This window comes from Adlercreutzia sp. (assembly GCF_056795635.1).
On record NZ_JBQIIT010000008.1, the window covers coordinates 46,137 to 103,807 of the forward strand.

The following is a 57,671-nucleotide window of genomic DNA, read 5'->3' on the forward strand; positions in this document are numbered from 1 at the left end:
CCCCCCCCCCCCCCCCCCCCCCCCCCCCCCCCCCCCCCCCCCCCCCCCCCCCCCCCCCCCCCCCCCCCCCCCCCCCCCCCCCCCCCCCCCCCGCCTCCACGCAGACAGCCCAAAGATCACCTCCCGCCAAAGCCATAGAACAGCTCTCTGGCCGCCCGCGTCGCTTCGACAGCGTCATGCCGCAAGCGTGCTCGGCACTCATCTATACATTAGTGGCGATGAATTGACGGGCAGCAGTGGGCGCACCCGTCTGCCTGTCGGTAAATCTTTCGCGCAACCGCGAGTGCAGCTTGATCAGTAGGGTGATACCCAAGGCCGTGCCGATTGACCGGCGCAGGCAAATAGGCACATTTAGCCTTATGCACCTCATGATCGCCGTTGGCCTGAGCTTGAGTGTTCACAAGATAGTAATCCATGGTTCTGCCCTTTCAAAATCGCGCCCCGAGCACGCCGGCCGCAATGCCGTACAACGAAGAGCAGGCTTGCATTCATCTTCGAGTAACCATAGAATACATGCAGCCATGCGATCCGCCGTTATTCGTATTGGCATTGTGGAGGCCTTCGGAGCTTCCATTACAAGGTGGGGCCTCAGCGGCAACTGAGTCTCCACCGCTCTCTGAAACTGCGCCTTGCAAGTCGCAGTCGCTGCCCTCAAGCAGCTCAGGTCAGCATCTCTTCCCCCTTTCTCATTTCTGACCACGGCGCTCATGTTAGCACTAAAATAAAGTCAGTCAATATCTCTTTGAAAATTTATTTATCTGTCTCAATGTGTCTCAGCATGGTATACTATCGCCGAAGACAAGCAAGAGACGGGATTGGGGTGGATCGTTTTGAAAAAAATAGATGTGGTCAATCTCATTCAATACCATATCGCTAACGACGACATGAGTTTTCGAACGGAAGCCTACAACATCGCACGCGATTTCGATCAGTCGGGAGATGAGGATTTAGCAGCTTACGTCCTTTCTTTGCTCTCCCCTGTTGGCACCTTCTCATCTCAAACCTACGAGCCTCGCTCGGAATATCTCACAAAGGTAGCCGAAGCCAGCACCTCGCTGCCCCTCCCTACTTCTATATCAAATGAAATCAAGGGGATCATCAATGCGGTAAACCGCCATCGTGGCGTTAATAAATTTCTCTTTCAAGGCGCACCGGGGACGGGGAAGACCGAGAGCGTTAAACAAATTGCCCGACTATTAAACCGCACAGTATATGCCGTCGACTTTAGTCGCCTCGTAGACAGCAGGCTCGGACAAACGGGCAAAAATATCTCAGCACTTTTCACTGAGATTGACCGATTCCCTGATACAGGCGACTTCATTGTATTGCTTGATGAAATCGATGCGCTCGTGCTCGACCGCTCAAGCGAAAACGACTTACGGGAAATGGGGCGAGCCGCCTCCATCTTTCTGCGAGAATTCGACGCCCTGAGAGATGACATACTCATCATTGCGACGACAAACCTCTACGACGGCTTCGACAGAGCCATCATTCGACGCTTCGACTACGTTGTTGACTTCAATCAATACTCCGATGATGACCTTAAGGATATTGCCGAAATACTATACATTCAATCATTGGAGCAATTCGGCATAGGCAAAAGGGATCGGCGACTTTTCCGCAAGATCATTGAGTTCTCGGATCACCTGCCCAACCCTGGCGAACTTGCCAACGCGATCAAAACCTGCATCGCTTTCAGCAATCCAGATGATGATGCAGATTACCTTAAACGGCTCTACCGATTCTTCACAGGCAGGGAAATTGCAGATATCGCGCATCTAAGCAAGCAGGGCTTCACCATACGAGAGATCGAAACTCTGACTAATGTCTCCCGAAGCACCATCTCAAGAACCCTAAAGGAGGCTGAGAATGCGCAGCAATGAGTTGCTTGAACTCAAAGGCCGTTTTTCGCAAGCGTCCGGCCCCCAGCCAGGGCCGCCCACTATTCCTGCCGACAAAAGCGTGCCGTCAGATCATATACGCGACCTCGCAAATCAACTCCGTTCGATAAAAGAATTCTGGCGCCAAAAAAATCTCGGAATCGAGCCCTTGGTCGGTGCCTACTACCGCTGCGTGGTGGCAAAAAGCAATCGGGTGCAGAGACTATTTTCATATTCTGTAACGACTTCGAACGCCGCTATAGTCGGTGCTCGGTTTTACGAGAGTCAAAATTGCCACCCCAAGCATCTCATCACATACAGCGTGCCCGAGATGGATATCGACAAATCCATTCGTGAGCTTGACCAATGCGCCTCAGTTGTCAATAGTCTCCCAAACCACGAGATATCCGGCCAACTTCTCAGCTCGATCATGAAAACGGCATGCCGAGACGATCTGCAAGGGCTTCCGAAAACCGTCTTCGGGAAACTCGTCAAAGATGCCTACTATGTTGATAGACTTGGCATCACCTACTTCGACGAAGAGATCCATGGGCCCGCGATCGTATCGCTTTTCAGGGTCAATGGCCAAAAAAAAGAGCAGCTACTCACAAAATTTGGAATCGAAGTAAGTTCGTCATCAATCCTCGGAGATGCCATCCTGCTCAATGAGGGAGAATTCCAAGTCCTCAGAGAAGAGGCGCCCTACCTGATCGCAATGGCCTCCCTCGATGATCTATCCAGTTATTCCCCTGATGACTTCGCAATTGACAAAAAGCGGAGAATCCAGCCTACTTCTATTCCCTCTCCTCACGGAGAGCCCACTATCGGCGTCATCGACAAGGGTTTTTTCAGTGAGGTATATTTCGGAAAAGACTGGGTGACGTACACGAAAAAGATCGATGACCAATTTGAATTGACCGATGACGACAAAGCCCACGGCACCGCAGTAACCTCCATCATCGTAGATGGGCCACGACTCAATCCCGAATACGACGACGGCTGCGGTCACTTCCGGGTGCGCCACTTCTGCGTTGCAAAAGGCGATCATTTCAGCTCGTTTAGCGTCATGAAAAAGATCAGGAGTATCGTCGACGCCAACCCCGACATTAAAGTTTGGAATCTGTCATTAGGTTCGGAGCTGGCAGTGCGGGCAAATTCCATTTCACCTGAGGCAGCCATACTTGATCAAATTCAAGCTGAAAAGGGAATCATCTTCGTAGTCGCAGGCACAAACAATACGACCCGCAGAGACGATATGCCTATCGGAGCCCCGGCCGATTCGATCAACTCCCTTGTCGTCAATTCGGTAGACCGCAACGGAAACCCAGCAAGTTATTCGCGGCGCGGCCCTGTCCTTTCGTTCTTCGCCAAACCTGATATTAGCTATTACGGCGGAACCCCTCGCGACCAAATGACCGTTGCAGCCCCCTTTGCCGCCTCCTCGGCATATGGTACTTCTATCGCAGCCCCCTGGATTGCACGCAAGATGGCTTATCTGATCGAGGTGATGAAGCTGGAGCCTCAAGTCGCAAAAGCTCTCCTCATTCACTCAGCAACGACATGGAGCAAAATACAGCAATCGAACACCATGGGCTACGGAATCGCTCCTATTCGCATCGAGGACATCCTCTATACTGATCGAGATGAAATTCGATTCGTCATATCTCAAGACCTCAATAGCTTCCGCACCTACAATCTCAAACTCCCCATACCCACAAAAGACGGTAAGTTTCCCTTCAAAGCTCGGGCAACCCTCTGCTACTTCCCCACTTGCTCCCAAAATCAAGGAGTTGATTACACGGACTGCGAGGTTTCGCTCACATTGGGGCGAATGGCCGAGAAAAACGTAAAGAAGCGCGGAGCAAACGGTGAAGAAATTATTGAAGTAAAACGATACATCAAACCGATCAACAATGACAGCCAAGATATGGAGGGTTCCTACACCGACGAAGACACGGCGCGCCGTTTCTACCGCAAGTGGGATAACGTCAAGCATATCGGCGAAATCCTGAAAACCAAAAACCCCGGATGCAAGCAATACGAATCTCAGTTTTGGGGGATAGCCTTCTCCCTCAAAACTCGACTCGACGAAAAGCGAGGGCAAACGCTGCGCGTGGGACTGGTTGTCACCCTCAAGGAAGTCACTGGGGCTAATCGATTTGGCGAGTTCCGCTATGGCCTCGAGGCCAACTCCTGGATCGTCAACCCGATCGACATGCATTCTCGAGCACAAATTGTCGAACGAGCCACAGTAGAAGAGCTAAGATTCGATGAATAGTGTAATAAATTTTTATTAAAATATATACATATTAGGGGAGTAACCTGATACAGAAAGAGGAGGGGAATCATGGCTATTCGCAAAATTACTATCGAAAATCTCCTGGGAATCAACCGACTAGAATTCGACTTGCCCAGCAAGCCCGATGTCTATCTTCTGGTGGGACCAAATGGCACTGGCAAAACCACACTTCTCACATGCCTAGACCGCATCAAAAAATCCTATCGCCTTCCCCCAGGGCTTTCCCTCCTCGAAGGGCATTGGAAATATCGATCGATACGACAATGCGTCTATCACATACGAATCGAATGCAGGATCTGTAACCTACACTAAAGCACCAGCCAAATGGGCACCCAAACCGCGCGACGGCTCGAAGATCTTAAAAACATTTGGATTGAGCGACACAATATACGCACGCGCCGATCACAGTCGCTTGAGTATCTCTTCGCGCGACATAGAAAAAGGCCGATTCATCGAGGCCTCCCGGTTCATCAAGGAGTCTCTCTGTACTATATTTAACGACAGGAAATTCGAGAACTTGGTGAGATTTAGAGTGGCCCAACGAGGCCCGATCCCTTCTGATTCTCCCTACTTAATCAGACTAAGTAGGAGCGAATACTACTCTGAGAAGAGGTTCAGTACCGGAGAAATTGCTCTCCTGCGATTAATAGAGAGGCTTGAGAAGGCCTCCAACAATAGTTTGGTTCTTCTTGATGAAGCGGAACTTGCCCTGCATCCAGAAATACAGCGAAGACTTCTATCCTTTCTCGAGGGGCAGTCGCGCGACAAACAGCTCATTGTGCTTATAGCCACCCATTCGAATACACTGCTCGTAAACGCCAAGCCCCAGCGCATCATTCTATTACGCAAAACGAACGATAGCATTGAATCGGTCAATCCCTGCTATCCCGCCGAGGCGATGAGAAGCATCGATCTTTTCGACAGCGTATTGGGCGATTACCTGGTTCTAGTTGAGGATGACGTGGCCCAAAAATGCTTTCAAAGCATGTGCAGACGAGCTGTAAGAGAAGAGCACTTTGGCAGAGAAGCCCTCTCGCCGATCTTGCCTGTGGGAACTTTTTACGATACGGCAACTTTCGCTATTAACATCTCCTTCAAGGTACCGGAATATACCAGCGTTAAAGCCCTCTTAGACCACGACGCTTTTACTGATGAGCGCATCATTGCCCTAAAAGAACGGTACGGTGGGATTGTCCACGATCTAGGCTTCACGCCGGAGGAGGAGCTCCTTGAACTCATGGAAAAAACTCCTCAGAATTTGAGGAATACTGCCAAACAGAGTTTCAAGTAAGCTATCATCAAATAATTGGCTCGCAAAAATATGCAAATGTACTCAAGGAAGATTTTAAAAACCCACGCACGAAGGCAAAAGCACTCTTTTTCTGTGTCGTAGAGCAAATATCATCCCATGCGGTATTGAGAGAAGAGATCGAGGTCTGCAACAACATCATTGACCACTTGATGGGCTATTACGATATCCAACGCATCATGAAACTAGTGCGGGCTATTTTTAAGAAATAATTGGATTCGATCATCAATACGGTTTTCTTATTCCCGCAGAGAAAAGCAGGGGCGAGTGCATCGCCCAATCGCCCCTGCGAATTCACCTCGTCATTCCCGTCACGGGATCGAAGTAGTATTTCTTGCCGTTGAAGCTGCGCCAGCCGGTGAGGGCTTTGCCGTCCCAGTTGAAGTAGCTCTTGCGGCCGTCCTTCCAGGTGATCCAACCTGTCTTCATGCGAGAGGCGGAATCGAAGTAGTACCAGTAGCCCCCGAGACGCTGACTCCAGCGCTTGGATATGCCCGTGGCCTGGTCGAAGTAGTACTTCACTCCGTTGAAGCTGCGCCAGCCGAGCAGGGCGGCAGCATGACCCTTGCCATCGGGGTGGAAGTAGCTCTTGGTGCCGTCTTTCCAGGTGATCCAGCCAGTCTGCATAACGCCCGAGCCGTTGAAGTAGTACCAGGCACCGCCGATTTTCTGGCTCCACTTCACGGGCTTGCCGGCACCGTCGTAATAGTACGTCTTACCACCGGCCGTCACCCACGCGTTCTTCGGCGCGACGATATTGAATGACAACTTCTTGCTGCCCGCATAGTTCTTGCCCGCGCCCTGAATGGTCAGCGTCGCCTTGCCAACCCGACTGTTGTTCTCGTAGGAAACCCGATAGTCAACGCCCTCCCGCAGCGTGCGGCTGCCATGCCGTATGGTCACCTCAGGCCGAATCGACGAACCGGTATACTCGTAGGAGGACCGCAGGCCTGCCACAGACACCCCGGCAATGGAGGCCGGAGCGATCTTCCATTGATACGGACGCTCCACCACACTGCCCGTCTTGTCCCAGGCGTATCCATCACCAGGCGCAGCCCAAACGGTGTAGGTTCCCGCGTCCACAGCGCTGGTCGTCCCCCGAAGCGCATAGGAGCCGGTCGAGGGAACGGTCACCCCCTCCTGGCTCGCACCGTTGTACACCAAGTTCCGCGCAACCGTCGGCTCCCCAACGAGGACGGTGTACGTTTTCACGGTGAAATAGTCGTCGGCATAGGAGACGCGAACCACGGCATCGGCCATTTGCCCGTCGGTAATCCACTCGTACTGGTTCAGCTCGTAGGCCACTAAATTATTGATCACGTCCTTGTAACTATCCTGGGCCCAATGGGCGTTGGGTGCCTCCAGCGTGAAAGAGGTCTCCTTGCGCTCAAGGCGTTGCAGAATCTGGTCGGCCACAGAGTCGGACCACTCCATAATATCGCCCGTCTTAATGAAGTAGTTATTCTCCAGCGAGGTGGCCTCATACCCCTGGGTGGGGCCCTCGTAGGAGGGGTTCGCGAGCATCATAGTGACATCATCGAGGCCGAACAGCAAATGAGCCTGCTGCTCCTTGGTGAGAAAGTCCGGTGTTGTCGGATCGGCGAAATCGTCCTTCACGTCATCGTGGGTCGTATCGACGTGGTACCAGGCGCCATCCATCTTCACAGCGGTCCACACATGCCCGCCGTCCGTAATGCGTCCCGCCTCCAGACCAGCAATCTCCAGCAGCTTCACATAGGCGGCGTGATACCCCTCGCAGGTGACCGCCATGCCCGCCAAGGCCCGATCGATGCCCAGATGCTTGTAGCTGTAGTCGTAGCTGACGTTGTCGATGATCCAGTCATGCAGCGCAAGCGCCGTCTCGTAGTCATCACTGCTTCCATCGGGAAGGCATTCGTCAACGATTTCCCGAGCCCGGGTCTCAACATCGATGAAACCATCGCCGTCCACGGTGATGTCGAACGTGAACCGCTGGAACAGGTTCGTCACCGTATCGCGCACCTGGAATTGGTACTGATACCGACCGGCGCTCACGAACTGATAGCTCAATACATTGGAATCCTGGTAGGGGTCGGCGCGACCGAACGAGGGGTCGTAGACCCAGACATAGCGTCCCTCTGTCGGATCGTACTTGTAGATGAAGCCTTGCTGGTACTGGTAGCTTCCCGACCCCTTCGGGCCCCCATCGGCCGTAATGGCGAAGCTCGTCGGCGTTCCGGCCACGGGCTTCATGTAGGAGACGGTGGCGCTCCAGCCATCGCGATTGAGCCCGTGAGGCCGCGCCGGCACCGTGATGACGTCGGGGTCGGCAGCGGCGGATGCGGCAGGCACTTCGGAAGCTGGCTCGCCGGGAAGCTCGACGCTGGGCTCAATGGACGGCTCGGCCATCGGTGCGGCGCTCAGTGCAAGGGGTAGCTCGACCGCCGGATCGGCGGCCACCTCAATATCGGATTCCCCGTTCGACGAGACAGCCGATTCAGCGGACGATTCATCGCCGAAGGCCGCAACGGGCAGCAACGCCATCACCATCGCCGCCGCCAGGCAGCACCGTCCCCCTCGCGCGAACCTATCCATCATCAGGCTCCCTCCAACTAGAAAGAGTCTCGCTCCATGCGCATTCTTTTTTGCACAGTGACAATTACACGACGACAGTCTACTGAATTTCTCGCCCTCCCTGCAATAGCCTTTCGGCGCCCGTAAGCACGCCTTATCAGTCTGCTGCTTCCGCTCCATAAAACCAAGGGATGCAAATGACCTTGGTTTACGTTACTATATAAATGACCGTGGGCAATTCCCAATCCCGCTTGCCCGCACGCGGTCCAGGCCGCGAAACCCCTTCCATCCAGGAGAGCAACGCAGAACTTATGGAAACGCAACCGCATATGACAACCTCAGGCGCTATGGATTCCCCCATCGATTCCTGCGCACCGGGGGAGGCGGCCAACGACGATTGGATTCGTGGGGAGGTGGCCGACGCCGCCCGCATTCTCCAAGAACGCAACCTTGGGAAGGCCAATGCCATTGCCAAGCCTGTCTCCCCCGCTGACGGCATCTACGTTCGCTATGTGAAGCGCGGCCTCGATATCGTTCTGTCGGCTGCAGCCCTTTTGGTCACGCTGCCCATCAACGGCGTGCTGGCGATCCTAACTTTCCGTGATGTGGGCTCTCCGGTGCTCTTTCGTCAAAAGCGCTCGGGAAGGAACCTCGAGCCTTTCGACCTCGTGAAGTTTCGCAACATGACCAACGAGCGTGACGAGAATGGCGAGCTGCTTCCTCCTGAAATGCGCACCACTGACCTCGGTCGTTTCGTGCGCCAGCATTCTCTCGACGAGCTCCTCAATTTCTGGAGCGTCTTCAAGGGCGACATGTCCCTTATCGGACCTCGCCCCCTGCCCATCGAATACACGCCGCGCATGTCAGAGCGCCACAAACAGCGTTACTACGTGCGTCCTGGCCTCGAATGCCCCCTCATCGATCCCACCCTCGAGGAGCGCTACGACTACAGCCATGCTCGTTTCGAGAACGACATCGCCTACGTAGAATCCGTCAGCTTCCTCACCGACGTCAAGCAGGCCTTTCGACTCGTAGCTATGGTGCTAAGACGCGGTAAGACCACGAATTTCATTGGATCGGATTCTCACTTCATCGGCTACGACTCAGACGGCCACGCCATGAGTCAGGGCCGTCTAAAAGACCGCGCATGCTATGAGCGCGAAGTGCTTGGCCAAGCCTAGACCACGAAAAGGTATCCAAGTGAAGAGAATTCTCGTAACGGGAAAAACGAGCTGGATCGGCAACGAACTCGAGCTTCATCTAGAACAATTCGGCGACAATTACGAAGTGCATCGCGTATCGCTACGCGGTGACGAATGGAAGTCGGAGAATTGGCGTGGCTTTGACTCCCTTATCCACACTGCTGCCATCGTCCATCAAGGGGAAGGTGTCGGAGACCTAGACGGCCTCTACGACGATGTCAATGTTGCCCTTACCCGCGACGTCGCCGTAAAGGCCAAGGCGGCCGGCATCCCTCACTTCATCTTTCTGAGCACTTTCGCCGTCTACGGCGTCACCGGTGCCGCGAACGCAGCGCCCATCGACTTGGACACACCGCCAAATCCCCGCACCTGGTATGGCAAGAGCAAACTCGAGGCGGAGCGGCAACTAAGTGATCTCGCAGACGATCATTTTGCCATCGCCATCATTAGACCGCCCCTGGTCTATGGCCCCCATTGCACCAAGGGGAACTTCCCCCGCTTTGTGCAATTCGCCGCCCGCACGCCCATTTTCCCGCATGTGCGCAACCGCCGCTCCATGATCTACTCCCGCAATTTGGCCGAGTTGATGCGCCTGCTCGTGGAAAGCAGGGAAGGAGGCCTGTTCCTCCCCCAGGAGGAACAGCATGTCTGCACCGCAGACATGGTCGAGCAACTCGGCCGCGCCATGGGGCGCCGCATCCACCTCAGCCGGCTGCTCGCCGGGCCGGCGTCGTTTCTCGCGCACCATAACGAAACATTTGGCAAGGTATTCGGCAGCGACTGCTATAGCCTGAAGGCCAGCGAGTGCGGCTACGACTACCGCATCACGCCCCTTAAGGACTCCATCAGACTGTCGGTAGACGCATAGCGATACGCGCCCACCGACAGCAGCTCATGCCCAAGCTCACAATTCCGGACAATACGCGTCAAAGCGCCTCATGAACAGCTCAACCCAGAGAAAGCGCTCAAATGCCTTGCTCCCCCGATTGTTGCGGCATAACTCCCCCACAGCTCCCATATCGAAGAGCGGCGCCGATCGCGCCTCTTTGACAAGCGACAGGGCGAAGGACTCGGGAAGCTTTTCCATCCAAGCCTCCCGGGGCGCCGGGAATCCCATTTTGTTCTTTCTCCAGATGACGCTGTCAGGCAATCGGCCGTCAAAAGCCTTACGGAGCAAGTACTTCGTCCAACCTCCTTGGATTTTCAAGCTGGGCGGGATAGAGCAGGCAAACTCCACGAACTGGTAGTCCATAAAAGGAATCCGGCTTTCCAGTGACGCCGCCATATAGAGCCGATCATCCCAGCGAGTAATATGGGGCAGCTGGGTGCTGGTGAGCTCATTGTAGGTCACCCCACTCAAGCTCCCCGGGAACAACAGCTCTCGCAGTTGGCGGTCATCACAAGCTCGCATCATGAGATCGCTGCAATAACGTTCTGACTCTCGACGACGAACCCGCTGCCGCAAAAACGCCATATTGTAGTAGCCCATCATAGCGGCAAGCTCTTTGAAAGTGAGCCGCGAATTGTCCACCGCGCGGCGCCCTTCCCGGAACGCCTCGGAGACCCTGCCGCTTCCCACAAGGTCTTTAAGGTAATAGGCATAGTAACGCTCATAACCGAACATGGTCTCGTCGCCGCATTGGCCGTTGATCAGCACCTTGAAGCCCGCATCGCGAACCTGCTCCAAAAGACTGAGTGTTCCCAGATTTGTGGGGTTGCACATGCCCTCCAGATGCCAAACGAGATCCGACATTTTCTCGCCTATATCATGTGCCGCAAAGCTCGGCTCCACCATGTGTCCAATACAGTTCTTAGCCTGATTCACGGCCTGGGCAAACACGCGCTCATCGCAGTCGGGGTATCCCTCGTAAGAAGTTGTGAAGGTAGACAGACGCGCGTCGGGATCGACGGAATGAAGTTGATCCGCCAACTCTGCGGTCAGACAAGAAGAATCGAGTCCTCCTGAAAGCAAAACCCCCAGCGGCACATCGCTCCTCATTCGCCACGAACAGCTACGGGACACTTCTTGGCGAATCCGATCGACGCACTCTTCAGCAGACATGGGCTTCGGCTCAACCGAGAGATTCCAATATCTCTCCTTTCGCACCGAGACAATCGACTGCATGTCATGGCCCATTTGAACAATGAGGTTATGACCCGCACTCAGCATCTCCACATGAGCAAAGGGGGTCTGGTGGTCGTAATCGCTCACTCCGTAAATGACATTGGACGCCACATAGGGGACATTGAGTGCCCTATCAACAAGTGAGCAGGCCGCAACTTGTTTCAATTCCGACCCAAAGCAGAAAGCACTGTGCCCATCAGTCCACCAATGAAAGGGCTTTGCCCCCAGTCTGTCGCGAGAGCAAAACAGTCGTTTCTTACCCTCATCCCAGATGCAGAAGCCCCACATGCCGTTGAAATGATCGACGCAGTGCTCCCCCCATTCGAGATACGATCGCAGGAGAACCTCGGTGTCGCTGTGGGTAGAGAACTCGTGGCCGAGCGCAACCAACTGCGCCCTCACTTCAACATAATTGTACAGCTCACCATTGAAAACAAGTACGCATTGGGAGGCGGCATCCACCATGGGCTGATGGCCGGCAGCCGTCACATCGAGAATGCTCAGACGCCGATGGGCCAAACCCATCACCGGGCGGCATGACGCAGCAAGAGACTTTGCGGAACGATAGGGGGCGATCCTAAGGGAATGCACCGTATCATCTCCGTAGCACTCATGGCCAACCGAAGACTGCTCCACCAGATAGTAGCCCTCATCATCCGGACCCCGATACTTGGCAACGTTGTTCATGGAGACTAACTCGCCAACTCCGATGCGCATCCTTGTATCAACAAACCCCGCAATGCCGCACATTTGCTATTCAGCTCCTTCTCCGCCTGCTCGTGATGCCACCGACAAACGATGCCCAGAACGATTACCCATCCCTTCTTTTTTGGGAGGGGCAAGAAATACGGCCCCGAATCCGCCGTAGCGGGAAACGAAAAAGGCATATACGAGAAAAGGCAGGTACCCGTAGGACAAGAACACAGAGAATAAATTTCCGTTCACCATGAATTCCGTGGTCGAGATAAGTACCGGGACATAGAATGCCACAGCCTGCCTCGCAACCACCCGATCCATGAGACAGTATAGGCTCACCATAACAAGAGGATACACAACGAGGCCGAAAATACCGAAATTCATATAGGCATCGCCAATGGTTCCCGCAGGGTTCTTATTGTCTGCCGTGCCATGGATCACCGTTCCCATGTGCTGGGAAACATCATCGACACCGAGGGGGTTCTCAAAGCCGAACTGGTTGAGCCATCGAAGCAGATGGTGCAACTCGTACAGTTTCTCCTGATCGTGAAAATATTCGATAAAGCCCCAAGCGTTGTGGCTCGTAGTGAACAAAACACGACGTGTAATATAGTTGGAAATGAAAAGTCCGATTTTGGTATCGAAAAGGAGACCGCCGACCATGACAACTGCCCCAAGCATCAGGGGCGCCCATGCGAACCATCTAAGGTCGGCCCTTCGCCTAAGAACAAGAACAAGTCCTATGGTGAGAACCAGCGTGAAAAGATATGTCTTCATGCCGTTAATCGCCGTAATGGATAGATCAAAAAGAGCCAGCGCAGCTGCCATACCGTACCGACGCTTCAAAAGACAGACGGCCACACCGAAAGGAGCGAACACGCAACCGGTCCAGGAAACCAGCCGCTGCCAAATCGGCCCCAGGGGAGCCGTGAAGCTCTCCTGGCGCATATCGTAATAATCCGCCAAATTGAAGGCAAAACTTACCCCGCCGTTGTAGTAAACCGCATAGAGGAATACAACGAGGGTGAGCAGGAACGGAGCTGCTGCAAGGAAACGAGAGCCGCGAGGAGCCGCTATCGGCTCCCTGGGCCGCCAACGAATCTGGCCGAAAAAGTAATATCCCAGCAAGACCATGCTCCAGAAGAGACACGAGTACAAAATAAAGTAGTGCGGAAGATGCTGCACATAATAGAGAGATGTATTGGGAACAAAGCACAGCAAAAAAAGCGCACCAACGAAAAGGTACGACGGACGATGGCTTTCGGCCATCAAAACGCAGGGTACGGCCATCAATAGAAGCAGAGCGTAGGATATGAGCAGCCAACCTGCATCGGGATCGTAAATCGACATCCCGTACAGGGCATAGTAGGGACATAGCGCACTTGCGTAGACATAGTCCAGGGACGCCCTGAAGAAGAGGATGCCTCCAAGCATGAGCACTTTGCGGCCCAAGGAGAAAGGCGAGCAGCCCTCGCTTTCCCTCTTCGTCGATACGGCATTGTCACATATATTCATTTAGCGAATCACTCTCAGCTCGAGCGTCTGGGGGTTTGTCTGGGCCTCGGCCACAAGTTTTCTTGACTCTACTACGCAATCATAATGAGAGGAATACCGCGCCTTCTCTATCCGGAACGACCACGAGCCCGACACTTCGACCGCCACGCCCTCGTTCACGAGCAAAATGCGGCCATCGTCACCGTCTCTCACCTCTACATCGGGATGAAGGGGCAGCGTGCACGTCATGGGTTGATCAGCGCCCACAATCCTATCGACAATGGTGATGCGCCCACGCTTGGACCAGATCGCACAATCCCTCTCATGACGACAGGCCAGTCGTTTTTGGTAACCGTCGTGCCATCCCGAAATTCTGATTTCGCCGTCATTGCGCTCCATCGACAGATGCGTGACAACGGAATCGGCCCACCCAAAAGGATCGGGGCCAATCTCTCTCTGCTCAAGCCCCTCCACTGCAATAGTGGCATGGGAAAAAGTGGATCGCATCTCATTACGCAACAACGCATCGCCCGTATAGCTTCCCGTACCAGGGTCGACAATGAAGTCACGACCGTCAACAAAAAGCGTAAAGGACAGGAGGTCGTTGTGAGTATGCCCACCCATACCAAACTCTCCCGCATCGAAAGCGGTCATGGTCAGGTGCATACCGGCCCGTGAAACCACCATCATACGCGGTGTTTCCAGGATCCTCTCTTCCCCTTCAGCGCAAACGTCGCAGAAGCCTTCGCCGCTCCGCGACGCAAGTCTGAGAAAAACAGCATGGTCATTAGGGCCATCAGGCAAAAGGCGCAGCACTCTGCCCGAATCGTTGTCCCCTATTTGGACGGCTGTTCCGTTACTGCGCCTCAGAGTCGTTGAGTATCGAGCCATAGAGGCCAGCCGATCATGAAACCCCCTCGACAGCTTTATCCCGCAAAACTCGAGCATTGCAGCAGAATAGCCCAGCAATTCCCCAGCTAGCCTTTGATAGGAAGTTGAACCTTCGTAATCGCAGCCCGCATCGAGGATCTGACGGCGAGACTCTTCTTCCAAAGCCCGCTGCACATATCGTCTCAACGACTCCTGAGACTCATCCGCTAAGGCGCAGAACGCGGCCAGCCCCACCAATCCCCCCAGATAGTGCGTCGAAGTAAGACCGCTGATATTTTCCTCGAATTGCAAGATATGGTGGCAATGCTGCTTCGCCGAGCGCAGGAATCTGTCCACGAACTCCTCGTCACAGACTTCCGCGTCAACCACAAAGGAGAAGGCGGCAATCATATTAATAAGACGGATGCCCACTTCAAAAGACGGTTGCCATTGTGGCCCTACATCATAGGGAACGCTCTCGATAAACGAGCCCAAGATGTCCACTACGACACCTGCGTAACGTTCTTCGCGCGTTAGATGGTACATAAGCGCCGGGGCGAGAAGATACTCCATACGCGCCACTTCCCACACTCGCTTTATGTCAGCCTTCTTCCCAGGCTCAACGGCACCGCGCGCACGGGAAAAATGAGCGGCCGTATATCGAGCACCTGTTGCATAATCGACACCCCAGCGAGGACGACCGTCTTCGAGCACTCCCTCTCGATAATCGTATAGCACATAGACAGAGCCGTCGAGCAACTTATCAGCATGGGATCTGATCTCCTGAATGTCCGGAGAGCCATTGACTTCGAGGAGAACCGTCGCCATGTGAGCCGCCAGCGATTGGGCTCGCGAAATCAGCAGCGAGTCGCCAGGAAACGCATCTTGATAGCGGAGTTCCTCCCGCCTAGCCCAAAGCGGTCGGTTCCTGGCAAAACGTGCTCGCCCCCGCGCATATCGCCACTCCCTCTTCACATAGCTCCATCCCACCGACGGATGCATAACGAGATCGACAATCCTCATATCTATCCTCTCTTGGCGGAGCTTTTGCCGCAATACAAATACGCAATACAGAAGGAGGCGCCATACATGAGGACATTGGCCAACCCCACTCCCCACGCATAACCGAGCAGACCGCTCAACCACGTACCCACCAGAGCGCACAAGGCGTACAGAACCACCCGAACAGTCGAAAAAACCGTCTGCCACCAGGAAGGAGCCGCAACCATAATGAGAGTAGCATTGATGGTGAAGCCCAAGCCTAGGACGATAGCAAGATTTGCCCAGAAGATTATTCCCTCCGCATCATGATAAAGCGTGGGGTACAGAATACTCGTCACCACATTACCCGCTAAGGCGCACAGCCCTGCGAAAAAAGCCATCACTACGATACCAGCAAGGTTGATACCCAGCAGCGTTCTTGCCGACAAAGACACCCTTCCATTGCCCAGATAGGTGATGAGCACCGTTCTCAAGGGCGTGGAAACGAGAAAAACTATCTTCCCCAAAAAGGAAGCCGCAAAGAAAACAGAGAGGGATGCCTCGCCAAGGGCAAAGGGAATGAAGATGCGGTCAAAATAGCTTCCAAGACTACCAATAAACGTGCTAGCCGACAACGAGGCGTAAGTCTCCCTTGCCTTCTTCTTGCTTTTGACCTGCGCATCACGACCTATACGCACCTTTGTCTTCACGAGCACATAAACCAGCGAAAGTACTTCTCCCAGAATGAAAACCAGCAGCCAAACGCCACTCAGCCTGAACAGAAGCAAGCCCAAAAGATATCCCGCACTCACCACGCAGTTGGCAACAAAGAGACTCATGAAATCTATATTGAGGCGCACTCTCACCAAAAGGTATGCCTTGCTCGACGAGAGGACAAACAGCACCGAGAGCAACACGAGCTCGGCCGTGGTGTACCCAAAGAGGAACAAACCGCACAGAAGCACAGCCACGACGCCAGCCGCCCCGGATATTGCAAGCAGCTTCAGATAAAACGGAGGCTCATCGATAGTTTCGCAGACACCATCGCAAACGAGACGCGTGTTGCACAGCTCACGCCCGGTAGTCGCCACGATAATATCGACGATTCCCATGGTGGAAAGCAGGATGCCATACTGCGTTGGGCTCAATGCCGCCGCGAGAAATGGATAGAGGGCGAACTGGGTTACGAGAGATACAACGAGTGTCGACCCCATGGAAAAGAAGAGATCTTTGCCATACGACTTTATCTTGCCAAAAACGCTCATCGAGTTCAGTCCAGCAGTCTATACAAACTCCGCAACGGAAGGAGTTGCGGAACAGGCTGTTACGGCCGCAATCTTCTGCGCGAGTGCGTCATCTACAGAGTTGAAATCCGCATACTCGATCGCCTTCTTGAGGGCAGCGCCAAGCGCCTGATTCAATGAGGCATCGTCCATGAGGCGACGCAGGGCACACTCGAGCTCATCGACGCTCTCGCAATCAACGGACAGGCCTACGCCCCACTCCTCCACTAATTCCGAGAGATAGGTTCCTTTTGCGGCCAAAATGGGAAGCTCACAGAGGATGGATTCATACAGCTTGTTCGGGAGGGCAATTCTCACATTGGGGATAGAGGCATCGTAGACCGAGTAAATACAATCGGCCCGGCCGTAGAGATCGGCTACATCGCTCTCATAGCTGTACGTGCCCGTAAACTCCACATGACTCTTCCCGTCGCAATAGCGAACCAGCTCCTCATAGCATTCCTGCGTTTCTCCGCCACCCGCGAAGAACACCCGAGCACCCGCGCGCTCGGCAGCATCAACGAGCATCTTCATCTGCTCAAGATAGCGAATCCCGCCAATATAACCGACAGTAAATGAACCGCTGTTCTTTTTCCGATAGGCGCGAAACGGAGCTGGGTCAGGAACATTGGGAACAAAGATCACCTTATCGGGATCGATGAACCGGGCGTAGTAATCATCGTAGTATTTCTTGGAAGTGACAACGATCAGATCGACATCGGAAAGCAATCGGCGCTCTAAGCGAGAAACGGCACGCTGTACGAACCTTTTAAGCGGATTACGCGCCGTAGCCAAGTGAAGGTTGCGCAGATCGGCCACCTCATAAACGACCTTGGCCCCACAGCCCCTCTTGTAGGGAATAACCCCCATCAGCGCATCGAGCCCTGCCGTGTATACGCAATCGGGATTCGTCGTCTTCAGCTCACGAGCTATTTGCCTGCGCATGCGCAACGATCCGAGAGCTCGCTCCAGGGGTTTGTCCGCTGACGGGAGATCCAGAGAAAGTATCTTATGGGGAACATCCTTGTGCTCAGGCTCCCAAAGATCGTAGATTTTTCGCCTGAAGGACAGCACCGAGCAATCCCCGAATTTTTTCATTAAGCCGATGCGCTTATTCATTCGGGGATTGGGGACGTGCAAAAGTACGAACGTGGTTCTCATTACCGAGCGGACGCCTCTCCCGCCGAAGCCTCCAGCGCCTCAATAAGCGCACGGTGGCCCGTGAACGTATCTTCAATGGCAGGGTTGGGGGATTCGCCGCGCAGTACTTTCAGGATGAAGTCATACTCGTTAGCGAAACCCTTATCCTGCTTAAGCCGCGGACTGCTCTTCTTCGCATTGCTGAACCGCGTGAGGCCAATGAAATTATCCACTTCGTATACGTTGCCGGCGCCAAACACCCTCAGCTGCTCCTTGGGGAACTTCTTCGATCCTGCCGAGGTATAGAGAATGTTCGCAATGGCCCCAGATTTCATCTTAAGGGAAATGATGGCATTGTCCTTGCAGGGGCGATCCTCGCAATCGGCAAAGGTAAGGCCAAGACTATCGATGCCGCTGCCATCGAGGCTCTGCACCACATCTACCATATGGCAAGCTTCACCAATAATACGTCCCCCTCCCACATTGGCATCCTGCGTCCAATGATCCGCGGGTATCTCGCCGGCATTGACGATGTAGTCGTACATGCACGGCATCTGATCGGTGTGAAGCTCTTCCTTAATCCGGAGGACGCTCGGAGCATATCGGCGATTCATTCCGCAGAACAAGTGCCCCTTGCTTTCCCGGTAGGCCTCTTCCACCATATCGAGTTCTTCCAGAGTAAGCGCCAAGGGCTTTTCGCAATAGACGCTCTTTCCTGCCCGAAGGGCCTCCGCGGCAATTTTGGCATGGGAGTTATGCCCCGTCGAAACAATGATCAAATCGATGTCGTCATCGTCAAGAAGATCATGGTAGTCATTGGTGATATACGAGAAGAGCCCTTCCTCGGCCGTTTGCCCCGTGCTCACGCCCCCCGTTGTCGCAAGCGCCTTGAGCCTGTAGCCGCCGTTGGCCTTCAAGCCAGGGAGAATGGTGCTGCGGGCAAATCCGCCGCCACCGACGAGCCCCACCGACACTTTCCCCTCGACGGCAGATTTCGCCTGAGAGGAAGCCCGGACGATGCTGTCCGTCTTCCCCGCGCGCTCAGGATACTGAAGGAGGATGCCGATGTATTGCTCGTGATTCTTATTGGTGGTGATCATCTCGTAGGCCGTCGCCGCATCCTCAAAAGGCACCTCATGGGTAATGAGATCCGACAAATCAAGACGGCCCGTGTCGAGCAGGCGCACGAATTCCTCGATATTGCGACCCTCTGTGAAGCGAACGTGGCCGATGGGATAGTCGACTCCCTTTTCCTCGTACGAAGCATCATAGCGCCCCGGGCCGTAGGAGCGGGCGATTGTGAACGTAAGCTCCTTTTGGTAGTAAGGACGACGGTCGATATCCATCTTGGTCACGCCAATCATGCAGATCACGCCTCGATCGCGCGCAATGGCGGCAGCCAAATCCATGGGAGCATTGGAGTCGGTAGCGGCCGTGATGATAACCTTGTCAACCCCTCGACCAGCCGTTTGGGCCAAGGTGAGCTCAGCGGCATTCTCGTCAAGGGAGTTGACGAAAGCCTTCAGGCGAGTACCCTCGAGCGACTTATCCACCACATCGAACCCGATGACATCGCAACCATAGGCATCAAGGATGCGAGCGCAAATTTGACCGATGAGCCCCATCCCTATCACCGCCACCGTCTCGCCAGGACGCACGTCGGCCTGGTGAATGCCCTGGAGGGCGATACCTCCCAGAGCACACAGTGCCGCCTGCCGAGGATCGGGCAGGGAATCGGGCAGCTTCGCCACGAGATTCCGATTAACGCGGTTGATCTCCGAGTGGTAGGCCTGGCCGACCATGGCAACCAGGTCGCCGGGAAACACATCGGTTACCCCTTTGCCGCAAGAGAGCACGCGACCAACGGCGGAATAGCCCATGGGCATCGGCTCGCCCAGCTTATTGAAAGCGAGTTCCATGGTGGTCAGCACGCCATCGGTGGAAAGCTTTTCGAGCACTTTCTTAACTTGATCGGGCCGCTCCAAAGCCTTGGCAACCAAGTTCTTTCCACCGAAGGATGTAAGCGTCCGCTCGGTTCCCGCACTCACAACCGACCACAGCGTTTCGACAACCACGTACCCCGGCTTATCAACAGGGGCGGGCACTTCGACAAGCTCAACATTTCCCTTATCAACCATCAAGAATAGCTGTTTCACGTTTTTCCTTCCTCGAATCACCCATACGAGCGACCAAAATAAATGGCTATACCATGACGACCAGTCGTTATCTCTCGGACATGTCCATGCTGCATGTCGCCTAATCGGTACGGAGAGCCGCCCCCGTAACCGAAACGCCTGCAAGTTCCAGTTCATCGGCAACGGTGCGCAAGGCAGGACGCGAATCCCGCCACAAGACTGCACACACCACCGTCGCAGATGCCTCTCGGGCGCAATAGGCGGCACCCATTCCCCGATCAAGCGACTCGCACTCAAAGACCGTTACCGAAGAATCATCCGACGATGAAACCTCGTTGGTGTCCGCCTCTACCGAAAGAATGCGGGCATGCACCCCCGTGCGCTCGATGGCGTCAACCAGGTGGCGTGCGCACCATGAGGTGCCCTCGTCTCCAACAGGGAGAAGACAAATGGATTCTATAGTGCCAGAGGCTCTAAACTGGATATTTGCCCAGAGTTGCTCGGCCGCGGCTCGACCCTCCCCCTCACTGAGAACAGGCACATTAAGCCCATAGGTCACATCATCTTTCCCGCGAATCGGTTTACGCACGGCATCTATGAAGACAATGACAGCGCAAGCCGCCAGCAAACCCAGAATAGCGGCGGCGGCCCCCAGCAAAAGAGGACCCGCCCCCGCCGGTTCTGCTTCAACCGCATTGTTGACAGTAAACGAGCAGAACTCGAAAGTGCGATCCGAGCCCAGCGTATCCTGCAAGAGAGAACCGCTCAGAACACCTGCGACATCATCGGCATTGTTGAGAGCCCCGAGATCGGCTCGACCGGCCTCGTCTTCCTCCTGTAAGGCCTGAAAAACTTCGGCAGATTTCAGTGCCACTGATTGAGCCAGGTCATTTGCCAATCCAAGGCATTCCTGCTCATCGCTGCACTTAACCGCCACCTCGAACATCTGAGCGCCCCCCGAGGGCGCGACGCTGTTCTTCGCCGTCACTTTTATCTTCGAATCGCGCACGGTGTAAGGGGCTATTTCGTCCGTTGCAATGGTGTTGACGACCGAAAGCAAATTAGCCGTAGAGACAGTACCCGACGGATCACTCACCGTAATAGTGGCCGTTGCCTTGTAGGCGGGGGGCAAAACCGTGACAGTAAGCATCACAATAATGAAAAAGGCCACAACAGGGGTCACGACAACAGCCTTGACGTGACGTCTCAAAAGATTAATCAAATCACGGAGCGTCAATGATATTCCTTTCCTCACTTTTATTCCTTGATTTTACTGCACCAGCCTATTGACGGGCCAAGCAGCCGTCAACTTCTCTCAAACCTCATCAGAGTCGGCGAAGACCCAATCCGTCTCACGCCGGCGTCCCAAGCAACCAGAGGGCGCATCGGGCCAGGGGATCTTACAGACGATCGAGCCGCGCCCCTCATAGTACCGACAAGCGGCAAGCTCCTCCCTGCCAAACTCGGGAGAATAGCGGCACGAAACCGCGCGAGAACCCCAAGAATGCTGGAAAGATGGCGACACATGCACAGCGGACACAATGCGAGCAGCAGCTTCTGTTTCATCGACAATCTGCACGCCATCATCGGTCACTTGAAGGCAACGGGAAATGACATTTCCCCGCCAATCGCGCATCTTCGCCCGGAAAACCCCGTCGTGACAGGAGACAGCCAAAATTTGCGCCATATGGCCCGTGCGGAATGAGGCCCAGCATTGCGTTTGCTCCCCACCTTCAAGAGACGGCGCATTGTGAGCGAGTGTTTGCTTGTAGCAAAGCCTCGATTCGTCTTGATAGGCAAACGTCCCGCTATTGACCAGCCACGGTTCTCCATCGAGAAACACCTCAAACGAAAGCATATCGCAGTGGACATGGCCTGCGGCATAGCGGGGGCCCGGCTGTCCCCCATCACAGATAACCTTCACCTCTGTGCCGCCGATATCTCGCTCAATAATGAAATAGCCTGCATCGGGAAGCCTGTCCTTGAAGACCGGAGTCACACCGAGATGGGAGGCTGCGCAAGAAAGCAGCGCGTCGCGACTCTTTGCCACATTGTCCCCGGCATCATTAAAGAGGGGCGTTCTCTTGGTCTTCCGCTCGAGGGAATAGAGGCAGTCGCACATATCTTGCAATCGATAGCGGGATATGACGTCTCCCCCCAAGGCCGTTCCATTCAATGCCGATGCAGCCCTCAACAGTGACTCCAGCATCACTTTATGATACATAGGCGATAGCTCAAAATGCATGCCATCGGGAAGTATCTGCTCTCGAATCTGCCGATCCAGGGATCTTAGCGCGATCTGCAACGTAGCCCCATCATCGAAATAACGCGCAAGCAAAACGAGGGCCTTCAAATTCTCGAGATAGTGGTTGGCAAGGAGGTCTTTCTCAAGATGATGGGAGAGAAAGGCGTACTGCTCCGAGAGAGAGGCATTCATGCGTCCGATAAAGGAGGGGTCGTCCTCCAGCAGCTCGCGCGCCTCGCCATAAAATGCAAGCCAGTTGGTTACCCGCATAGATATGACGTACGGATCCCATCCCACCGCACCACGTTGAGGAGGATTCGCATCAATCCAACAGCTTATGATGTCTTTCGCTTTATCAAAGTACCTCGCATCCCCTGTTTCCAAAGTGGCATGCAAGAGCGGCAGCACATATTCGCAGTAATGGAGATTAAACCTCCAGAGGGCAGTGGCTACTCCCCCATCATGCCACGATTCACGCCAGTCAACTGCCATTTCCCGATGAAGCAGCTCGACACGGTTCTCGAGAAGAGCGTCCACATCGAAACGCCCCAGAAACTCAGGATCAAAATCCAACTCGGGTAAGGCGGGAATACGAGAGATATCCACCCGGTCAAGCGCAGGGCATACCGGCTTCATGCGAGAAAGGGGTGTTGCCCCGCCCAGCCGGCGCCATACACGATAAGCTACTTGGTTCGGCTTAAGATGGGAAACCGTTGCGGCGTACAGCCTCATTTTGCCAAGGACGCTCATCGAACGCTTTCCAAAATCGAGGCAATACGGGCGGAGGCGAAGCCATCGCCATAGGGATTCGATGCCTGGGACATGGCGCGGTAGACAGAATCATCCTCTAGCAGTTCCGTAAAGGCTCGGTAGATCGTCTCCTCCTGAGTCCCCACCAACTTCAAAGTCCCCGCCTCGACGCCCTCAGGGCGCTCCGTTGTATCCCGCATGACCAAGACGGGCTTGCCCAAACCAGGAGCCTCTTCTTGGATGCCGCCAGAATCGGTCAACACGAGGTGACTCGCAGCCAAAAAATTATGGAAATCGAGCACGGCAAGGGGCTCAATAATGCGCAGCCGATCAAAGCCGTCCAACTCAGCATGGGCGGCGCTGCGCACCAGGGGGTTCATATGTATGGGATAGATAGCTTTCACATCAGAGTGCTCTTCCAAGACACGACGAATAGCGCGGAAGAGCCGATGCATCGGCTCACCGAGGTTCTCTCTGCGATGGGCCGTAATGAGAACCAGGCGGCTCCCCTCAGCCCAAGAAAGATCGGGATGCACATAGCCCTCTTGGACCGTAGTGCGCAAGGCATCGATCCCCGTGTTTCCCGTCACGTAAATGTGCTCAGCAGGCTTTCCCTCGTCAATAAGATTCTGGCGGGCCTGGTCAGTAGGGGCAAAATAGTATTGTGAAATCACATCGACTGCTTGACGATTAAACTCCTCGGGCCACGGCGAATAAAGATCACGAGTGCGGAGACCAGCTTCGACATGGCCCACCGGGATCTGCAGATAGAAGCACGCAAGCGCGGCCGCGAAAGATGTCGACGTGTCGCCATGCACGAGGACGATATCCGGCCTGCTTTCCTCTAGAACACCCTTTATGTCCAGAAGAACGTCGCAGGTAATATCAAAAAGCGTCTGGCTCGGCTGCATTACCGACAAATCGTAGTCTGGAACAACGGAGAATGCCCGGAGAACCTGATCGAGCATTTGGCGATGCTGCCCAGTAACGCAGACAACGGTCTCGAACGCCCCCGGATTGTCCTTCAGCTCATGCACCAAGGGACACATCTTGATCGCCTCAGGTCGAGTCCCGAAGACAAGCATGACTTTTTTTCGTTGCATCGCCAACCCTGCCCTACAGTTTATAGATGCGCTCGCCCACGCCACATATATTGCGCGTGTCGAGAACTACCCTCTGCCCCAACAGGGCCAGATTATCTTTCAACTCGGAGTGCCCAACCATAACGATGATCATGTCCAAGCCATCCAGAAACTCCTCCATGGAGTGAACTTGGCCGGGCACGACATCGCTTTCCACCCACGGATCGTACACGCGGCACGCGCCTGCGCACAGATGCCGCCCCATTGACTCAAGCATTTGAAGCGTGGGCGACTCGCGAATATCATCGACATCCTCTTTGTAGGTTAAGCCATAAATACCGACCTTTGAAGGCGAATCAATTCCCTCCGCCTTCATAATCTCCGATGCGCGGGCGAGGACAAAATCCGGCATGGAGTCATTGATAGCACGAGCAGTCGAGATGAGATTCGTCAAGCGAGGGTAATCGCCTACCAGGAACCAGGGATCCACGCTGATGCAATGCCCCCCTACGCCGGGGCCGGGAGAGAGGATGTTAACGCGCGGATGCTTATTCGCAATGCGAATAATCTCGTGAACGTCCATGCCATCAGAGCGACAAATTTTCGCCAGCTCGTTCGCGAAGGCGATATTTATATCGCGGAAGGTGTTCTCGACCACCTTTGTCATTTCGGCGGTACAAATATCGGTTACTTCGATGTCTCCTTGGCAGAAGGAGGCGTACACTTCCCTCACACGCTCTCCCACCGCCGGATCGTCGGCGCCAATCGTGCGATTGTTGTAAAGAAGCTCATTGACCATATTGCCCGGGATAATTCGCTCAGGGGCATGCACCAAATGAACATCCGTCCCAGCAGTCCGACCACGTGATTCAATCACGGGGCGCACGAACTTATCCATGGTGCCTGGAGACACCGTAGATTCGATGACCAGAATTGCCCCCTCGGGACAAACATCCAGCGTCGTCTCGACCGCGGCAACGACATAAGACGGATCGATCTTTTTGCTGTCGGCATCATAGGGAGTGGGAACGGAAATGATATACACGTCAGCAGGCTGGTACTCCGTGGTAAACACGATGCCCTTTTCGCGAGCATCGTCGAAAAGATCGTCAAGGCCCTTCTCGCTAAACGTCGTACGACCCGAATTCAAGGTAGCAACGAGCTCTTTATTGTAGTCCGTGCCTGTCACTTCCACCCCATGGCTGGCAAGCATAAGAGCGGTGGGCAGCCCGATATAACCGAGCCCAATTACGTTTACCTTCATCGACTCACACCTTTCTCTGTTGCATCTGCAATCACTTCTAAAACACGACCGGCAAGCATCGACCGGGAATAGTTCTTCTCCAAAGCCTCAAGCGCCCGTGCGCCCATGGATTCAATATCGCTATGCCATGTATCATTCGAAAAGAACCGGCGCAGGGCTTCCTCGTCTTCCTCGCGGGTGCCCGTCAATACGAGGCCGGCACCGGCGTCCCTAATAATGCGCGCAGCTTCCCCCTCGGGCCCACTGAACAAAACCGGCACACCGCGAGCAAAAGACTGGAATATCTTCGATGGCACCGTCGCCTCGAAACGCTGGCTTTTCTTCAGGCTCACTACGGTCATGTGGCACAAACCATAGTAAGGCTCGAGCTCCTCTTGCGAGATCCCATCCATCAACTGGGCAAAAGCGTAGGAGCTGTCCGAGAGCGCAGCTTGCACAGCCTCACGAGCAGCACCATCCCCAATGAGCATATAACGAGCATGCTGGCGCGACGCTTCAGATGCGGCAACCACAAGCTCGAGCGTAGAGGGAACGTCCTGGGAAATGCCCATAGTGCCGAAATAACCAAAAACCAGGCCTTCTCCCATCGGGCAGCCCTTGCGAGGACGGGGGTCAGCCCCATTGGGGACAACGGCTACGATCGACGGATCAACACCCTCTCGAGCCAAAATGGAGCGAAATCCGTTCGTGAGCACGATAACGCGTCGGGATCTTTTCGCCAGGCTCACCTCGCAAAGCCGCATAAGACGTACCCCAAGCCCCTCGGGACGCGAACCCGTGGCCACCATCTGCTCAAAGGCCAGATCGCGATACTCCATCACGAGGGGTGCTTTGAACGTCTTCGCGCACGCCCATCCAAGCCAACCGGCAAAAATCGTACCGGAGCTGGCCACAACCACGTCAAAAGAATCGCCGATCCGGTTCCTCTTGGACAGAATATTGGCCACAGCGAACATCAAGAAACCCAAGCCATTTTGAATACGACGAATCGAACTTGTGAGCGGACGCGCCACCACTCGGCTGCGCAACACCCTCACACCATCAATGGACTCTTCTGCAAAAGACGTCATGGAATAGCCGTCGAAGAGTTCCCCCTTGGGGTAATGAGGCCACCCGGTCAACACGGTCACCCTGTGGCCCCGAGCAACCCACTCCCTCGCATGGTCTGCCGCTCGAAATGCGCCCGCGTTATGCTCGGGGGTATAGAACTGGGTCACCAACAGAATGTTCAGGCTCTTGTCTTCCATCGACGAATCATAGGGCGCCGCGCCTCCCGTCAGCCATTCCGATTCAGTATCGCCGCCCCGCAATCTCGCACGCACCTTCCGCAAAAGTTTTCGACCAAACCGTTGATTACAATCGTGAAGTTACTATACAAGAAAAATGCCTGTTCGCATAGAAATTCGCCAAAAGGCATAGAGTCCTAACATGGAGTCAACGGGAAAGTATCCTGGTGTTAGAAACCCTGTCGACCACTCCTTTGGAGCGCCTCGTCCCAAGCACGGTTCCCCAATAAAAGGCGAGCGCCACGAAGAGGGGCCACGCTATGGTAATGAGCGATTCCATGAGGCCAATGACGAAAAAGCACGCCACTACAGCGGCAAGCACCGCAACTGAGTAAACCCTGCGATACCGATAGAGGGCATGTACGGCAACTCCCATAAGAGCGACGCTGAGTACAAACCCCGCCACACCTCCAGTCAGCCACAAGTAAAGGAGAAAGCTGTGCGGATCGCTGTAGGGAATTCCCTCAACTACAATGTCGAATCGAATGGACGAACCGTAGCCAATTAGCACGTGCTTGCCAGTCATGAGATCCAGCACGCTATCCCAAATATACGTCCGCCCCGTAAACGTCAAAGTCTTCCCCAAAATCCCTTCGATTAGTGGGGCAAAAAGCCTTCGAACAGGGCCGACCATGATGAGCAGCGATAGCGCCCCGAACACCATCGTGCAGCTGATCCCGTTGACGAGGGAGCGCGCGCCACGGAACTGCACGGCCACCATTAAAACGGCCAATACAAATAGGGCGGCCACCGATGTGGCAGAGTACGATATGAGACATTGCAAGGCGGCCACAATATACAGCAGAACGCTCCTCGCCGAGCAACGACGCCCCGCGAGCGCATCCAGCACCAACGATGCCCCCACCGACGGCAACGCAACATAGATAGATGAGTTCTTATGCCCGTAGAAGTTCAAAAGCGCTCTCGTTTTGCGATCCATGAGATGCGGCCACAGGAGCACCGACACTAGATTGATAACAGAGAGTGTTCCGGCCACCACCACGATGGCCCACAGCAGCTCTCGCATCTTCGAGCGATGCGCCGCATAGGCCACAAGCAGCACTGCTACAGCGAGAGGAACCCAATCGTAGAACCACTGGGTGTAAATCCATAGGCGACCGAATCCCTCATTCACCGCTGTCGTAAAAAACATGAACGTCACGATGGCTATGGCAAGCAGCGTAAAGTGATCCTTCGGAACTTTCAAAACATAGAGAACTGCCACGATGATCGCCGCGACAACCTGCAAGACGAGGTACGCCTTCCCAAAGAGCGGAGATATCACATGACGCAATCCCACCGGCTCGAAGAAGGGAAACAGGAGCGCCGCGAATATGGCAACAAACTTCCAGTCAGCCCAAGGAAAACGGCGATGCAGCGGATCGAACACCTCGACTTCAAGCCAGACAACGACCGTATCCAGCCCACGATAGGCCGCCTCTCGGCCCGAGCGCAGCAGCAAGTCGATCGTCATATCCTCCGCATTTCCTTTCCACGGCCCATCCGGGCACGCCGGCACCCCGCCAACAAACCAATGCGTCCCATAATACCGCGAGAGCAGAACAGGGAAAACTGTGACTCCGCCACAAGCACACCTTCGACAAAGCAATAGAGAGCAGTACGCTGAAACCCAACATGACCTATAGCACCATTTCGCTCAGACCTGATGTCGCGAAATGGATGTTTTAGGACGACTCGCGAGGTGTTCATTGTAGAGATGAGCCAACGAGTGTTTTGTGCTAGCATATTTTTAATGGCAATTGATGCCAATCAGGAGAAAAGTCAGTGAGCAGCATCACGATCAGCAAACTCAAGGGAATCGAGCACCTCGAGTTCCAAATACCAGATAAACCTGGAGTCTATCTGCTAGTAGGCAAAAATGGATGTGGGAAAAGCACTTTGCTCACATGCTTGCATCGAATCGGCTTTTCGAACGCTTTCCCGAATGGCTTACCATGTGCCGAGGGTTCTAGCAAAGTCGATCAATACGCCGACAGTCAAATTACTTACCAGTCTCCCGAAGGAAAAATCGTCTATGGCCGACGCCGCCAAAGATGGATCCCCTCGCCATACAAACGAGCAAAAGAGGTGCTCGACGGGTTTGGCTTCAGGAGAACAATTTACGCACAAGCAGGCCAGAGCCGACTTCGAGTAACAGCCGATGATATTATGGGCGGAAACCTTTACGAGGCTGAAGCATTTATCAGGGAGACGCTAAATGATATCTTCGACGAGACGAAATACTCCTATTTGCAAAGATTGGCAAAAACGCGCGGTAGACACTCAAAGGAAGATCCCTACCTGCTGATGGAACCGAGCGGTTCGTGCTATTCGGAAAAACGCTTCAGTTCCGGCGAACTCGCCCTCTTACGGCTTATTGGTGAGCTGCAAAACCTTGAGCCTCGCAGCCTGATATTGCTTGATGAAGCCGAACTCGCACTGCACCCGGAAGCGCAACGGAAGCTTCTATCCGTCTTAAAGAGTCATGCAGAAGAGGGCGACTTGACCATTTTGGTGGCGACGCACTCCACGACCCTTATCGCCAACGAGCCCGCCGAGCAAATCTATTTGTTGAAAGAGCAGGAACCTGGAAATATTCAGGTTGTTCATCCTTGCTATCCAGCCGACGCCATGGAAAGCGTAGATGTTTTCGATAGCGTTTTGGGCGATTATCTCATTCTTGTAGAGGACGAGATGGCCCAAGGGGCCTGGCGAGCTATGTGTAAACGCACCTTAGCTGAGCAAGAAGATATAATTCCTTTTCAGTACAACGTACTTCCTGTAGGCGGTTACTCCGAAACAGCAAAACTGGCGCGGCGAATCAAGGATACACTACCCGACCACACCACCGTGAAAGCCGTGCTCGACGCTGATGCCTTTAATAGCAATTCATCGGTTCTTGAGGAGATAATGGAGAAGGATCCGGAATTAGTGCACAACCTTGGCTTCACGCCAGAGGTTGCATTTATCGAGGTGATCGAGAAAAACCGCAAGAAACTTGAGTCGGAGTGTCAGTCCACCTTCGGCAGAAGTCTTCGCTCAATTCTGTCCTCTCCAGAATACGCTGAACATGAGAAAACGAGGAATCCAAGAAAAGTCGCGAAAAAGAAGTTCGAAAACATCGTGTCCGGCCTGGTCAATCCAATGCTCCTGTCAGAGAGAAGCGTCGTACAGCATGAAGTGATACCGATGATTGTCGCGCTAATGCCGCTAGAGGCAATATCGGCAACAGTTCGACAAGTATGTCGCAAGTAACTTTTAGTTTTGAGGTATTCGCGAAACAATGAAAAGTGCGCCGGAGAAACCGAGCAGGTCGACTTCTCCGGCGCATAGAGGCCACACTATTTCGCAATCCGCGTTCCTTTCATGTGTTGCCTAGCAATCAGAGTTTCCGGTACGCTTGACACCATTTTGGAAGTCTCTGCGAGAACGTGCTCGTATTTTTCTTTTATGGCGCCTCACATCATTCAAAATCGGGTCGCTTTCAAAAATCTTCGCTGCTCTGTGGGCGTAAGTCAGAAAGTTGCCGCCACGACGTCCATTAGGATTATGAAGGAGAGAGGTGCTTCGCCCCCAATCGCTAATAGCAACGTAGAGCCGTCGCACTCTTTTTCGAGAAGGCCGTTCCCCTCCCCCGAACGCTCGCCGCACCTTCCGGTAGGAGCGCCGATAGTACCTGCCAACGGTCGATTGCCTCATGCGCACCACACCGCCATCGAAGCAAAAACCCAGATAGTCAATTTGGCTCCCATGCGACGCTGCTCTCATGGGACGCAGGCAGGAATCAATCCTCGTGACAATTCCGTCCTCAACGCAATACCCGAAGGTCTTTTCAGGATGAAGCATAACGCCCGGAACCCCTGATTGCTTGATCCCATTCATTAGTTTCCTGTACCCCTCTGCGGTAGGAGCAGCAACGATAAAGTCGTCGGAATAGCGCATGTACAGACCCGACACATTTTTCGCTATCTCCTCAATCTTTGCGTCAAACTCAAGCATGTAAATGTTTGCGAGCACTCCACTAACCGGGAGTCCCTGGGCAATTCCGAGGCCGCTCTCTTTCCAAGGATGAGTGACGCACTCCTTGACCGTGCTTTTAAATTCCTCGCGCGAAAGAACAACCGCTTTCTTATTAAGCTTCTGAATCCCCTTTCGCGTCACCGGGAGTTTGTGTCGAGCCAGCAGATCATCTATGGGCCATACTGCATACTTCGTAGCGCTCTTCAGGATGCGATAATAATCATCTGGTATTTTATTGTCATCAAATAATGATCGCATCATTCTCTTGAGATAGCCATGGTCCAACGTCTCAAAAAAGCTCTTGAAGTCTCCAACTGCAACCCAGCACTCCCTCTGCTCACGTATATACGAAAAAGCTTCGCAAGCATAATTGCAGTTTGACATCCCAGGATGATTAGTTCGATAGGCGATCGATACCCCATCGATGCCGGCATTATACGCCCTAATGTTGTAAAGGTCATTGAGCAGGGCAGTGTAGTATTGGTAGATGCATCTATCCAAATGGGCGGCGTAACGAATAGGACGCGGATCTTTATGAGGCACTCCCTCCCGCCATTTTATCCTACGCACCTCTTTGCCAATAAAGGGGTAAAACGAATGGCGAGCCACCCATTGAGGATCCGAAACCAAGTCATAGCAAGAAGCCAACGACACACGATGGTCGAAATGTGCATACCCTCTTACGGAGTAGGGCATTTTCAAGCGAGAGAGGGGAATCTTCATACCGTTATCCTGCCCGGCAGGCCGATCTATCAAGGGGCGGCGTCCATTTCGAATCGGCCTGCCTACATATACGACCCGGCATAAAGCCAAAGTCCGTACTCACGCGCAAAGGCGCGAGCAGCCGCCTTTCGGGTCAAGCCCGTTCCTGCAATCTTCATCTGCGGTACAATTGCCGAAGACGAAGGGAGCATCACCATGAGTTTCACTGTGTTACACATTTGTGCCATACAGCTAGCTGATGGAGATTTCGTAGACACAGTTCGAAGTGTGTTTACGATAATGCTCTTCCGCTACGGCCAATTCCGCAGCGCACAATCATGATACCACTCCCTGTTAATCAGTGTGGTCGTCAGCATATCGTTGGGGGCATCTTTCACAAGCTGATTGCACGTCACACAACTATTTCTTATTCCGACGACCAGCCCATGCGCGACGCAATTCCATTCCCCTTGCCGACAGAGCAAAAGCCAAAGAAGCCGAAGACGGAGGATCATCCTCGCCAGTAACAATCATTAAAGCCTGCAAGGCGCCTACTTGTACGCTACAGCCCTAGGATTCCATTTATACGGGCGAGTTCTAAAATCCTAACCAACTTTCCAACAGGGTTCTTTCGCTCGTTTTTGTAAAGAGTCTCGAAAACAGTGAGATACGCCTTCAGCAACCCGTAGACGGCGAAACCTACGGCAAGGATCATTGTCGCAGCATCGCCAGGTGACAGATAGCCAATAAGCACCTGCACCAGAGCAAAGGCCACTGCGAGACCGACCGCCCCTTCAACCGCAAATGTACTAGCAATTGCTTCACTCCTTTCAGCCAGAAACGCATCTCTCCTCCGAACGCACAGCTCATAAAGAGCCACCCTTTGCCGTACAGAAAGGGCGTGTTCATTCATATAGTTCTCAACGATATGAAGATCTTTTTTCCACCTCATCGCTTCGTACTCCGCATATTGGGGAGTCTCCCTCATAAGATCGATCTCATGACCTACTAAACGAATCAGAACAAACACCGATATCGCAAGAATAGGAATCAATACGCGAAATACGATACCCTCTCTTTCTGGGAACACAGTTCCCAAGGGCAGTCCGAACAATGCCCCACAGATAATACTGCAAAGCGACGCGAAAATAGAAACGCAAATTAGTTCCTTCATCAAGCCCGTTATTGGCTCATACTGATTCTCTACCCGACCCCACAAATAAGCGCTCAACCGACTTGTGGGCTCAGTGGCCACCAACTTTTGGTTCAGCTCTTTGATGCTCTCCATGTCAATCTGCAAACCTGTCACCTCCATCCACCTTTAATCCCCGCAAAGACGATCCCGGCATTCGCATCTCGTCGCCAGCTTTTCTAATCGTACAAAACTTCGCCCGCATCGCACGAACAACGCCCATCAAATGACTGGATTTTCACGACAGATAATAAGATGGTCGCGCGCCCCTATGCAATGCCACGTCACAAGAGCGTCAGAAGTGTGCCGTTGCGGCGGTTTTGATACCTACCCACATTATTGCCCTGCTCGAGGCTAGAGCAGGCTGCCCGTAAATATCGCATGGGCTTTGAGCATCTCTTTATAGTAAAGATCGTAAAGAGCGTCTCGATTCCCCGTTTCATCTGCTTTGCCGAGAGCATCTTTGTACAGATCCTTTGTTTCGTCAGTGAAAAGAACCGGGGGAAGACCCCTTCTCAAGAACATTAAGTTTGCAAACGCTCTCAACGAACGACCATTACCGTCCCGAAATGGGTGCACGACAGTAAGGCCATGATGGATATCCAAGACGCGCTCAAGGTACTCGCTCGGTAGCAAAGAATCGCTATTAGCCACAAATGCGTCAATCTCCTTGCCCTTGAAATACATCTCTTGAACCACGCGACGATAGTCCACTGTCTCGAACTTGCCCCCAAGAACGAAAGTGTTTGCCTGCCGAAATGCGCCACCAAATTCCGGATGCCTCGCTGCCGAGAATAGGAGCTTGTTGATCTCTGTTGCATCATAGATTACCAACGGGCCGGCCGACATCGCCTTCCTAAAGACCCAGTCGTAAGCCGATGCCAAGCCCGCCACCTCAACAATGTTTTGGTTTTCTTCACTGTAAAACTTACTACGGCTGCCGTTCAATCTCAAGTCAACGACTATTTCCGCAGCAAGCTCCCTCTCGACGACCACGCCTTCCATTCGACTATCGTGAAATACATACTCTGTTTCAAATATCTGCTTCGTTTGGGGCGAGGGCTCCACTCTCAGAAACAGCTCTGAGGCGTCGTACAATTGACGATACAGGGGAACGTCGCTCAGGCCCAATTCAGCTCGATGGGCCATAGGACCAAACTCGCTGCGCCTCTGCCTCAGCGCAGCCCCAGTGACATCGCCATCAATGACATGGAAATCGAAGGCAAGTCGATTCAGACACGCCGCGAAACTAACACCGAAATAATCGGCTATCTTCAAGGCGCTCTCGAAGCTTACAAAACCGTTGACCTTATATTCGTCCACCTGCTCACGAAAGAGCGATGATGGCATGAGCAGCGCCGCAGCGAATGCCTCGGCATAGCGCTCGATGTCATTGTCCAATGCAGTCGAGCACATATAACCTGTATCAGCATCTTTTATGTGATGACACAGTTCGTGAGAGGCAGTGTATCGCTGGCGCGTTACAGGACGATTCGCGTTAATGCCTACCACGGGCGCATCGTCATCGCCCTCGGCAGGAATATATACACCCTCGTAATTCGAAAAGTTCCGAAAAGAGAACACTATGCCCATATCCCGGAGAATCTCAAAAGGATTCACCGGGATAGAAGGCTCTTGTCCAGAATAATAGTCAGAAATAAAAGCCTCGGCCAGCTGTTCCGGAGAGGCTCCATCCCGCGCCATGCGCGCATAATCAACAGTCAACTTAGCCTCGAGCTTTCACCGCACGCTTGAACTCCATCAAATTGAGAATCTCTCTTTGGTCCTCTTCATCAAGCTGGTCAAAGCATCGCGCAAAAACTTGGCTGGGAGCTGCAGCCGCCCTGCCATGCAAAAGTTCGTCAACCGAAACAAGAAACAGCTTACTCAGGTCATCGAGCTCTTTGGCAGAAACCTTCCGACGTCCCGCCTCGATATCTGCAACTGCAGAACGACCGATGCCAAGGTAGTCCGCAACATATTGTTGAGAGAGATGGAGCTTCGTTCTCGCAGCTTTTATACGTACGCACAACTCAGACATACTTCCTCCTTCACTCTGTCTGACGATCATCTCATACTATGCTGAATTTAACAACACTTCTTGTCTGAATTTCCGACAATAGGAGATTGTCATCAATTCGCATAGAACAGATGTCCATCACGCAATGAGGGGCATTCTAAATGAGAGAGTTACCTTAAATGGTGCATTTTCGGTACACAATAGCATATAAGACACCTGCTACACCGACCTTGTGCAAGTTGCCTCCACTTCCCCATTGAACAGATCGGCGAAGTCCAGGAGGCTCTTTTCGGGCATGGGGCTGTAGGTGGCGAAGTCGTCGGTGGGCGCGATGATCTTCTTGGCAGCGCAGAAGAGCATCTTGTGGCGCCGGGAGCCGAAGCTTACGACCTTGCCGTGTTTTCCGGCGTGCGGAGCCTTCTGGCCGGGACGCACAGCATAGTAGCGCATCACGCCATCGTCTCGCTGGCTATCGTGCTCGAACCGGGATCGCACCTCTTCCGAGCCGTCGGGCCCATCCGCATACACCCAGATATCCGCGCCTTCGGCAAGACGACGGATCAAGCGGCGGTCGAGGCGCGTCTTCCAGCGGGGCACGCGGCCGTCGAGCTGCCTCAGAGCAGCGTCGCGGGACTTCCCCTCCACGCGATCCACCGTTATCCGGGCCTTTCCCACGTCGAGCCGCACCCGCCAAGGACCGACGATGCGCATATGGCGCAGGGCATAGGCCGACCGGGCAAGCTCCTTGACCGACCACGCCAAGGGAATGCTCGTTCCATTCAAGCGCAGATCGAGCCAGACATTCTCGCTCCCGCCCAAGCCACAAGCGAAGGAGAAGAAAAAGGAGCGACCCAATCTTACAGCGGCCGTCGGGCAGCCCTCCACCGATTCCTCCAACGCTAGGGCATCGGCGGTGCCGCCGCGATCATCCTTGCGGAGACGCCGGCACAGCAGCAGCTCCACCGACCCGTCCCACCCGGCGAAGAACGGGGACGTCAGCACACCGGACACGTGCAGCGCCCCATCGCGCACCGCGACCCGCGTCAGCGCCACGTTTGCGCAATCGGCAGCGAACACAGGGGCGCCCTCCCGCGTAACCGCCAGCACACTGGGCGCGGCATGCCACACCAAGGATTCGCGGCGCTTCAAGCTCAGCACGAACAGCCGATGGCCATCCCGCAGGTTGGGGTGACGCAAAATCAGATCGTCATCCACCCGATCGAGCAGCCGCGCCAGGCGACCCAGGGCCTCGTCGTAGGCCGTCCCTTCCCGGTGCGTCGGCAGGGCGATGCCCGCCTTCAGCTTCCACGACAGATCGTTCACGAGCAGACCCTGGATATAGGGAGGCACCCCCTCGCCATAGCGCCCGAAGAAATCCTCGAACAGGGCCATGTTGTTGTCGTAGAGGTTCTCCGGCTGGCGCAATGCCGTAGACGCTCCCTCGTCGCTGCGCATCCACCGATACTCGGCCTCGGCACAGAAGCCGAGTTGCATGGTGCGAGCGAGCACGTCGGTGCAGTACTTCTCGTCCTCGTGCACGATAACGCCGTTCGCGGGCGCGAAATCGAAAAGGACGTTCTCGGCAAAGCGGTTGCGCACGGCTACGTTCATGGTAGCCTGGGCGATGGCGGCGTTCTCGGGCAACGCCAGATCGTACACCCCCGTCTCGCGCAGCACGTCATAGCGATGGTGCAGGCGCTGACGCTTCCCGTCGCGAATGGAGACGATGGGGTAGGTGACGAGTTCCACCTCGTCACCGCACTGATCGAAGAAATCCGCAACATTTTCCAGAGTTTCGGAGCTCAGTGTGTCATCTGGGTCGAGAAAGAACAAGTAGCGCCCCTGGGCCGCCCCAATGCCCGCATTGCGCGCCGACGACACGCCGCCGTTGGGCTGGACAATGACCCGCACCCAAGGACGATTCTCAGCGAAGGCGCGACACAGCGATGCCGATTCGTCGGTGGAGCCGTCGTCCACAAACAGCACCTCGAGACGATCTTTATCGATGGTCTGGCCATCGAGGCACATAAAACAGCCCTCCAGATAAGGGGCTTTGTTGTACACGGGAACGATCACCGATGCCGTGGGGCGCATCTCCGCCATTGCCTCCGAAGCCACCGCTCCCCCTAACTGCGCGTCGCTGCGCGCCGAATATCCTCGCCGAACACCTCTTCAATGATGCGGTCGGTCGCATGGCCGTCGCAGGCACTCATGAACCGCTCGCGGAAGGCTTGCACTTCCCTTGGGTCGAAATCCGCGAAGGCTTCCTCGAGCGCAGAGACCACCCCTTCGGTCGTCGTGCACACGGGGCCCGGGGTCAGCGCGTCGTAATCGTAGTAGAAGCCGCGCCAATCGGTGTACTCGTCTTGGTCGTAGGCGAAGAACACCATAGGGCGCCCGAAGAGGGAATATTCAAAGACGAGCGAGGAATAGTCGGAGATGACCGCATCGGCACTGCACAGCAACTCGTTAATGGGCAGCTCGCATGTCACATCGAAGGCGAAATCGCGGCAATCTGCGGGAATGGGCGGCAACTCGCGCACGAACGGGTGGTGTTTGATAACCAGCACCGAATCGGCTCCGAAGGCATCTCTCATGGCCGCAATATCCAGCTCGGCAGGCCCCTCCGCCTGGGCCACACGGCCTCGGAACGTGGGGGCGTACACGATAACGCGCTTGCCCGCCGCAGCCGGCACCGCCTCCAGCAGCTTGCGACGGCTTTCAGCGAGGTAATCATCGTCGAAGAACACATCGGTGCGGCTCACACCCACAGGGCGCACGATGCCGGGCCTGTCCTGCAGCACCATGGCCTCTTCGTAGGCCCATACCACTTCAGGGCTGCTCACCGTCACCAGGGACAGATTCTCGTAAAAGGGGTGGCGCAGAATCTCATCCCGCGACCCGCCGAAGATGAGATCGGCTGTGGACATGCCCCACTTCTTGAAGGCACCGCAACCGTGCCACAGCTGGACGGCAGTCGTCTCCGATCGCAGGGGCACGCAGCTCACCACGTTCGACGCATCGCTCAGAAACACATACTGGGCCGTGGCCAAATCCTCTACGAAGGCGATGCAGTTCTTGTAGTATTGGCGCAGACGCACCCGCGTCTCCCCCAACGACACGAATTCCAACTTCAATGAGGGAACCCGGGAAAGGCGCTCGTAGAGCACCTCGAAGCTCTCGGGCAGCGTCGCCTCTTTGTTCTCGAGGAAGATGACCTTGCCCTCCTCCACGGGCCCACGGGCCGCGCGGCGATAGGCCCGGGGCAGCACTTGGAACAGCAGCATGTCCTTGGCAAGCATTCGAGCCCGATGGAGCAGAGCGCCCTTCGCGCGCCGGGGCAGCGACTTCGCTTCCTTCTCTTCCGCACTCACAAGATGCCCCCTACAAATTCCATTGGATGACGGTCTTGCCCATGGGCTTGCGGATATCTGACTCGAAAGCCGCGGCGATGTCGGCGATCTGCGTGGCCTCGCTCACGCTGCACACGAGCGCCGCCAGGTATTCCAGCACCTCGGGGTGATCGCGGTACAGCTGCACCGTAGCCTCGAAGTCATCCCGACCGCTGCGGCTGCTGCCGAACAGGCGCAGGCCCTTCTCCAGCACCATGCGCGTGTTGATGGGCACATTGTTCTCGGACACACCGAGAAGCGATACGGTGCCCTCGGGGTTGATACGGTCGATGATCTGCTCGATGGCTGCCACCGACCCCTCGCCGCCGGCGCACTCGAAGGCGTGATCCACCAGGGCAACGCCGCTCACGTCATCCACGAGATGGGTCTCATCGGCAAAGGTGAAATCGTGCAGCTTGGAGGCGTTGCGACCGAACACCACGATCTTCGCATCGGGGTAGCGCAGATGCAGCAGCAGCGACACGATGAAGCCCATATTGCCGTCACCCCACACGCCCAGGCGCTCACGGCGCCCGTGGGCCATGGCATCGAAGCGGGAGATGGCATGGGTGGCCACGCTCACGAGTTCCGTAAAGGCCGCCACCTCTCGGTTCACGTCCTGGGGCAGACCCACCACGCGCTCGGGGGGAAGCACCACGGTCTCCTGCATGAAACCGTCGAAGCCGCTGCCGCAAAACCGGCTCGATCGCAGGTAGTTCTCGGCAATGAACTCGTCGGTTTCCACGGGGGCGTTCGGCAGCATAACCACGGCATCGCCCGGTTGGAACGTGCCGGTATCATCGCTGACCACGCGGCCGATTCCCTCGTGGATGAGGGCCATGGGCAGCTTCTTGGCAAGCACTTCCTTGCTGCGCGTGCCCTGGTAGTAGCGCTGGTCGGCATTGCAGATGGACAAGTGCGTGGGCCGCACGACTACCTTCCCCGCCGTGTCTTGAGACACCACGACGGGCTCGAAGGTGCGCGGGGCGACCAGGCGGTAGACCGTATTCAGCATGGCCCTACGCCTCCAGCATGGCTTCGGCCACGCGCAGGTCCTGCGGGTACGTGATCTTGATGTTCGACACATCGCCGCGCACCAGGGCCACGGGCCGGCCGCGCAGCACGAAGGCCTTGCAGGCATCGGTGAGGATATCGCGTTCCTCGGCCGTAAGCGATGCCAGCATCTCCTTCAGGGCGCCCATGTTGAAGCTCTGGGGCGTCTGGCCCTGGTAGAGCACGCTGCGATTCGGAATGGCGGAGATCGTCTCCCCGTTCATGCTCTCGACGATGGTGTCGGTAGCCGGCACCACCGTATCGCAGGCACCGCAGCGCTCGGCGGCCTCGATGTTCTCCTCGATCATGCGCAACGACACGAAGGGGCGCACCGCGTCGTGGGTGACGATGATGTCGCCGACCCCTCCCCCGCACTCGTCTTCGAAGTAGCGGATGGCGTTCTCGATGGTATCGTTGCGGGCCGCACCCCCCGCCGTGACGGCCACGGCGCCGGCATACTGCGGGCAGTGGCGCTCGATAATGTCCCGCGTCTGCTGAACCCACGTTGCCGGACAGAGCACGAGCACCTTATCGAAGCACCCCGAGGCGCAGAACTTCTCCAGCGTATGCACCAAAATGGGCTTCTCCCCCAGGAAGAAGAACTGCTTCGGCTTATCCGGATTTCCCATGCGCACCCCGGATCCCCCAGCAAGAATAGCGGCGAAATACATGCATGCTCCTTTGAGAGGCTCGCGATCATTGGTTTTATCGTATCATTTTAGCACCGCGCCGTCGCACGTCGCTGACGCCCCGGCCAGATGCACAATGTGCACAGGGGCTGCCCGACACCGCGCTTGCGGAGGGCAACGCTGCGGCCTCGTGTTACCATAGCGTTACTGGTTCTTCTGAAAGGATTGCAGGTGAACGGAATTGTTGCAACCATAGGACCGCCCATCCTCAGCCTGCTCTACGGGCTCTTCTCGCTATTGCCCGTACGGCAGCGCATCGTCTGTATCAGCCGGCAAAGCGATAGCACGCCGGTCGACTTTCAACTCATCCGCGGCTACTGCGAGCAGCGCACGCCCCCGTGGGAGGTTGTCGTACTCGCTAAGCAGCTGCGCAACCTTCTCGCCTATCTGCCCGAAATGGTGCGTCAGACCTACTATATCGCCACGAGCCAAGTAGTGGTGCTCGATTCCTACTGCATCGTCGTGGGGCTTCTGCACGACCGCATCCGCGTGCCCGTTGTGCAGATCTGGCACTCTCTCGGCAATATGAAGCGCTTCGGTTACACCGCCTTCGGCACCGACGAGGGGCACTCCGAGGCAACGGCGCTCCTCATGCACATGCACGAGGGCTACGATGCCATCGCCATCTCGTCCCTCGGCTTCGCCGAGCCCTTCGCCGCAGCCTTCAACGTCGACCCCTCGGTTCTCTTCGAGGCACCCCTCCCCCATGTCGATCTCCTGCTCAGCGCCAACCACCGCGCCCAGCAACGCGAGGCGATCCTCGCCGCCTACCCGCAACTGCGTGGTCGCGAGACCATCGTCTACTGTCCCACCTTCCGCAAGCAACCGGCCGCCAATGAAGACGCTGCCACCCGGACCCTCCTGGATGCCGTCGATTTCTCACGCTACAACTTCGTCTACAAGCCCCATCCCGTCAGTCGGCAGATCATCGACGATCCTCGCGTCGTCACCATACCCGGAGGCGCCTTCGATGCCCTGTTCGTGGCCGACTACATCATCAGCGACTACTCCACGGTTATCTACGAGGCGGGGCTGCTCGATCTCCCCATCTACCTGTACGCCTACGATTGGGACAGCTACCGCGAGAAGCGCGGCCTCACCATCGATTTTGAACACGACGTGCCCGCTCTCTTCACCGACGACCCCCACGCCATCATGGACGCCATCGAAGCCGGCTCCTTCGACCATGCGACCTATGCCGCTTTCACCGCCGCCAACGTGGCGATCCCCGTTGAGGGCTTGTGCACCGAGCGCATCTGCGAGGCGATCATCGGGATGGAGAAACGGCGCAACAACTGAGCTCAGCGGCTGCGAGACGGCACACATCCGGGCTCGGCGGAACTGCAAGCGCAGGCCCCGGGGGCAAGGACACGGCGGCGCCTCTCGGCACGTTTGCCAAAATCGAGGCCCCTATTCGTGCCCCTCGTAGTAAGCGATGGCATCCTGAATACTGCCGTCGAACTTCATGGTGCCGGCATCGAGCACGATGCCGCGGGTGCAGAACTCCTGCGCGGCCCCCGACGAATGGGTGACGAAGAGCACCGTCACGTTCTCATCTTCCATGATCTCGCGCACCCGGGCGAAGCACTTCTGCTGGAAGCGCTTGTCGCCCACGGAGAGAGCCTCGTCCACGACAAGGATCTCCGGGTCGCTCGACACGGCGAAGGCGAAGCCCAGGCGCGACTTCATACCCGACGAGTAGGTGCGCACCGGCTGATCGATGTACACGCCCAGCTCAGCGAATTCCACCACCTTCGGCTCCAAAGCCGCAATTTGGTCGCTATCGAGCCCAAGGGCATGGCCGCGCAGGTGGATGTTCTCGCGCCCCGTGAGCGCCATATCGAATCCAGCGGTCAATTCCAAAAGCGCGCTCACACTGCCGTTCACCGTCACCGTTCCCGACGTGGGGAACGTCACGCCCGTGATCATCTTCAGCGCCGTCGACTTCCCTGCCCCGTTATGGCCGAGGAACGCCACGGCCTCGCCCTTGCGAATCTTGAAGGACAGGTCGTTGCTGGCATTCACCTTGGTAATGCCCTTGCGCTTCTCAGGAGCCCAGAACACGCTAAGGAACCGCTGGCGATCGTTCTCGAAGAGCTTGTAGGTCTTGGTGACGTGATCGAACTCGATGACCACTGGCGCCTGCTCGATGTTGCTAGAGGACATCAGCCACCTCCTCGTGGGTGCGGCGGTAAATCACCAGCGTGACGATGAGCGTGAGCGCAAAGACAATGGCGAACCCGACGACTGCCTCGGGCTTGTCCCAAATCCACATCTTATCGTACACCGCGCATCGGTACATCGTCACAATGAAAGTGATCGGGTTGAACATGAGGATGAACTCGACGATGGGCAGGTGCAGGTTGTACACGTTGAAGATAACGCCCGACAGCCAAAACAGCGGCGTGGAGAGCGTCTTCATGAGGTTCATGAAGTCCTTGCTGATGGCCGACAGCAAGCTCGTCACCAGCGAGAACATGTTGAAGAACAAGAACATGAGCATGAGCGCCACGGGCAACTGCAGCAGATAAAGGTCGAGCGGCTGCCCGCAGAGGAGGTACACCACCAACAATGCCAACACGAGGCCCAACTGGATGACGAAGGTGGAAATGCTGAAAATGGTGGGAATGCCCGAAAGGGGGAACTTGATCTTCGTCACCAAATAGGAATAGCGCTTGAAGATATTGATGCCCGTGCCAAGGATCTCCTGAATATAGAACCAGGGAACCAGACCGCCCATAAGCCAAAGGATATAGGGCACATCCGAACCGGTCTGATCCCCGCTGCGCAGGCCCACTTCCAAGGCGAACCAGAACACCAGGATGTACACAGCCGGCTTCGCGAAGAACCAAAGCGGCCCGAGCACCGCGCCTGCCGACACCTTCTTCAGGTCGAACAGGCCCAGGCTCATGATTTGCTTGCGCCAATCCCACTGTTCTTTGAGTATCTTTGAGAGAGTGCTCACGATCCTCATTTCTCGCGACTTGCAACGCAAGGCTTTATTTTACCATTGCTTCGCCCCCGCGACCGCGACCCTCCACGATTCTCCAACGGTACCGAGAAACAGCATCGGCGCCCCATACTCTTGTTCAGCGAAAAGCGCGGAAAATGCCCACGTCGGGCTAGGTGACTCCGATTAAAGCGTCCGCTCCCCTACCGCCCGTGCTTGCCGTACCAGCGGGGCTTGTCCTCCTGACGGGTGTGGCGGCCGTGGTAGTGGTGGCGCAGGACCTGGTCGAAGATGCCGATCTTCCAGAGGATGAAGAACGATCCCGCGAGCATGATCATCATCATGGCCCACACCGCCACACCGTGGGTAGTGGACATGACCCAGGCGCCGATGCCGAGCAGGGCCGTCCAGGCGTACACGATGACCACGGACTTGCGCACGCCGTAGCCCTTGCGCAGGAGCATGTGGTGCAGGTGCTTGCGGTCGGCCTGCTGGATGGGCTTGTGGTGGTACACGCGCCGCACGATGGCCGCCGCGGTATCAGCGATGGGGATGGCGGCGATCACCACGGGCACCGCCAGCACGATGAGGGTCGGCGAGCGCATGACGCCCATGAGCGAGATGACGCCGATCATGGCCCCCAGCATGAGCGAGCCGGAATCACCCATGAAGATGCTCGCGGGAGCGAAGTTGTAGCGCAGGAAGGCCAACGTGGCCCCCAAGAGCACGATGGACAGCATGGCAGTCTCCTCGAGCCCCCGCCCGAAGGCAATGAGGAACAGGAAGAAGGACGCGATGGCTGCAATGCCCGCCGCCAGGCCGTCCAGGCCGTCGATGAGGTTGATAACGTTCATGAAGCACACGAGGTAGAGCACCGTGAGCGGGTAGGCGAACCAGCCGAACTGAATGAAGCCCGCCCCCAGGGGGTTGGCAATGCTCGACAGCAGAAGCCCCGAGGCCGCGATGACCGACGCGCCGATCACCTGGCCCAGCAGCTTTATCTTGGGAGGCAGCGAGTACACGTCGTCCAGAGCACCCACCAGCACCACCACTAAAAGGCCGGCCATGACGCCGGCGTGGTTGATGGTGCCGTGGGTAGGATGCACGTAGAAGCCGGCCCAGCCGAAGAGGAACTCGCCGGCCACCTCCACCAAAAGCGCCGCGGCAATACCGCAGGCCATGGCGATGCCGCCCATCCGCGGCACCGGGCGCTTGTTCACCCGGCGCGCATTCGGATAGTCAACGGCATCCAGACGTAGTGCGAGCCTTCTTGCCAACGGGACGCAGATGTACGTCACGGCGAAGGCAATCAGGCCCAGCACCAGAAAATGTCGCAGTGTTACTCCCACGCAGGCCGAGAGGTTAGAACTCGAGGCCCTGCAGCCACGTTGTCAGCTCCTCGAGAGCCTCGTCGGAGACACCCATGCGCTGCTCGCGCTCCTGGAGGTACTTCTCACGCTCCACGAACATGGCCAGCTGCGCGTCGCTGTACTCGGACAGCTCCACATCGCGCACCTCGACCACGCGCTTGGCGAAGTCGGGCAGCTTGTCGTTCATGGCGGTGATCTTCACCACATCGCCCGTATGGGGCGCCTCCACATAGTAGCCGTCGCCCAGGTACATGGCTACATGGTGCACATCGCCGTCGTCGGCGAAGAACAGCAGGTCGCCGGGGAGCAGCTCGGAGAAGGGCACCTCCACGCCCACCTCGCACTGGTAGTAGGTGGTGCGGGGCAGCTCGATGTTGAACACCTCGCGGTAGCAGTACTGCACGAGGCCCGAGCAGTCGAAGCCGGCCGGCGTGGTGCCGCCCCACAGGTAGGGCACCCCGAGGAAGGAGTTCGCCAGGGACGTGAGGTCGTTCAGGGTGCGGGCCTCGCGCACCGGCAGCGGGGCGCCGGCAGCAATGAGCTTATCGAAGCCGTCGAAGCGCTCGGCGTCGATGGCGTTCTGATGCTGCTGCATGGCCGTGTCCGCCGCGGGCACCGAGGGCTTCTCCAGGTACACGGGCACGTGGTAGAGCTCCTCGGCCCGGGCCATCTGCTGCTCCCAGGTGGCCAACGCCTGCTGGTACTCACTCGTGGCGTCCACGTAGGCCTCGTACTCGGCCACCAGGGCGTCGTAGGCCTCCTTGTCGGCCACGGGATCCAGGTACAGATCCAGACCGGTCACCTCGTCCTTGGCCGGCAGCACGAAGGTCTCGGTGAGCTCGTAGGTCAGCGGCACGTCGAAGCGGGTGAGGTCGTAGGTCTCGATGAGATCCTGCAGCTTCTCGGAATAGAAGATATCGGTGGCGTAGCGGCCCACGAGGAAGTCGCAGGCATCCACGAAGGTGTCGGTGTTCGACTTGCGGGCGCCGGCATAGAAGTCCCCCATGGAGTTGGACAGCAGGTCGGCGTAGTCGGACAGCGACTCGTCCACGGTGTCGTACTGGCGGAAGTCGGCCATGATGGTGTAGGTGGCGCCGGAGCCGTCGTCCTCGCGGGTGGCCAGCGACACCGAGCTGCCCTTGTAGGTGCCCTTGATGCCGAAGAGGTTGTTGTTGGGGGCCTGGGCCAGCTGGGAGTTGCCCGAGGCGGACTCCAGGATGGCCTGGGCGATCATCACCGAGGCGTACAGGTCGTTGTCGGCGGCGATGGTGCGGGCCGACTCGCCCACCAGCGAGATGAACTTCTCGGTGGTCAGGTCCTCGCTGTAGTGGCGGGCCACATAGGAGGAGTTGTCCATGTGGGTGAACGAGATGGAAGGCACCGTGACGGCCACCTGCTTGAGGGGCGTCTGGGCCTGGCCCTTGTTCACGGCGGCGGTGTGGCTGGAATCGGTGGTGCCGCCGGCCCCATCGGGCTTGGGCTTCTGCACGCCGGAATCCACCGGATTGCTCGGATCGACCGCGGGGGGCTCCGGCGTCTCAGGCTGGGAGGGCTTCTCGCCCTCGTCTCCGCCCGGCTTCTCGCCCTCATCGGGCTTCTGGTCGGGATCGGCGCCCTTGGAGATGGTGAACTGCACGGCCGCACCGTTGTCTACCACGGTGCCGGCGGCCGGCGAGGTGGCGATGACACGCCCGGCCTCCACCGTGTCGCTGAACTCGTAGACGGGCTTCTCGCTGGACAGGGTCAGGCAGGACGGGTCGAGGGCCGCCATGGCCTCTTCCAGCGTCATGTTCTTGAAATCGGGAACGGCCACCTTCTCGGTGCCCTTGGAGACGACGAGCTGCACCGTGTCCCCGGCGTTCACCGGGGTGCCCGCCGCGGGGTTGGTGGAGAGCACCGTGCCCTTGGGGGCCGTGCTGAACTCGTACTGGATATCATCGGAGAGGTTCAGGTGGGCCTCGGCGAGGATGCTCTTGGCCGCCTCTAGTGACTTGTCCACCAGGTTAGGCATCTCGAACTTCGTGGTGCCCTCTCCCTCGCCTTCGCCCTCGACGGGCTTGTTCTGGTCGGCCGGGGGCAGCGTGCCCTCGGGAGTGCCCTCCGGGGTCTCCGGGGCGGCCTCATCCGTGTCCTCGCCCTCGGTGGTGCCATTGCCGGTACCGTCGGACTCGGCGTCCTTTTCCGGAGCCGGCGGCTCCTCGGATGCGGCCTCGTTGCCGAGCGCCTCCTGGACGTCCTTGGCGTAGTCGGCCTCGCTGCTGTACTCGCCGTTGGCCTTGGCGTACTCCACGTCGGCGAGGGTCTTGCCCTCCTGGGTTGTGTCAGCCTCGCGAACGTGGCCGTCGTCGCCCTCGCCCTCGTCGGCGTGAGCGGTCTTATAATTAGCGGCCACGCCGCCCACCGGGGCAACGACGAGGGCGGCTGCCGTCAATAGCGAGACTGCGTTTTTCGATGAGGTCATCAATGCCTCCTCTTGTGTCATCATCTCTCACGGGCTTCGCAGACCCCAACTGTCCGGGTATACGAATCCAAGGCAAGCAGGTGCCTTGAAGTAGGCATTATAGCGCGACTTCTTGCGCTGTCCAACCTGCGAAAACATCTCGTTGGGGCGATGTTTCGGTGATGGCATCGATGAGCAATGGGGCAAAACGGTAACAAAACCGTTACTGATCTGGCATTTTACCTGGAACCTCCGGGACAGGCCGCCCCTGTTTCCCCTCTTCATCCCGCCGATAATATTTTCCGTGGATGACTTTTTTCACTGATGAGCGGGCTCAGGATTGGGAAGACAGGGCCACAAGCGAAGATTGGCCGGGCTCGCGGCCCTCGCTCGAGGGCCCTTTAGGCCACGAGGCGCTTGGCGAAAGAGGGGGCGAAGTAGTCGAAGGTGGCCCGCATAATGCGGCCGCCGCCTGTGGAGGCGTGGATGTACTCGCCGTCGCCGGCGTAGATGCCCACGTGGTACACGCCGCTGCCGCTACCCCAGAACAGCAAGTCGCCGGGGAGCACCTCGTCGAGCGAGACCGCCTCCCCCAGGGCGCTCTGCTCCGCGGCGGTGCGGGGCAGCGCCATGCCGAGGGCGTGCTCGAAGACCCACCGGGTGAACCCGGAGCAGTCGAAGCCGGCCGGCGTGGTGCCTCCGTAGACGTAGGGCACGCCGAGGTGGCTCGCGGCCTCGTCCACGACCGACTGGCGCCGGGCCGAGCGCTCCTCCTCGGCGGCGCGCTCGGCCGCGGCGTCGGCCACGGTGCCCACGTAGTCCTTGATCTCGTTGGCGAAGGACTCGATGTGGGCGAAGGGGTTGTCCTGCGCGACCTCGTTGGCCTGGGCCTCCGGGGCGCTCATCGCGATCATCGTCGCGGAAAGGGCGCAGGCGAGCAGAAGGGTGCGCGCCCGCTGGGTGAGAAATCTGTAACTAAGCATGGCGGCGAGTCTAAGGGGTGCGCGCCGCCCCGCCAAGGCCCTCCACAAGGCGCCCGCGATATGGCGACAAGGCGCCCACGTTCAGTTCACAGCCCCTTCCCGAGAACTCAACGGGAAGTTCACGTCCCCTCCGCACGCCCTCCATCACCTACCAGCGAGATCAGGAAATAGAAGGCGAAGAAACCGCAGGTGATGGCACGTGCTCTCTCACGGTAGGGCCCGGAGGGATAGGAGCAGATTCTACACTTCCCGCGGCACCTCGCCGGTTTCCAGCAGATGCAGAAGGGCCGCCTCGTCGAGCACGGGAACGCCGAGGGCGACGGCCTTGTCGTACTTCGAGCCGGCGCTCTCCCCCGCCACGACGAAGCTCGTCTTCTTCGATACCGAGCCCGACACCTTCGCCCCCATGGCCTTCAGACGCGCCCCGGCCTCGTCCCGGGTCATGCCCGAGGCGGCCAGGGTGCCCGTGAGCACGAAGGTGAGCCCGGCGAGCACCTGGGGCACCGCCTCGCCGGCCGCCATGGTCTCGGCGGCCATGGTCACGCCGGCGGCCCGCAGCCGCTCGATGACCGACACGTTGTCCGGCGTGCGGAAGAAAAGCCAAATGCCGTGGGCCATCTTCGGGCCCACGCCGTTTATCTCGGCCAGCTCGTCCTCGCCGGCATCGGCCAGGGCCTCCAGGGAGGGGAAGGCATCGGCCAGAAGCTCGGCCGTGGTCTTGCCCACATGGCGGATGCCCAAGCCGAAGAGCATGCGGGCGAAGGGGCGGCCCTTGGAGGCCTCGATGGCGGCCACGAGCTTCTTCGCCACCGTATGCCCCAGGCGGATGGGCTCCCCCTCCTTGTTCACGCGACCCATGTCAAGGGCGGCCAGCTCGTCTTCAGAGAGCGAGTAGTAGTCGGCCACATCGGCCACGCGCCCGCTCTCCACGAGCCGCGAGACGATCTCCTCTCCCATGCCGTCGATGTCGAGCGCTCCGCGGCTCGCCCAATGGAGCAGCCGCTCCAAGGCCTGAGCCGGGCAGTCGATGGAGATGCAGCGGAAGGCCACTTCTCCCTCGTCGCGCACCACGGGGCTGCCGCAGCTGGGGCACGCGCTCGGCATCTCCCAGATGCGGGCCTCGGGGCTGCGCAGGGCCAGCACCGGGCCCAGCACCTCGGGAATCACGTCGCCGGCCTTCCGCACGATGACCGTATCGCCCACGCGCACGTCCTTGCGGTGCACCTCGTCCACGTTGTGCAGCGTGGCCCGGGCCACGGTGGACCCGGCCACCGATACCGGCTCCAGCTCCGCCACGGGCGTGAGCGCCCCGGTGCGGCCCACCTGCACGGTGATGTCCCGCAGAAGGGTGGTCTTCTCCTCGGGCGGGAACTTGAAGGCGATGGCCCAGCGCGGGGCCCGGGAGGTGAACCCCATGGCCCGCTGGCGGGCGAAGGAGTTCACTTTCACCACCACGCCGTCGATCTCGTAGGGCAAGTCGTCGCGGCGCCGGACGGCCTCCTCGCAGAAGGCGCGCACCTCCTCGGCGGTCTCGCACAGCCGCACATCGGGGTTCACGTGGAAGCCGGCTTCCCGCAGCCACTGGAGCAGCTCCCACTGGCCGTCCACCGCCAGGGCGCCCTCGTCGGCGATGGCGTACATGAAGGTGGACAGGTCGCGGCCCTGGGTGACGCGGGCATCCTTCTGGCGCAGGGAACCGGCCGCGGCGTTGCGGGGGTTCGCGAAGGGGGGCCGCCCCTCGGTCACAGCGGCGGCGTTGAGCACCTCGAAGCTCTTCTTGGGCATGTACACCTCGCCCCGCAGCTCGAGGGAGCCCACTCCCGGCGCCACGGCGCCCAAGGCCCCCTCGCGCAGGCGGAGGGGCACGTCGCGCACCGTGCGCATGTTCACGGTCACGTCCTCGCCCGTGGTGCCGTCGCCCCGGGTGGCGGCCCGCACGAGCAGGCCGTCCTCGTAGGTGAGCGCGATGGAGCTGCCGTCGATCTTCAGCTCGCAGCACAACGGCGGCAGCGCGCCGCCGCAGGCCTCCTCCACGCGCCCGAGCCACTCGTCCAGCTCGCCCAAGTCCATGGCGTTGTCCAGGGAGTACATGCGCCGCTCGTGCACGACGGGAGCGAACTGCTCGCCCACGTAGCCCCCCACGCGCTGGGTGGGCGAGGCCGGCGTCACCAGCTCCGGATGGGCCGCCTCGATCTCGCGCAACTCGCCCATGAGCGAGTCGAAGGCCGCGTCCGAGATGGTGGGGTTGTCCAGAGCGTAGTACTGGTAGCTGTGGTGCTCGATCTCGCGGCGCAGGGCCGCCGCCCGGACAGCCGGATCGCTCGCCGCAGCCGCCAGGGCCGTCGCGTCGAACAGGGAGCCTTCCCGTTGAACCATGGATATGCGCCTTTCTCCTCGCCGCAGGGCCGTGGCATGGCCCCGCCCGTCACACCGGCCGCCTCCTGCGGGGAAGACGGCCGCTTCGTCAACGAGGGCCCGGACGAATCCGGGCCCTCGGTCGTGTCGCAGCGGCTATGATACCACCGCTCGGGCGACGGGCGAAGCCGCAGGGCCGAGCCCGTCGCCGCCGTGCGCCTAGTGGTTGTGGGCGAAGCGCGTCGGCGCCTGGGGCAGGGTCACGCCGTAGACGGCCATCTGCACGCCGCGGGCCATGAGGAACAGCCCGAGGAACAGGGCGAAGGAGCCCGGGGCGATGATGAAGGCGAAGCCGCACAGCACGCTCACGATGCCGGAGAACAGCACCCAGCCCCAGCCGGGCAGCACCTCCCGCAGCCGCACCGAGGCCACGATCCCGAACACGCCGTAGGCGATGACGAAGATGCCCATGACCCAGGGGATCACCACGGCCGACACCACGGGGTGGGCGATGAAGAGCACGCCCAAGATGAGGTCGCAGGCGGCGTAGGCGAGCGCCCAGGCCGACAGGCCCTCGCTCTTGCGGTACCGGAAGAAGGCCCAGCCGTCCACGATGCCGGCGGCCACGAACATGCAGCCGGCCAAGATGGCGATGGTCACGAGGGTGAGGCCCGGCACCATGAGCAGGATGAAGCCGATGATGATGAGCGCGATGCCGGCGGCGAACAGCGCCCAGTTGCGTCCTGGTTTGGTATCCATGGTTTCCACACTCCTTAAGCGAGGTTGTATACTAGGTAGACTCCCATTGTAGAGGGCCGTGTCAGGCGGAGCACCGCTCCCGGCGCGGCCGTTGCCCAGGAGATTGCGCCGCGTTGGCGCGGCGTTGGAATGACCGCTGCCGGGAAAGGACCCCCATGACCTGCACCGTCGCACCCCCTCGCACCGATGCCGCCCTGGCGGCCCTGCTCCCCTGGCCCGCCCCCGACGCTCACAAGTACAGCCGCGGGCACCTCGCCGTCGTGGCGGGCTCGGCGGCCTACCCCGGGGCGGCCTGCCTGGCGGCCACGGCCTCCCAGCGGGCCGGCGCCGGCTACACCGAGGTGTTCTGCGCGGGGAAGTCGCTGCTCGCCGTGCGGGCCGCGAGCCCCTCCCTCGTCGTGCGCGATTGGCGCCATTGGCGGCCGGGCCGCATGGCGTCCCCGAGCCCCGACCGCCCCGGCGCCTGCATCATCGGCTGCGGGTTCGCCGGCGAGGAAAAGACCGAGGGGCCGCTCGTCATGGAGACCCTGCGCGCCTTCGCCGGCCCGCTCCTCGTCGACGGGGGCGCCCTGACCCTCCTGGCGAGCGCGACGGGGCTGCGCCTGGCCGCGGAGCGGGCCGCGGCGGGGCTGCCCCTCGTGCTGACGCCCCACGGCGGCGAGGCGGCTCGGCTCGCCCGGGCGGCGCAGCTGGAAGAGGGGCTTGGCGAAGCAGATTTGGCCCGCGAGCTCGCCCGGGCCTTCGGGGCCGTCGTGGCCCTCAAGGGCCCATGCACCTACATAGCCGACAGCGCGGGGGTTGAGGTGATGGATCGCGGCACGGCGGCCCTGGCCAAGGCCGGCACGGGCGATGTGCTCGCCGGCATCATCGGGGCGCTTCTGGCCCAGGGGCTCAGGGCGCGGGACAGCGCGGCTGTCGGCTGCGCCCTCCACGCCGAAGCAGGCCGGGCAGCCGAGGTGGCGCTCACGGCCATCTGCACGGTGGCCGAGGACGTCGTCGCCTCTCTGCCGGCCGCCGTGCGGGCCATCGCGGGCCGGTAAGCGATCCGCTTAAGCCCAAGAGGCCTCGGAGCGGGACAGCGCCGCCACGGTCTTGGCAAGGACGGCCACGTCGATGGGCTTGGCCACATGGGCGTCCATGCCGGCCGCCAGAGCCTCCCGCTTATCCTCGGCGAAGGCGTTGGCCGTCATGGCGATAATGGGGATGGTGCGGGCGTCCGGCCGATCGAGGGCCCGGATGGCCCGGGCGGCCTCATGGCCGTTCATGACCGGCATCTGCACGTCCATGAAGATCATGGCGTAGGTGCCCGCAGGCGCGGCGGAGAACATCTCCACGGCCTCCCGGCCGTTCTCGGCCACATCGCAGGTTCCGTGATGGATGCCCAGCACCGCGGCGATGATCTCGGCGTTCAGGTCGTTGTCCTCCGCCACAAGGAAATGGCGGCCGCCGAGGGCCTCGTCGATGTCCACCGGGGCCTCGGGGGCCGGAACGTCCCCGCCGGCCGCATCCCCGATCGCCGGCGGGAAGTCCAGATCGATGGTGAAGGTGGAGCCGCGGCCGAGGGCGCTCTCCACGGCGATGGTGCCGCCCATGAGATCCACGAGGTTCTTGGTGATGGCCATGCCGAGACCGGTGCCCTGGATCTTGTTGGTCAGGCTCGACTCCTCCCGGGAGAACGAGTCGAAGATGGTGGCCAGGTACTCCGGTGCCATGCCGATGCCGTCGTCGGCCACCACGATGCGCAGGTGCTGCAAGGTGCCGTGGCGCTTGAGGGACCCATCGATGGCAAAGCGGATGGAACCGCCCTCGGGGGTGTACTTCATGGCATTGGACAGCACGTTCATGAGAATCTGCCGCAGGCGCCCCTCATCGCCCACGAGGGCCTCGTGGGTTACACCGGTCACTTCCACGGTGAAGACCTGGTCCCGGGCGCTGGTCTGGGGCCGCATCATGGCCTCCACCGCCGCCACGGTCTCGCTCAGGCGGAACTCCACGGCCGCCAAGGTGGTCTTGCCCGACTCGATCTTCGACATATCGAGCACGTCGTTGATGAGCCCGAGCAGGTGCTGGCCGGACGTGGCGATCTTGCGGTTGTACTCGCGCACGGTCTCAGGGTGGTCGGCATCGCGTTCGATGAGGGCCGAGAAGCCCAGGATGGCGTTCATGGGGGTGCGGATGTCATGGCTCATGGCCGAGAGGAAATTGCTCTTGGCCCGGTTGGCCTCCTCGGCGGCGGCCACCGTGTCCATGAGTTTCTGGCGGATATCGTGCTCGTGGGTCACATCGGTGAGCGAATAGATGATCTTCTCGCTGCCGCCGAGCACGACCGGGCGGCTCGTGATGCGCAGCCACATATTCCGGCCGAAGGCCCCGTTGAAGCACTGGAACTCCCAGGTGCGACGCTCGCCCGGGACGCCGGAGTGCACGATGGCGGCCACCTTCGCGTAGGCCTCGTTGGCCGACAGGCCGTCCACGGCGAAGAACGCGGCGGCCGGCACCCCCAGAATGTCCTGGATGTTCTCGAATACCGCCTCCACGACCCGGTCCTTGCTGTCCACAATGAAGATGGCCGTATCGATGTTGGCGCCAATAGCCTGGTAGATGCTCTGCACGTAGCGCTCGCCCCGCCGCTCGCGGCGGTTGCGGTACACGAGCAGGGCGGCGATGGCGGCCACAGCCAAAAGCACCGAGCCCACGAGCACGGCCACGAGCCGCGCCGTCACGGTCACGATGGCGGTGCCCTCGGCCTCATCCGTGGGCATGATGGCATCGGCCTGCACCACGAGCTCGTGGATGGTGGCGTAGTAGTGCAGGCCGGCGGCGGTGATGACCACGGCCAGGGCGATGACCACGGCCGCGACGGCCACGAAGATGGCCCGGGAATCGAGTCTCTGCCTCATGGTCGCCGGCCGCCCGAGGGGCTATTCCACCGTGACGGACTTGGCCAGGTTGCGGGGCTGGTCCACGTCGCAGCCGCGCAGTACCGCCACCTCGCGGGAGAGCAGCTGCAGGGGCACGCTCGCCGTGATGGGGCTGAAGGCGTCACGCACCTTCGGGATGTAGATGACATGATCGGCGTGCTTGGCGATGTCCTCATCGCCCTCGGTGGCCACGGCGATGATGCAGGCGCCCCGGGCCCGGGACTCCTGGAGGTTCGAGACCACCTTGTCGTAGACCGGGCTGTCCGTGGCGATGGCCACCACGGGGAAGTTCTCGTCGATAAGGGCGATGGGGCCGTGCTTCATCTCGCCGGCGGCGTAGGCCTCGGCATGCAGGTAGCTGATCTCCTTGAGCTTCAAGGCGCCCTCGTAGGAAGTGGCGGCCCCCATGCCCCGGCCGATGAACAGGGCGCTTGTCGCATCCACCATGGCCCGGGCGGCCTCTTCCACGGCCGGCCCGCACTCGGCGAGGATGCGCTCCACGGCCTCGGCCGTGTCGGCCAGCTCGCTGAACAGGAGCTTGATCTGGCCGCCGGTGAGCCGGCCCGTGGACTGGCCCAGCAGCATGGCCAGCAGGGTGAGGGAAACCACCTGGCCCAGGAAGCTCTTGGTGGAGGCCACGGCGATCTCCTTGTTGGCCTTGGTGTAGATGACGCCGTCGGACTCGCGGGCCACGGGGCTTCCCACCACGTTGGTGATGCCGAAGACCTTGGCGCCGCGCACCCGGGCGTCGCGGATGGCGGCCAGGGTGTCGGCGGTCTCGCCGGACTGGGACACGGCCACCACGAGGGTCGTGGGGGTGATGATGGGGTTGCGGTAGCGGAACTCGCTGGCCACCTCTACCTCGCAGGGGATGCGGGCCCAGCCCTCGATGAGGTTCTTGGCGATGAGGCCAGCGTGGTAGGAGGTGCCGCAGGCGATGACGTAGACGCGGTCGATGAGGTTGAGCTCGGCCGGGGTCATGTCCAGCTCGTCGATAGTGAGCGCGCCGCCGGAAAGGCGGCCGGCCAGGGTGTCGCGGATGACCCGGGGCTGCTCGTGGATCTCCTTCAGCATGAAGTCGGGGTAGCCCCCCTTCTCGGCCACGTCGATGTCCCAGTCCACGTGGGTCACCTCGGGCTCCAGGGGGTTCCCGTCCATGTCGAAGTAGGCGATGCCCTCGGCCGTCAGGGATGCCATCTGGTCGTCGGCGAGCACCACCACATCACGGGTGGCGTCGATCATGGCGATGATGTCGCTGGCCACGTAGCTGCCCATCTCGCCACGGCCCACCACGATGGGCGAGTCCTTGCGACAGACGATGAGGGTGCCCGGCTCGCCCTCGGCCATGACAGCCAGGCCGTAGGCGCCCACGAGCTGGGAAGCGGCCTCGGCCACGGCGGCGCGCAGGTCGCCCGTGCCGGCCTCGCGCAGCCGGTGGTAGGCCTCTTCCACGAGATGGGCCACCACCTCGGTGTCGGTCTCGGACTTGAAGACGTGGCCGCGGCCGATCAGCGCCTCGCGCAGCTCGGCGAAGTTCTCGATGATGCCGTTATGCACCACGGCGATGTCGCCGGCGCAGGAGGTGTGCGGGTGGGCGTTGGCCTCGCTCGGCTTGCCGTGGGTGGCCCAGCGGGTGTGCCCGATGCCGCAGGTGCCGTCCAGATCGAAGTGCTCGAGGGTATGGGCCAGCTCGGACACCTTCCCCTTGCGGCACACCACCTCGATGGCCTCACCCTGCTGCACGGCCACGCCGGCCGAGTCGTAGCCGCGGTACTCCATGCGGGAGAGCCCCTCGATGAGGATGGGCTCGGCCGGGGCGGCCCCCGTGTATCCAACGATTCCGCACATAGGTTGCTCCTTCGGAAACGGGGCGCGACCAAGCGCCCCTCGTTCTTGTTCTGTGATTCGTCCCATTGTACCGTCGCGGGCAGAATGCCGCGCCCCGTTTCACGAAACGTGCGCACGGGGCGCATCTGGTAGAATGGCGGGCGACACGGAGGCGGCGCGACCGGCGAGCCGGCCCCTTCCTCCCCGGCATTCCCATTGAAAGGCGGCATTGTGGCCCGATCCAAGAAATCCCAGGCTATCGTCGACGGCGCCCTGTCCATGACCGTGGCGAGCGATTCGGTGGGCCTCGGCGTCGATATCGTGGAGATCGAGCGCATGGCCCGCATCATCGAGCGCTCCCCCGCCTTCACCGAGAAGGTCTACTCCGCCGCCGAGCGGGCCTACTGCGACGGTCACGCCCACCCGGAAGTGCACTACGCCACCCGCTTCGCCGCCAAGGAGGCGGTGCTCAAGGCCCTGGGAACGGGGTTCTCCGAAGGCATCAGCTGGCTCGACGTGGAGGTGCGCCGCACGAGTAAGGGGCGCCCCTACGTGGTGCTCACGGGCCGGGCCCGGGAGGTGGCCCGGGAGATGGGGGTGCGCGAGATTCCCATCTCGCTGTCCTACACCCACACCGACGCCGTGGCCTGCGCCATGGCCATCACCGACGAGTCCGTGGCCGCCCAGGAGCGGCGGCGCGATCCCATGGAGGAGCTGACCCGTCAGTTCAAGGAGGCCCGCTCGTTCCTCGACGAGCTCCCCGCAAGCGAGGGCGGCCGGGAGTAGCCCCGGCCGCCTCTTGCAACTACTAGCCGCGCACCTCGGCACCGCAGGCCTTCTCCACCTTGGCCACCAGCTTGCCGTGGGCCCGCTCCACTTCCTCGCCCGTGAGGGTGCGATCGGCGGCGCGGTAGGTGAGGGTGTAGGCCATGGACTTCTTGCCCGCCCCCACGCGCTCCTCGTCGCGGTACACGTCGAACAGGGCCACCGATTCCAGCAGCTTGCCGCCGGCCGAGGCCATGACCTGCATGAGCTTCTCGTGGGTCACGTCCTCCCCCACCACGAAGGCCTGGTCCATCACCACGGCCGGGAAGGTGGGCACGGCCACGTAGTCGCGGGCGGGGCGGGCCGCCTTCACGAGGGCCGCCACGTCCAGCTCGAAGGCCACCACCGGCGCCGCCGCGTCGAAGGCGTCGCAGACGAGCGGGTGCACCTCGCCGACCCAGCCGATGACGGCGCCGTTGGCCATCATCTCGGCGGCCCGGCCGGGCTGCAACTGGGGCGCCTCGTCGGCGGTCAGGGCCCGGAAGCGCACCTTGGGGAGCGCCAGCTCGCGGGCCAGGTTCTCCAGGACGCCCTTGCCGTCGAAGAAGTCGAAGGGCACCGCCGGCGCGTTCCAGGCCGCATCCCCCATGGAGCCGGCCATGACGGCAGCGAGCTTCTTGCGCTCCTTGGCCTTCTTGCGCCCCTCGGCGGCCGAGAACACCGTGCCGATCTCGTAGAGCTGGATGTTTTTCACGCCGCGGGCCTGGTTGTAGGCCACCGACCGCAGCAGGTTCGGCACGATGGACTGGCGCATGACCGACTGGTCGGCGTTGAGGGGATTCAGCAGTTCCACAGCCAGGCCGAGGCCGTCGGCGGGCAGGCGCAGCCGCTCGATGTCGCCGGGCTCGGCGAAGGAGTAGGTCATGGTCTCGTTGAGCCCCGAGGCCCGCAGCACGGCATTCACCAGCCGCAGGGTCTCCTGCTCGGGGGTGCGGGCGCCCACGCGCTCGCGGCCGCCGGGCAGCGTCGGCTCGATGCGGTCCATGCCCCACAGGCGCAGCACTTCCTCATACAGGTCGATCTCGCGCTCCAGGTCGGGACGGAAGGTGGGGGCCAGCACCGAGAGCACTGCGGCCTCGTCGGTGGCCTCCACGGCGCAGCCGAGGCGCACGAGGATGTCCCGAATGAAATCGGCGGGAATGGCGGCGCCCATCATGGCGTTGAAGCGGTCGATGCGGAAGGTGAGGGGGCGCGCCTCGGCCGGCCGGCCGTACACGTCCACCACGCCCGGGCGCACGGTGCCCCCGGACACCTCGGCGAGCAGGGCCGCCGCGGCCTGAGAGACGAGCTCGGTCAGGTTCTCGTCCACCCCGCGCTCGTAGCGCATGGAGGACTCGGAGATAAGGCCCAGGTTGCGGCTCGTGCGGGAGGTGCGGCCGTTGCAGAAGTCCGCCGACTCCAGCAGCACCGTCGTGGTGGCCTCGGTCACCTCGGTGTCCAGGCCGCCCATGACGCCGGCCAGGGCCACGGCCCGATCGGGGGTGGCGATGACGGTCATATCCTCGGTGAGCACGCGCTCCTCCCCGTCGAGGGTCGTGAGATGCTCCCCCTCGGCCGCGCCGCGCACGATGATGCGCAC

General features: G+C 58.6%; 41 protein-coding genes (1 of these 41 only partly in view). 10 read left to right on the top strand and 31 right to left on the bottom strand.

Going from position 1 to position 57,671, the window contains the following annotated elements:
• Positions 1–845: 845 nt before the first annotated feature.
• From ACTOXK_RS06670 to ACTOXK_RS06685, 4 genes are all read left to right on the top strand, one after another.
• Entirely contained in the window at positions 846–1,883 is a 1,038-nt protein-coding gene (locus ACTOXK_RS06670) for an AAA family ATPase (RefSeq protein WP_482276677.1), read from the top strand.
• A complete protein-coding gene (locus ACTOXK_RS06675) occupies positions 1,870–4,158 on the top strand; it encodes a S8 family peptidase (protein ID WP_482276676.1) in 2,289 nt (762 codons plus the stop codon). Before ACTOXK_RS06670 ends, ACTOXK_RS06675 begins: the two co-directional genes overlap by 14 nt.
• A gap of 69 nt (positions 4,159–4,227) precedes the next feature.
• Complete coding sequence (locus ACTOXK_RS06680) at positions 4,228–4,491, top strand: AAA family ATPase (protein WP_482276675.1); 264 nt, start codon at positions 4,228–4,230, stop codon at positions 4,489–4,491.
• 61 nt (positions 4,492–4,552) lie between these two features.
• On the top strand, positions 4,553–5,470 hold the full coding sequence (locus tag ACTOXK_RS06685) for an ATP-dependent nuclease (protein ID WP_482279198.1): 918 nt from the start codon (positions 4,553–4,555) through the stop codon (positions 5,468–5,470).
• 312 nt (positions 5,471–5,782) lie between these two features.
• Here ACTOXK_RS06685 and ACTOXK_RS06690 read toward each other — a convergent pair whose 3' ends face one another.
• On the bottom strand, positions 5,783–8,065 hold the full coding sequence (locus ACTOXK_RS06690; protein ID WP_482279199.1) for a transglutaminase domain-containing protein: 2,283 nt from the start codon (positions 8,063–8,065) through the stop codon (positions 5,783–5,785).
• Positions 8,066–8,352: 287 nt separating this feature from the next.
• Here ACTOXK_RS06690 and ACTOXK_RS06695 point away from each other — a divergent pair, with 287 nt between their 5' ends.
• A complete protein-coding gene (locus ACTOXK_RS06695; RefSeq protein WP_482279200.1) occupies positions 8,353–9,222 on the top strand; it encodes a sugar transferase in 870 nt (289 codons plus the stop codon).
• A 19-nt stretch (positions 9,223–9,241) separates the two neighbouring features.
• Positions 9,242–10,111, top strand: coding sequence for an NAD-dependent epimerase/dehydratase family protein (locus ACTOXK_RS06700; RefSeq protein WP_482276671.1), 870 nt, complete (start codon positions 9,242–9,244; stop codon positions 10,109–10,111).
• A gap of 36 nt (positions 10,112–10,147) precedes the next feature.
• Here the strand turns inward: ACTOXK_RS06700 and asnB are convergent, their stop codons facing one another.
• The 12 genes from asnB to ACTOXK_RS06760 form a co-directional block, all read right to left on the bottom strand.
• Positions 10,148–12,118 (bottom strand): asparagine synthase (glutamine-hydrolyzing), encoded by a 1,971-nt coding sequence (gene asnB / locus ACTOXK_RS06705; protein WP_482276670.1) that lies wholly within the window; start codon positions 12,116–12,118, stop codon positions 10,148–10,150.
• Positions 12,119–12,121: 3 nt separating this feature from the next.
• On the bottom strand, positions 12,122–13,579 hold the full coding sequence (locus ACTOXK_RS06710; protein ID WP_482279881.1) for a hypothetical protein: 1,458 nt from the start codon (positions 13,577–13,579) through the stop codon (positions 12,122–12,124).
• On the bottom strand, positions 13,580–15,451 hold the full coding sequence (locus ACTOXK_RS06715) for a heparinase II/III domain-containing protein (protein ID WP_482276668.1): 1,872 nt from the start codon (positions 15,449–15,451) through the stop codon (positions 13,580–13,582). It lies immediately after the preceding gene.
• A gap of 2 nt (positions 15,452–15,453) precedes the next feature.
• Positions 15,454–16,674, bottom strand: a complete 1,221-nt coding sequence (locus tag ACTOXK_RS06720) for a lipopolysaccharide biosynthesis protein (protein WP_482276667.1) — start codon at positions 16,672–16,674, stop codon at positions 15,454–15,456.
• 18 nt (positions 16,675–16,692) lie between these two features.
• Complete coding sequence (locus ACTOXK_RS06725) at positions 16,693–17,853, bottom strand: glycosyltransferase (RefSeq protein WP_482279202.1); 1,161 nt, start codon at positions 17,851–17,853, stop codon at positions 16,693–16,695.
• Positions 17,853–19,988, bottom strand: a complete 2,136-nt coding sequence (locus tag ACTOXK_RS06730; protein WP_482279882.1) for a bi-domain-containing oxidoreductase — start codon at positions 19,986–19,988, stop codon at positions 17,853–17,855. Before ACTOXK_RS06730 ends, ACTOXK_RS06725 begins: the two co-directional genes overlap by 1 nt.
• A 100-nt stretch (positions 19,989–20,088) precedes the next feature.
• Positions 20,089–21,204, bottom strand: coding sequence for a Wzz/FepE/Etk N-terminal domain-containing protein (locus tag ACTOXK_RS06735; RefSeq protein ID WP_482276664.1), 1,116 nt, complete (start codon positions 21,202–21,204; stop codon positions 20,089–20,091).
• A 78-nt stretch (positions 21,205–21,282) separates the two neighbouring features.
• The gene (locus ACTOXK_RS06740; protein ID WP_482279204.1) at positions 21,283–22,962 is read right to left on the bottom strand and encodes a heparinase II/III domain-containing protein; all 1,680 of its coding nucleotides are present in this window, start codon (positions 22,960–22,962) and stop codon (positions 21,283–21,285) included.
• Positions 22,959–24,047 carry a non-hydrolyzing UDP-N-acetylglucosamine 2-epimerase gene (gene wecB / locus ACTOXK_RS06745; protein ID WP_482276750.1) on the bottom strand — a complete coding sequence of 363 codons (1,089 nt, stop codon included), beginning with the start codon at positions 24,045–24,047 and terminating at the stop codon, positions 22,959–22,961. The genes ACTOXK_RS06740 and wecB overlap by 4 nt, the downstream gene beginning before the upstream one ends.
• A gap of 31 nt (positions 24,048–24,078) precedes the next feature.
• Positions 24,079–25,308, bottom strand: coding sequence for a nucleotide sugar dehydrogenase (locus tag ACTOXK_RS06750; RefSeq protein ID WP_482276662.1), 1,230 nt, complete (start codon positions 25,306–25,308; stop codon positions 24,079–24,081).
• Positions 25,305–26,555 carry a glycosyltransferase family 4 protein gene (locus tag ACTOXK_RS06755; RefSeq protein WP_482276661.1) on the bottom strand — a complete coding sequence of 417 codons (1,251 nt, stop codon included), beginning with the start codon at positions 26,553–26,555 and terminating at the stop codon, positions 25,305–25,307. Before ACTOXK_RS06755 ends, ACTOXK_RS06750 begins: the two co-directional genes overlap by 4 nt.
• 187 nt (positions 26,556–26,742) lie before the next feature.
• Entirely contained in the window at positions 26,743–28,068 is a 1,326-nt protein-coding gene (locus ACTOXK_RS06760; RefSeq protein ID WP_482276660.1) for an O-antigen ligase family protein, read from the bottom strand.
• A 311-nt stretch (positions 28,069–28,379) separates the two neighbouring features.
• On the opposite strand from ACTOXK_RS06760, the gene ACTOXK_RS06765 reads away from it, so the two are divergent.
• Positions 28,380–29,849, top strand: a complete 1,470-nt coding sequence (locus ACTOXK_RS06765; protein WP_482276659.1) for an ATP-dependent nuclease — start codon at positions 28,380–28,382, stop codon at positions 29,847–29,849.
• Between the two features lie 120 nt (positions 29,850–29,969).
• On the opposite strand, the gene ACTOXK_RS06770 is transcribed toward ACTOXK_RS06765, so the two are convergent.
• From ACTOXK_RS06770 to ACTOXK_RS06805, 8 genes are all read right to left on the bottom strand, one after another.
• The gene (locus ACTOXK_RS06770; RefSeq protein ID WP_482276658.1) at positions 29,970–31,337 is read right to left on the bottom strand and encodes a reverse transcriptase/maturase family protein; all 1,368 of its coding nucleotides are present in this window, start codon (positions 31,335–31,337) and stop codon (positions 29,970–29,972) included.
• Between the two features lie 541 nt (positions 31,338–31,878).
• Entirely contained in the window at positions 31,879–32,625 is a 747-nt protein-coding gene (locus ACTOXK_RS06775) for a hypothetical protein (protein ID WP_482276657.1), read from the bottom strand.
• A 237-nt stretch (positions 32,626–32,862) separates the two neighbouring features.
• On the bottom strand, positions 32,863–34,233 hold the full coding sequence (locus tag ACTOXK_RS06780) for an ImmA/IrrE family metallo-endopeptidase (RefSeq protein WP_482276656.1): 1,371 nt from the start codon (positions 34,231–34,233) through the stop codon (positions 32,863–32,865).
• A gap of 1 nt (position 34,234) precedes the next feature.
• Positions 34,235–34,549 carry a helix-turn-helix domain-containing protein gene (locus ACTOXK_RS06785; RefSeq protein WP_482276655.1) on the bottom strand — a complete coding sequence of 105 codons (315 nt, stop codon included), beginning with the start codon at positions 34,547–34,549 and terminating at the stop codon, positions 34,235–34,237.
• A gap of 198 nt (positions 34,550–34,747) precedes the next feature.
• The gene (locus tag ACTOXK_RS06790; protein WP_482276654.1) at positions 34,748–36,646 is read right to left on the bottom strand and encodes a glycosyltransferase family 2 protein; all 1,899 of its coding nucleotides are present in this window, start codon (positions 36,644–36,646) and stop codon (positions 34,748–34,750) included.
• Positions 36,647–36,654: 8 nt separating this feature from the next.
• Positions 36,655–37,902, bottom strand: coding sequence for a CDP-glycerol glycerophosphotransferase family protein (locus tag ACTOXK_RS06795; RefSeq protein WP_482276653.1), 1,248 nt, complete (start codon positions 37,900–37,902; stop codon positions 36,655–36,657).
• Positions 37,903–37,912: 10 nt separating this feature from the next.
• Positions 37,913–38,935 carry an alcohol dehydrogenase catalytic domain-containing protein gene (locus tag ACTOXK_RS06800; protein ID WP_482276652.1) on the bottom strand — a complete coding sequence of 341 codons (1,023 nt, stop codon included), beginning with the start codon at positions 38,933–38,935 and terminating at the stop codon, positions 37,913–37,915.
• A gap of 4 nt (positions 38,936–38,939) precedes the next feature.
• Positions 38,940–39,644 carry an IspD/TarI family cytidylyltransferase gene (locus tag ACTOXK_RS06805; protein WP_482276651.1) on the bottom strand — a complete coding sequence of 235 codons (705 nt, stop codon included), beginning with the start codon at positions 39,642–39,644 and terminating at the stop codon, positions 38,940–38,942.
• Positions 39,645–39,833: 189 nt separating this feature from the next.
• Between ACTOXK_RS06805 and ACTOXK_RS06810 the strand changes: the two genes are divergently transcribed.
• Positions 39,834–40,961, top strand: a complete 1,128-nt coding sequence (locus ACTOXK_RS06810) for a CDP-glycerol glycerophosphotransferase family protein (protein ID WP_482276650.1) — start codon at positions 39,834–39,836, stop codon at positions 40,959–40,961.
• Positions 40,962–41,072: 111 nt separating this feature from the next.
• On the opposite strand, the gene ACTOXK_RS06815 is transcribed toward ACTOXK_RS06810, so the two are convergent.
• The 7 genes from ACTOXK_RS06815 to ACTOXK_RS06845 form a co-directional block, all read right to left on the bottom strand.
• Positions 41,073–41,828 carry an ABC transporter ATP-binding protein gene (locus ACTOXK_RS06815; protein ID WP_482276649.1) on the bottom strand — a complete coding sequence of 252 codons (756 nt, stop codon included), beginning with the start codon at positions 41,826–41,828 and terminating at the stop codon, positions 41,073–41,075.
• On the bottom strand, positions 41,818–42,636 hold the full coding sequence (locus ACTOXK_RS06820; RefSeq protein ID WP_482276648.1) for an ABC transporter permease: 819 nt from the start codon (positions 42,634–42,636) through the stop codon (positions 41,818–41,820). The genes ACTOXK_RS06815 and ACTOXK_RS06820 overlap by 11 nt, the downstream gene beginning before the upstream one ends.
• Positions 42,637–42,815: 179 nt before the next feature.
• Positions 42,816–43,832 carry an MraY family glycosyltransferase gene (locus tag ACTOXK_RS06825; RefSeq protein WP_482279205.1) on the bottom strand — a complete coding sequence of 339 codons (1,017 nt, stop codon included), beginning with the start codon at positions 43,830–43,832 and terminating at the stop codon, positions 42,816–42,818.
• Positions 43,833–43,974: 142 nt separating this feature from the next.
• Positions 43,975–46,443 (bottom strand): PASTA domain-containing protein, encoded by a 2,469-nt coding sequence (locus tag ACTOXK_RS06830; RefSeq protein WP_482276646.1) that lies wholly within the window; start codon positions 46,441–46,443, stop codon positions 43,975–43,977.
• Between the two features lie 380 nt (positions 46,444–46,823).
• A complete protein-coding gene (locus tag ACTOXK_RS06835; protein WP_482276645.1) occupies positions 46,824–47,405 on the bottom strand; it encodes a C40 family peptidase in 582 nt (193 codons plus the stop codon).
• A 240-nt stretch (positions 47,406–47,645) separates the two neighbouring features.
• A complete protein-coding gene (gene ligA / locus ACTOXK_RS06840) occupies positions 47,646–49,781 on the bottom strand; it encodes an NAD-dependent DNA ligase LigA (RefSeq protein WP_482276644.1) in 2,136 nt (711 codons plus the stop codon).
• A gap of 198 nt (positions 49,782–49,979) precedes the next feature.
• Positions 49,980–50,519 (bottom strand): HdeD family acid-resistance protein, encoded by a 540-nt coding sequence (locus tag ACTOXK_RS06845; RefSeq protein WP_482276643.1) that lies wholly within the window; start codon positions 50,517–50,519, stop codon positions 49,980–49,982.
• Positions 50,520–50,674: 155 nt separating this feature from the next.
• Between ACTOXK_RS06845 and ACTOXK_RS06850 the strand changes: the two genes are divergently transcribed.
• Positions 50,675–51,559, top strand: coding sequence for an NAD(P)H-hydrate dehydratase (locus ACTOXK_RS06850; protein WP_482276642.1), 885 nt, complete (start codon positions 50,675–50,677; stop codon positions 51,557–51,559).
• Positions 51,560–51,568: 9 nt separating this feature from the next.
• On the opposite strand, the gene ACTOXK_RS06855 is transcribed toward ACTOXK_RS06850, so the two are convergent.
• Positions 51,569–53,419: a hybrid sensor histidine kinase/response regulator gene (locus tag ACTOXK_RS06855; protein WP_482276641.1), complete on the bottom strand. Its 1,851-nt coding sequence runs from the start codon at positions 53,417–53,419 to the stop codon at positions 51,569–51,571.
• A gap of 21 nt (positions 53,420–53,440) precedes the next feature.
• Positions 53,441–55,288 carry a glutamine--fructose-6-phosphate transaminase (isomerizing) gene (gene glmS, locus ACTOXK_RS06860; protein WP_482276640.1) on the bottom strand — a complete coding sequence of 616 codons (1,848 nt, stop codon included), beginning with the start codon at positions 55,286–55,288 and terminating at the stop codon, positions 53,441–53,443.
• 210 nt (positions 55,289–55,498) lie between these two features.
• Here glmS and acpS point away from each other — a divergent pair, with 210 nt between their 5' ends.
• Complete coding sequence (gene acpS / locus ACTOXK_RS06865; protein ID WP_482276639.1) at positions 55,499–56,053, top strand: holo-ACP synthase; 555 nt, start codon at positions 55,499–55,501, stop codon at positions 56,051–56,053.
• Between the two features lie 22 nt (positions 56,054–56,075).
• On the opposite strand, the gene pheT is transcribed toward acpS, so the two are convergent.
• A protein-coding gene (pheT, locus tag ACTOXK_RS06870) for a phenylalanine--tRNA ligase subunit beta (RefSeq protein ID WP_482276638.1) crosses the window boundary here: on the bottom strand, positions 56,076–57,671 show its 3' portion. Its footprint extends 855 nt past the window's final position; 1,596 of the gene's 2,451 nt are visible here — the last part of the coding sequence; its start codon lies off the right edge, out of view; it ends in the stop codon at positions 56,076–56,078.

Excerpts from the sequence above, each read along its gene's own strand:
- ACTOXK_RS06710 (WP_482279881.1), bottom strand. The coding sequence starts at position 13,579 with ATGAATATATGTGACAATGCCGTATCGACGAAGAGGGAAAGCGAGGGC.
- ACTOXK_RS06770 (WP_482276658.1), bottom strand. The coding sequence starts at position 31,337 with ATGAAGATTCCCCTCTCTCGCTTGAAAATGCCCTACTCCGTAAGAGGG.
- ACTOXK_RS06845 (WP_482276643.1), bottom strand. The coding sequence starts at position 50,519 with ATGGATACCAAACCAGGACGCAACTGGGCGCTGTTCGCCGCCGGCATC.
- ACTOXK_RS06815 (WP_482276649.1), bottom strand. The coding sequence starts at position 41,828 with ATGTCCTCTAGCAACATCGAGCAGGCGCCAGTGGTCATCGAGTTCGAT.
- ACTOXK_RS06695 (WP_482279200.1), top strand. The coding sequence starts at position 8,353 with ATGGAAACGCAACCGCATATGACAACCTCAGGCGCTATGGATTCCCCC.
- ACTOXK_RS06830 (WP_482276646.1), bottom strand. The coding sequence starts at position 46,443 with ATGACCTCATCGAAAAACGCAGTCTCGCTATTGACGGCAGCCGCCCTC.
- ACTOXK_RS06805 (WP_482276651.1), bottom strand. The coding sequence starts at position 39,644 with ATGTATTTCGCCGCTATTCTTGCTGGGGGATCCGGGGTGCGCATGGGA.
- ACTOXK_RS06690 (WP_482279199.1), bottom strand. The coding sequence starts at position 8,065 with ATGATGGATAGGTTCGCGCGAGGGGGACGGTGCTGCCTGGCGGCGGCG.
- ACTOXK_RS06750 (WP_482276662.1), bottom strand. The coding sequence starts at position 25,308 with ATGAAGGTAAACGTAATTGGGCTCGGTTATATCGGGCTGCCCACCGCT.
- ACTOXK_RS06725 (WP_482279202.1), bottom strand. The coding sequence starts at position 17,853 with ATGAGAACCACGTTCGTACTTTTGCACGTCCCCAATCCCCGAATGAAT.
- asnB (WP_482276670.1), bottom strand. The coding sequence starts at position 12,118 with ATGTGCGGCATTGCGGGGTTTGTTGATACAAGGATGCGCATCGGAGTT.
- ACTOXK_RS06715 (WP_482276668.1), bottom strand. The coding sequence starts at position 15,451 with ATGAGGATTGTCGATCTCGTTATGCATCCGTCGGTGGGATGGAGCTAT.
- ACTOXK_RS06720 (WP_482276667.1), bottom strand. The coding sequence starts at position 16,674 with ATGAGCGTTTTTGGCAAGATAAAGTCGTATGGCAAAGATCTCTTCTTT.
- ACTOXK_RS06675 (WP_482276676.1), top strand. The coding sequence starts at position 1,870 with ATGCGCAGCAATGAGTTGCTTGAACTCAAAGGCCGTTTTTCGCAAGCG.
- glmS (WP_482276640.1), bottom strand. The coding sequence starts at position 55,288 with ATGTGCGGAATCGTTGGATACACGGGGGCCGCCCCGGCCGAGCCCATC.
- ACTOXK_RS06755 (WP_482276661.1), bottom strand. The coding sequence starts at position 26,555 with ATGGAAGACAAGAGCCTGAACATTCTGTTGGTGACCCAGTTCTATACC.
- ACTOXK_RS06760 (WP_482276660.1), bottom strand. The coding sequence starts at position 28,068 with ATGACGATCGACTTGCTGCTGCGCTCGGGCCGAGAGGCGGCCTATCGT.
- wecB (WP_482276750.1), bottom strand. The coding sequence starts at position 24,047 with ATGCTTGTCTTCGGGACTCGACCTGAGGCGATCAAGATGTGTCCCTTG.
- ACTOXK_RS06855 (WP_482276641.1), bottom strand. The coding sequence starts at position 53,419 with ATGAGGCAGAGACTCGATTCCCGGGCCATCTTCGTGGCCGTCGCGGCC.
- ACTOXK_RS06680 (WP_482276675.1), top strand. The coding sequence starts at position 4,228 with ATGGCTATTCGCAAAATTACTATCGAAAATCTCCTGGGAATCAACCGA.
- ACTOXK_RS06740 (WP_482279204.1), bottom strand. The coding sequence starts at position 22,962 with ATGAGCGTCCTTGGCAAAATGAGGCTGTACGCCGCAACGGTTTCCCAT.
- ACTOXK_RS06850 (WP_482276642.1), top strand. The coding sequence starts at position 50,675 with ATGACCTGCACCGTCGCACCCCCTCGCACCGATGCCGCCCTGGCGGCC.
- ACTOXK_RS06835 (WP_482276645.1), bottom strand. The coding sequence starts at position 47,405 with ATGCTTAGTTACAGATTTCTCACCCAGCGGGCGCGCACCCTTCTGCTC.
- ACTOXK_RS06820 (WP_482276648.1), bottom strand. The coding sequence starts at position 42,636 with ATGAGGATCGTGAGCACTCTCTCAAAGATACTCAAAGAACAGTGGGAT.
- ACTOXK_RS06785 (WP_482276655.1), bottom strand. The coding sequence starts at position 34,549 with ATGTCTGAGTTGTGCGTACGTATAAAAGCTGCGAGAACGAAGCTCCAT.
- ligA (WP_482276644.1), bottom strand. The coding sequence starts at position 49,781 with ATGGTTCAACGGGAAGGCTCCCTGTTCGACGCGACGGCCCTGGCGGCT.
- ACTOXK_RS06800 (WP_482276652.1), bottom strand. The coding sequence starts at position 38,935 with ATGCTGAATACGGTCTACCGCCTGGTCGCCCCGCGCACCTTCGAGCCC.